General features: G+C 41.1%; 53 protein-coding genes, 3 tRNA genes and 1 rRNA gene. 23 read left to right on the top strand and 34 right to left on the bottom strand.

The window, feature by feature from the left end; genetic code table 11:
• Positions 1–103: 103 nt before the first annotated feature.
• The 5 genes from glnA to A9479_RS12040 all read left to right on the top strand — a co-directional run bounded on the left by glnA (position 104) and on the right by A9479_RS12040 (position 5188).
• A complete protein-coding gene (glnA, locus tag A9479_RS12060) occupies positions 104–1510 on the top strand; it encodes a glutamate--ammonia ligase (protein WP_013463795.1) in 1407 nt (468 codons plus the stop codon).
• Between the two features lie 114 nt (positions 1511–1624).
• Positions 1625–2146: a DUF4124 domain-containing protein gene (locus A9479_RS12055; protein ID WP_058154005.1), complete on the top strand. Its 522-nt coding sequence runs from the start codon at positions 1625–1627 to the stop codon at positions 2144–2146.
• An 80-nt stretch (positions 2147–2226) separates the two neighbouring features.
• Positions 2227–3297 (top strand): nitrogen regulation protein NR(II), encoded by a 1071-nt coding sequence (glnL, locus tag A9479_RS12050; RefSeq protein ID WP_064663529.1) that lies wholly within the window; start codon positions 2227–2229, stop codon positions 3295–3297.
• A gap of 15 nt (positions 3298–3312) precedes the next feature.
• Positions 3313–4698: a nitrogen regulation protein NR(I) gene (gene ntrC / locus A9479_RS12045; RefSeq protein WP_010391999.1), complete on the top strand. Its 1386-nt coding sequence runs from the start codon at positions 3313–3315 to the stop codon at positions 4696–4698.
• A gap of 31 nt (positions 4699–4729) precedes the next feature.
• Positions 4730–5188, top strand: coding sequence for a Crp/Fnr family transcriptional regulator (locus A9479_RS12040; RefSeq protein WP_013463792.1), 459 nt, complete (start codon positions 4730–4732; stop codon positions 5186–5188).
• 1 nt (position 5189) lies between these two features.
• Here the strand turns inward: A9479_RS12040 and A9479_RS12035 are convergent, their stop codons facing one another.
• Together A9479_RS12035 and A9479_RS12030 are read right to left on the bottom strand one after the other, a co-directional pair.
• Positions 5190–5855: a hypothetical protein gene (locus A9479_RS12035; protein ID WP_064663528.1), complete on the bottom strand. Its 666-nt coding sequence runs from the start codon at positions 5853–5855 to the stop codon at positions 5190–5192.
• Between the two features lie 56 nt (positions 5856–5911).
• Positions 5912–6190, bottom strand: coding sequence for a hypothetical protein (locus A9479_RS12030; protein WP_013463790.1), 279 nt, complete (start codon positions 6188–6190; stop codon positions 5912–5914).
• A 244-nt stretch (positions 6191–6434) separates the two neighbouring features.
• Between A9479_RS12030 and A9479_RS12025 the strand changes: the two genes are divergently transcribed.
• From A9479_RS12025 to A9479_RS12010, 4 genes are all read left to right on the top strand, one after another.
• Positions 6435–6818 carry an RNA-binding S4 domain-containing protein gene (locus tag A9479_RS12025; RefSeq protein WP_013463789.1) on the top strand — a complete coding sequence of 128 codons (384 nt, stop codon included), beginning with the start codon at positions 6435–6437 and terminating at the stop codon, positions 6816–6818.
• Positions 6819–6914: 96 nt separating this feature from the next.
• Positions 6915–7343 (top strand): hypothetical protein, encoded by a 429-nt coding sequence (locus A9479_RS12020; protein ID WP_064663527.1) that lies wholly within the window; start codon positions 6915–6917, stop codon positions 7341–7343.
• Positions 7344–7543: 200 nt separating this feature from the next.
• Complete coding sequence (gene acnA / locus A9479_RS12015; RefSeq protein WP_033102717.1) at positions 7544–10288, top strand: aconitate hydratase AcnA; 2745 nt, start codon at positions 7544–7546, stop codon at positions 10286–10288.
• A 159-nt stretch (positions 10289–10447) separates the two neighbouring features.
• On the top strand, positions 10448–10684 hold the full coding sequence (locus A9479_RS12010; RefSeq protein ID WP_013463786.1) for a hypothetical protein: 237 nt from the start codon (positions 10448–10450) through the stop codon (positions 10682–10684).
• Between the two features lie 10 nt (positions 10685–10694).
• On the opposite strand, the gene A9479_RS12005 is transcribed toward A9479_RS12010, so the two are convergent.
• The 4 genes from A9479_RS12005 to A9479_RS11990 form a co-directional block, all read right to left on the bottom strand.
• Complete coding sequence (locus A9479_RS12005; RefSeq protein ID WP_064663526.1) at positions 10695–11225, bottom strand: DUF4124 domain-containing protein; 531 nt, start codon at positions 11223–11225, stop codon at positions 10695–10697.
• A gap of 136 nt (positions 11226–11361) precedes the next feature.
• Positions 11362–12102: a phosphoadenylyl-sulfate reductase gene (locus tag A9479_RS12000; protein WP_028835921.1), complete on the bottom strand. Its 741-nt coding sequence runs from the start codon at positions 12100–12102 to the stop codon at positions 11362–11364.
• Positions 12103–12144: 42 nt separating this feature from the next.
• Complete coding sequence (gene cysI, locus A9479_RS11995) at positions 12145–13842, bottom strand: assimilatory sulfite reductase (NADPH) hemoprotein subunit (protein WP_028835920.1); 1698 nt, start codon at positions 13840–13842, stop codon at positions 12145–12147.
• A 62-nt stretch (positions 13843–13904) separates the two neighbouring features.
• Complete coding sequence (locus A9479_RS11990) at positions 13905–15719, bottom strand: assimilatory sulfite reductase (NADPH) flavoprotein subunit (RefSeq protein WP_064663525.1); 1815 nt, start codon at positions 15717–15719, stop codon at positions 13905–13907.
• Between the two features lie 298 nt (positions 15720–16017).
• On the opposite strand from A9479_RS11990, the gene A9479_RS11985 reads away from it, so the two are divergent.
• A complete protein-coding gene (locus A9479_RS11985) occupies positions 16018–17631 on the top strand; it encodes an endonuclease (protein WP_064663524.1) in 1614 nt (537 codons plus the stop codon).
• A gap of 290 nt (positions 17632–17921) precedes the next feature.
• Here A9479_RS11985 and rpsQ read toward each other — a convergent pair whose 3' ends face one another.
• From rpsQ to rpsJ, 11 genes are read right to left on the bottom strand one after another with little or no spacing between them, the layout of a single operon-like run.
• Positions 17922–18179, bottom strand: a complete 258-nt coding sequence (rpsQ, locus tag A9479_RS11980) for a 30S ribosomal protein S17 (protein WP_013463780.1) — start codon at positions 18177–18179, stop codon at positions 17922–17924.
• Positions 18179–18370, bottom strand: a complete 192-nt coding sequence (gene rpmC / locus A9479_RS11975; RefSeq protein ID WP_004588692.1) for a 50S ribosomal protein L29 — start codon at positions 18368–18370, stop codon at positions 18179–18181. Before rpmC ends, rpsQ begins: the two co-directional genes overlap by 1 nt.
• Entirely contained in the window at positions 18370–18783 is a 414-nt protein-coding gene (rplP, locus tag A9479_RS11970; RefSeq protein ID WP_008108352.1) for a 50S ribosomal protein L16, read from the bottom strand. Before rplP ends, rpmC begins: the two co-directional genes overlap by 1 nt.
• 12 nt (positions 18784–18795) lie before the next feature.
• On the bottom strand, positions 18796–19497 hold the full coding sequence (gene rpsC, locus A9479_RS11965; RefSeq protein WP_008108350.1) for a 30S ribosomal protein S3: 702 nt from the start codon (positions 19495–19497) through the stop codon (positions 18796–18798).
• A 12-nt stretch (positions 19498–19509) separates the two neighbouring features.
• On the bottom strand, positions 19510–19842 hold the full coding sequence (rplV, locus tag A9479_RS11960; protein ID WP_004588690.1) for a 50S ribosomal protein L22: 333 nt from the start codon (positions 19840–19842) through the stop codon (positions 19510–19512).
• 13 nt (positions 19843–19855) lie between these two features.
• Entirely contained in the window at positions 19856–20134 is a 279-nt protein-coding gene (gene rpsS, locus A9479_RS11955; protein ID WP_004588689.1) for a 30S ribosomal protein S19, read from the bottom strand.
• A 15-nt stretch (positions 20135–20149) separates the two neighbouring features.
• Positions 20150–20974: a 50S ribosomal protein L2 gene (gene rplB, locus A9479_RS11950; protein ID WP_007376192.1), complete on the bottom strand. Its 825-nt coding sequence runs from the start codon at positions 20972–20974 to the stop codon at positions 20150–20152.
• A 17-nt stretch (positions 20975–20991) separates the two neighbouring features.
• On the bottom strand, positions 20992–21294 hold the full coding sequence (gene rplW, locus A9479_RS11945) for a 50S ribosomal protein L23 (protein ID WP_008108343.1): 303 nt from the start codon (positions 21292–21294) through the stop codon (positions 20992–20994).
• Positions 21291–21896 carry a 50S ribosomal protein L4 gene (gene rplD, locus A9479_RS11940; protein WP_008108340.1) on the bottom strand — a complete coding sequence of 202 codons (606 nt, stop codon included), beginning with the start codon at positions 21894–21896 and terminating at the stop codon, positions 21291–21293. Before rplD ends, rplW begins: the two co-directional genes overlap by 4 nt.
• 17 nt (positions 21897–21913) lie before the next feature.
• Positions 21914–22549 (bottom strand): 50S ribosomal protein L3, encoded by a 636-nt coding sequence (rplC, locus tag A9479_RS11935; protein ID WP_008108338.1) that lies wholly within the window; start codon positions 22547–22549, stop codon positions 21914–21916.
• 27 nt (positions 22550–22576) lie between these two features.
• Positions 22577–22888 (bottom strand): 30S ribosomal protein S10, encoded by a 312-nt coding sequence (rpsJ, locus tag A9479_RS11930; RefSeq protein ID WP_002957900.1) that lies wholly within the window; start codon positions 22886–22888, stop codon positions 22577–22579.
• Between the two features lie 427 nt (positions 22889–23315).
• Here rpsJ and plsB point away from each other — a divergent pair, with 427 nt between their 5' ends.
• Positions 23316–25754 (top strand): glycerol-3-phosphate 1-O-acyltransferase PlsB, encoded by a 2439-nt coding sequence (gene plsB, locus A9479_RS11925; RefSeq protein ID WP_013463779.1) that lies wholly within the window; start codon positions 23316–23318, stop codon positions 25752–25754.
• Positions 25755–25806: 52 nt separating this feature from the next.
• Here plsB and tesB read toward each other — a convergent pair whose 3' ends face one another.
• Entirely contained in the window at positions 25807–26664 is an 858-nt protein-coding gene (gene tesB, locus A9479_RS11920; RefSeq protein WP_013463778.1) for an acyl-CoA thioesterase II, read from the bottom strand.
• Between the two features lie 83 nt (positions 26665–26747).
• On the opposite strand from tesB, the gene A9479_RS11915 reads away from it, so the two are divergent.
• On the top strand, positions 26748–27203 hold the full coding sequence (locus A9479_RS11915) for an EVE domain-containing protein (RefSeq protein WP_013463777.1): 456 nt from the start codon (positions 26748–26750) through the stop codon (positions 27201–27203).
• Between the two features lie 126 nt (positions 27204–27329).
• A complete protein-coding gene (locus tag A9479_RS11910; RefSeq protein ID WP_036955672.1) occupies positions 27330–28361 on the top strand; it encodes a hypothetical protein in 1032 nt (343 codons plus the stop codon).
• 21 nt (positions 28362–28382) lie between these two features.
• Here the strand turns inward: A9479_RS11910 and A9479_RS11905 are convergent, their stop codons facing one another.
• Both A9479_RS11905 and A9479_RS11900 read right to left on the bottom strand, forming a co-directional pair.
• A complete protein-coding gene (locus tag A9479_RS11905) occupies positions 28383–28574 on the bottom strand; it encodes a hypothetical protein (protein ID WP_013463775.1) in 192 nt (63 codons plus the stop codon).
• The gene (locus A9479_RS11900; protein ID WP_013463774.1) at positions 28574–29641 is read right to left on the bottom strand and encodes a potassium channel family protein; all 1068 of its coding nucleotides are present in this window, start codon (positions 29639–29641) and stop codon (positions 28574–28576) included. The genes A9479_RS11905 and A9479_RS11900 overlap by 1 nt, the downstream gene beginning before the upstream one ends.
• A gap of 166 nt (positions 29642–29807) precedes the next feature.
• Here A9479_RS11900 and A9479_RS11895 point away from each other — a divergent pair, with 166 nt between their 5' ends.
• The gene (locus A9479_RS11895) at positions 29808–30755 is read left to right on the top strand and encodes a chemotaxis protein CheV (RefSeq protein WP_013463773.1); all 948 of its coding nucleotides are present in this window, start codon (positions 29808–29810) and stop codon (positions 30753–30755) included.
• A 170-nt stretch (positions 30756–30925) separates the two neighbouring features.
• Positions 30926–32239 (top strand): short-chain fatty acid transporter, encoded by a 1314-nt coding sequence (locus tag A9479_RS11890; protein WP_064663523.1) that lies wholly within the window; start codon positions 30926–30928, stop codon positions 32237–32239.
• A gap of 101 nt (positions 32240–32340) precedes the next feature.
• Here the strand turns inward: A9479_RS11890 and A9479_RS11885 are convergent, their stop codons facing one another.
• Positions 32341–33081 carry a CPBP family intramembrane glutamic endopeptidase gene (locus A9479_RS11885; protein WP_028835914.1) on the bottom strand — a complete coding sequence of 247 codons (741 nt, stop codon included), beginning with the start codon at positions 33079–33081 and terminating at the stop codon, positions 32341–32343.
• 173 nt (positions 33082–33254) lie between these two features.
• A complete protein-coding gene (locus tag A9479_RS11880) occupies positions 33255–34271 on the bottom strand; it encodes a metalloprotease (RefSeq protein WP_064663522.1) in 1017 nt (338 codons plus the stop codon).
• Positions 34272–34627: 356 nt separating this feature from the next.
• Between A9479_RS11880 and A9479_RS11875 the strand changes: the two genes are divergently transcribed.
• Positions 34628–35845: an EAL domain-containing protein gene (locus tag A9479_RS11875; RefSeq protein ID WP_028835912.1), complete on the top strand. Its 1218-nt coding sequence runs from the start codon at positions 34628–34630 to the stop codon at positions 35843–35845.
• Here the strand turns inward: A9479_RS11875 and A9479_RS11870 are convergent.
• Entirely contained in the window at positions 35842–36909 is a 1068-nt protein-coding gene (locus A9479_RS11870; protein WP_028835911.1) for a hemolysin family protein, read from the bottom strand. The two genes, A9479_RS11875 and A9479_RS11870, sit on opposite strands and share 4 nt — an antisense overlap.
• Before the next feature lie 84 nt (positions 36910–36993).
• Between A9479_RS11870 and A9479_RS11865 the strand changes: the two genes are divergently transcribed.
• Positions 36994–39486, top strand: a complete 2493-nt coding sequence (locus A9479_RS11865; RefSeq protein WP_064663521.1) for a S9 family peptidase — start codon at positions 36994–36996, stop codon at positions 39484–39486.
• A 165-nt stretch (positions 39487–39651) separates the two neighbouring features.
• Positions 39652–40356, top strand: coding sequence for a response regulator transcription factor (locus A9479_RS11860; RefSeq protein WP_013463763.1), 705 nt, complete (start codon positions 39652–39654; stop codon positions 40354–40356).
• Here A9479_RS11860 and A9479_RS11855 read toward each other — a convergent pair.
• From A9479_RS11855 to nudE, 7 genes are all read right to left on the bottom strand, one after another.
• Positions 40353–41864 carry a YifB family Mg chelatase-like AAA ATPase gene (locus A9479_RS11855; protein ID WP_036980878.1) on the bottom strand — a complete coding sequence of 504 codons (1512 nt, stop codon included), beginning with the start codon at positions 41862–41864 and terminating at the stop codon, positions 40353–40355. The genes A9479_RS11860 and A9479_RS11855 overlap by 4 nt on opposite strands.
• Before the next feature lie 34 nt (positions 41865–41898).
• Positions 41899–42513, bottom strand: a complete 615-nt coding sequence (locus tag A9479_RS11850; RefSeq protein WP_024601286.1) for a trimeric intracellular cation channel family protein — start codon at positions 42511–42513, stop codon at positions 41899–41901.
• Positions 42514–43266: 753 nt separating this feature from the next.
• Positions 43267–43343, bottom strand: a tRNA-Met gene (locus A9479_RS11845).
• A gap of 60 nt (positions 43344–43403) precedes the next feature.
• Positions 43404–43480, bottom strand: a tRNA-Met gene (locus A9479_RS11840).
• Positions 43481–43562: 82 nt separating this feature from the next.
• Positions 43563–43639 (bottom strand) — tRNA-Met (locus tag A9479_RS11835).
• Positions 43640–43780: 141 nt separating this feature from the next.
• Positions 43781–44578, bottom strand: coding sequence for a 3'(2'),5'-bisphosphate nucleotidase CysQ (cysQ, locus tag A9479_RS11830; protein WP_013463760.1), 798 nt, complete (start codon positions 44576–44578; stop codon positions 43781–43783).
• Positions 44571–45143: an ADP compounds hydrolase NudE gene (gene nudE / locus A9479_RS11825; protein ID WP_024601288.1), complete on the bottom strand. Its 573-nt coding sequence runs from the start codon at positions 45141–45143 to the stop codon at positions 44571–44573. Before nudE ends, cysQ begins: the two co-directional genes overlap by 8 nt.
• A 286-nt stretch (positions 45144–45429) precedes the next feature.
• On the opposite strand from nudE, the gene yrfG reads away from it, so the two are divergent.
• Entirely contained in the window at positions 45430–46077 is a 648-nt protein-coding gene (yrfG, locus tag A9479_RS11820; protein ID WP_064663520.1) for a GMP/IMP nucleotidase, read from the top strand.
• A 267-nt stretch (positions 46078–46344) separates the two neighbouring features.
• Here yrfG and A9479_RS11815 read toward each other — a convergent pair whose 3' ends face one another.
• The 3 genes from A9479_RS11815 to A9479_RS11805 all read right to left on the bottom strand — a co-directional run bounded on the left by A9479_RS11815 (position 46345) and on the right by A9479_RS11805 (position 47729).
• Positions 46345–46971: a dUTP diphosphatase gene (locus tag A9479_RS11815; RefSeq protein ID WP_064663519.1), complete on the bottom strand. Its 627-nt coding sequence runs from the start codon at positions 46969–46971 to the stop codon at positions 46345–46347.
• 52 nt (positions 46972–47023) lie between these two features.
• The gene (locus A9479_RS11810; protein ID WP_013463756.1) at positions 47024–47392 is read right to left on the bottom strand and encodes a YacL family protein; all 369 of its coding nucleotides are present in this window, start codon (positions 47390–47392) and stop codon (positions 47024–47026) included.
• A gap of 112 nt (positions 47393–47504) precedes the next feature.
• Complete coding sequence (locus A9479_RS11805) at positions 47505–47729, bottom strand: hypothetical protein (protein ID WP_013463755.1); 225 nt, start codon at positions 47727–47729, stop codon at positions 47505–47507.
• A gap of 315 nt (positions 47730–48044) precedes the next feature.
• Between A9479_RS11805 and uvrD the strand changes: the two genes are divergently transcribed.
• The 4 genes from uvrD to A9479_RS11785 are packed head-to-tail and all read left to right on the top strand — an operon-like array spanning position 48045 to position 54285.
• Entirely contained in the window at positions 48045–50210 is a 2166-nt protein-coding gene (gene uvrD / locus A9479_RS11800) for a DNA helicase II (protein ID WP_064663518.1), read from the top strand.
• Positions 50188–52278, top strand: coding sequence for a GNAT family N-acetyltransferase (locus A9479_RS11795; protein ID WP_064663517.1), 2091 nt, complete (start codon positions 50188–50190; stop codon positions 52276–52278). Before uvrD ends, A9479_RS11795 begins: the two co-directional genes overlap by 23 nt.
• Positions 52247–53371 carry an ABC transporter substrate-binding protein gene (locus A9479_RS11790; protein WP_064663516.1) on the top strand — a complete coding sequence of 375 codons (1125 nt, stop codon included), beginning with the start codon at positions 52247–52249 and terminating at the stop codon, positions 53369–53371. The genes A9479_RS11795 and A9479_RS11790 overlap by 32 nt, the downstream gene beginning before the upstream one ends.
• A 56-nt stretch (positions 53372–53427) precedes the next feature.
• Positions 53428–54285 (top strand): chemotaxis protein, encoded by an 858-nt coding sequence (locus A9479_RS11785; protein ID WP_058153989.1) that lies wholly within the window; start codon positions 53428–53430, stop codon positions 54283–54285.
• Between the two features lie 317 nt (positions 54286–54602).
• Here the strand turns inward: A9479_RS11785 and rrf are convergent.
• Positions 54603–54717 (bottom strand): 5S ribosomal RNA (gene rrf, locus A9479_RS11780).
• Between the last annotated feature and the right edge of the window lie 132 nt (positions 54718–54849).

The following is a 54849-nucleotide window of genomic DNA, read 5'->3' as shown; positions in this document are numbered from 1 at the left end:
TTTTTACATAAAAAACAAATAATTATAATAGTGGCACAAAATCAGCTTATAAGTATTCAACGTATCTAAGCAGCAATAATAAAACCCAATAGTTGGAGGACACATGTCACAATCGGTTTTAGATTTTATTAAAGAAAATGACGTTAAGTTCATTGATTTACGCTTTACTGACACAAAAGGTAAAGAGCAACATGTTTCTATTCCTCATCATCAAGTTGATGAAGACTTTTTTGAAGATGGAAAGATGTTTGACGGTTCTTCAATTGCTGGCTGGAAAGGCATCAACGAATCAGACATGGTGTTACTACCAGATGCAGATTCAATTAAACTTGACCCTTTCACAGAAGAAACAACACTAATCGTTCGTTGTGACGTGGTTGAACCTTCTACATTACAAGGTTACGAACGCGACCCTCGCTCAGTTGCTAAGCGCGCTGAAGAGTACATGCGCTCTACGGGTATTGCTGACACTGTTTTATTTGGCCCAGAACCAGAGTTTTTCGTATTTGACGACGTTAAATACAAATCTGACATGTCTGGTTCAATGTACAAAATTGATTCTAAGCAAGCAGCTTGGAACTCAGATAAAGAATATGCAGATGGCAATACAGGCCATCGCCCAGGTGTTAAAGGCGGTTACTTCCCAGTTGCACCTGTTGATGATTTCCAAGATTGGCGTTCTGCAACGTGCCTAGTTTTAGAAGAAATGGGTCAAGTTGTTGAAGCGCATCACCACGAAGTGGCGACTGCCGGTCAAAACGAAATTGCAACGCGTTTTAACACTATGGTGTTAAAGGCCGATGAAATCCAAGAAATGAAATATGTTATCCACAACATGGCTCACCTTTACGGTAAAACGGCAACGTTTATGCCTAAGCCGGTTGTTGGTGATAACGGTTCTGGTATGCACTGTCACCAGTCTTTAGCAAAAGATGGCGTAAACTTATTCGCAGGTGATAAATACGGCGGCCTTTCTGAAGATGCACTTTACTACATTGGCGGTATTATCAAACATGCTAAAGCGATCAACGCTTTTGCTAACGCGTCAACTAACTCGTACAAACGTTTAGTACCTGGTTTTGAAGCACCGGTAATGCTTGCATACTCGGCTCGTAACCGTTCGGCATCAATCCGTATTCCAGTGGTTCCATCTGCAAAAGGTCGTCGTATCGAAGTACGCTTCCCAGATCCAACAGCTAACCCATACCTTGCTTTCTCTGCAATGCTTATGGCTGGCCTTGACGGAATTAAAAACAAGATCCACCCTGGCGATGCTATGGACAAGGACTTATACGACTTACCAGCTGAAGAAGCGGCAGAAATTCCAACAGTAGCCTCATCATTAGATGAAGCATTAGCTGCGCTTGATTCAGACCGTGAATTCTTAAACCAAGGTGGTGTATTCACCAATGACCTAATCGATGCTTACATCGCACTTAAGTCAAAAGAAGTTGAAAAACTTAACATGACAACTCACCCAGTTGAGTTTGAAATGTACTACAGCTGTTAATTTATTAACCGATAAATAATGTGTGTTTTAAGCCCGCTTTGCGGGCTTTTTTTATGGTAAATTTAACGGTTCTACACTAAAGTGAAGTTAGTTTAAACAATGCAGGATAGCTGGATGGTAGGTAAGATTTTGTTGCTATTAATAGCTTTAATGTTAAGCCTTAATAGCCATGCGAGCGATAAAAAAATTTACGCATGGAAAGACAAAAATGGGGTGTTGGTTTTTTCAGATACTCCTCAGCCAGGCGCTAAAGAGGTTAAACTCACGAGCCAACATCTCAGCATGCCCGCTACAAACACCGATATTCTTGATACTGCTCCTACTAAAACAGCAGTAAAGTTTAGTATTAGTATTTCATCGCCTGAACCACACCAAACTATCAGGGAAAACACGGGCTCTGTGTATGTCTCTACCCGTATTGCCCCTCGATTTGAAGCTGGATTTACCATTGGTTTATTTTTAGATGGCGTTGCCATTGGTGCACCGAGCGATACGACAACACTGGCGTTAAGAGATGTGGAGCGAGGCCAACACACACTGCAAGTTAAACTTTATAATAAACAAAATCAGGTAATTGCAACCAGTCCTGAAAGTGTATTTTTTATGCACCGTAAAGGCCTTAACATAGGTCGATAATTACAATTAAGTACGCGTGTTTAGCGTATATTTTCTAAAAACCTTGCCTACCTTCCCAGGCGCACTAAAATGGTGCAATGATGATTAATAAAACACATTTTAGCCCAGAGCTACTGAATATAATTTGGCAAAACCAAACCACTGCCCTGATGTTACTTGATGAAAGCTTTCAGCTTATTTACGCTAACACCAGTGCCAGTGAATTACTTGGCTTAGGCGAAAAACGTTTGCTAGGACAAGCATTCGACGATTTATTTAACTACCATTCTATCGACTTAAAACGCATTGCACAGTACTCGTTAGTTGATGGTGTAGACTGCCACCAGCACAGAGCTGACGTGGTGTTTATCGATTCTCGCCATGCAAAATTAGCGGTGAGTACTCGGCGAATAAAACATAACGACACCTATTATATTTTATTTGAATGTCGACAAACCGATGACGAAATAAAGCACGACCAAGTCTCAAATCAAATGCATCAATACCAAGCTGCACGTAACTTAATTCGCGGTTTAGCTCATGAAATTAAAAACCCGCTGGGTGGAATTCGCGGGGCGGCGCAATTATTGCAGTACGAGGGTGATCAACAAGAAAGAGATCAATGTGCAGAACTGATAATTGAACAAGCCGATCGGTTGCGTGAATTAGTTGATAGACTCCTTGGGCCTAACCAACTACCGCAAAAATCGTATGGCAATATACATCAAACATTAGAGTCGGTTGTTAAACTCAGTACGTTAGATAACAACCGCAATATTCGGTTAGTTAAAGACTACGACCCGAGTATTCCTGATGTTTATATTGATCAGAGCAAAGTTCAACAAGTGGTGCTTAATATTGTGCGTAATGCGCAACAGGCATTGGTAGATGGTGGCGAAATAAAAATAAAAACACGGATTAATTATCAGCATCGTCGTCCGGGAAAAGCCCCTAAAAAGGCATTGCTTATTCAAGTAATGGATAACGGTCCAGGTATTGATGCTAATTTACGCGACACCTTATTTTACCCTATGACCACTAATAAAGAAGGTGGCTCGGGACTTGGATTATCTATAGCGCAAACCTTGATTGATCAACATGATGGCTATATCGAATGCGATAGTTGGCCAGGACATACTGAATTTAATATTTATCTGCCATTTACAGATTAATACTTTGGAGTTTGCATGAAAACAGCTTGGCTTGTAGATGATGATGCCTCAATTCGCTTTGTACTAGAAAAAGCACTGACTCGCGCAGGGTTTGAAGTAGAAAGCTTTGCAGATGCGCAAAACGTTCTTAATGCACTAAAATTTAGTCAACCCAGTGTGTTAATTTCAGATGTAAGAATGCCGGGGATGGACGGGATGGCGTTACTTGAGCTGATAGCTGAGCAAACCCCTGGCCTACCCGTTATTATTATGACCGCACACTCTGATTTAGACTCAGCGGTTAATGCTTTTCAAAAAGGTGCGTTTGAGTACTTAGCTAAACCGTTTGATTTAAATGAAGCCGTTGCGCTAGTGGAAAGCGCCTATCGTGCTAATTCGACCAAAAAAACCAAACGAAAAAGCGCGCCACCCAAAAGCGCTCATATTATTGGCGAAGCCCCTGCTATGCAGGAAGTGTTTCGTGCTATAGGCAAACTCTCAGCATCCAGTATGAGCGTACTCATCAACGGTGAGTCAGGAACAGGTAAAGAGTTGGTTGCCAGCGCCTTGCACAATCACAGCCCGCGTAAAGAAAACCAATTTATTGCTCTTAATATGGCCGCTATTCCTAAAGAGTTAGTTGAGTCTGAATTATTTGGCCATGAAAAAGGCGCTTTTACGGGGGCCGATAGCGTGCGTAAAGGGCGCTTTGAACAAGCCAATGGCGGTACCTTATTTTTGGATGAAATAGGTGATATGCCACTTGATGTACAAACCCGCTTGTTACGCGTATTAGCCGATGGCGAGTTTTACCGCGTTGGCGGCCATCAAAGTATAAAGGTGGATGTGCGCATTATTGCTGCCACTCACCAAAATTTAGAAGAGCTGGTAAAACAAGGTAAGTTTAGAGATGACTTATTTCATCGTTTAAACGTGGTTCGCTTACGCTTGCCGGCTCTACGCGAGCGCCCCGAAGACATAGAACGCTTAGCGCTACACTTTTTACATAAAAGTGCAAAAGACCTGCAAGTAGATAGTAAAGTACTTAGCCCTAAAGCGATTAAACAACTGTGTTTATTTAATTGGCCAGGAAATGTTCGCCAGCTTGAAAACACCTGTCGATGGTTAACCGTAATGGCACCTGGGGAGCTGATTGGTGAGCAAGATTTACCCCCTGAAATTATTGATAATGCCGCCGCAACTCAAGAAGGCGATTGGCTAGATTCATTTCAGCAATGGCTTAATCAAGAGTTTAAACAAGGTAAAGAAAATATTTGGCCGGATATTCAAGCCCAGCTGGAAACCCGCTTAATAAAAACAGCACTCGCTAATTGTTCAGGCCATAAGCAAGAAGCCGCGGTAAAAATTGGTTGGGGTCGCAATACGTTGACCCGTAAATTAAAAGAGCGCAATATTAGCTGATATTTTATAAGGCTAGCGCCCTAGGTTATTGATGAAGTTAATTGAAAACATCCCTTTGTTTAAGCAAATGGAAATTATAAATCGCTTAGAATTCTTTAAAGAGTTCACGCTTAATGAACGTCAAATTCTTTTAGAGTCGTTTGGATTATTATACTTAGTAAGTAAAAATCAGTTTTTATTTAAAGAGTTTGATAATGACAAGCGACTTTTTATTGTCCTCAGTGGCTCTTTGATGGTGTTTAAGCATAGTCACCTACTGGAACTGGGTAGTATAGAGCCTGGTGAATTTATTGGTGAAGGCGCGTTTATTAATAACCGAGAGCGCAGCATTAATGCACGCGCCAAAGAAAATGCCATCGTACTGGCTATTACTGCCGATGCCCTTACCCGCCTACCTAATGTTATACGCGAAAAAATTAAAGACCGTATTATTGAAGGAATGAGCCTGCGCATAGCTAAACTAAGCGAACATATAGAAACCCACGGTTAAATCAGTCCATATAAACAATTTGTAGTGAGCAATCAAGCCAACCGGGGGTGTTAACACTTGCGGTAAATGTGTAGGTATCTGACGGCTTGGCGCCAAAGGGGGTATTTACAAGCGGCTGCGAATGACTGTATGTTTGCGAATAGTCTTTAAAATAAACAACAACATAACCATATAAATATTCCCAGTTTAGCCTCACGATTGCGCCACTTGGTAATGTAAACTCAACAGCTTCATTTGCAAATTTGACTGCTAAATCATTGTATTTATCTTCGCTGCAATGAGTTGTTCTCAGCTGTTTAGGCATAACAAAATTTCTATTGGCATCAGCATTTTTTAAATAAAAGCCTATATTGCCATCACCATAAAAATGATTTGAACGACTTGTATAATTAACTTGTGGCGCGTACCCTAGCTCTTGCATTATAGCTGCAAGTTGCTCCGTCTCTTTGGGGTAAATTTTATCGCTTGAGAGTAGTAATGTGGCCTCACCAAAATCTGATGGGATTGCTAGTTCTACATATTCATAGGGAAGAGTTTGTGCATTTAGTGCAGCATCTAGCTGGTTGCGCTGTTCACCTTGCAAGTTTTCAATAAAAACATAAACAGTAGGTCGCTGGCACGCAGCTAATAAAAACACCAATACACATATTAAAATTCCATTTTTCATTATCACCCCCAATCGATTACAAGTGTAGTCTATAAGGGGTGATTTAAAATGGCAATTTAATTTATTTGGTTATTTAACCATGCATCAACACTCTGGCGATTATAAAGTACTTCATTAAATAAACGATGTCGTTCAAATACCAGCTCGCTTTGTTTGGTTTTAAGCCCGCTGACTAACTGACTATGGGTGTCATTAAACTTGGAGATAACTGAAAAACCACGTTCAGTGTCTTCTTGTACCTGCTGAGCCAAATGCTTTCTAACATCATCAGCAGTTAACATATCTGAATTATCTAAGCCCATTAGCTCTTTTTTCATCGCTAATCTTATGCCCATGTTTTACTCCACTGTTTATATTCAATCTCTTTTTACGACAGATATTGGCAATAAGCGCGCCAATGTGTAATTTTTTTCACGCGAAGTGTAGCCTTGAATTACTTCAGTTTTTTTAAAGACAAATGAAAGAGGTAAAAAGTTTCATAAAAAATGCACAATCATCGCATCTAACAAACGCACTTTGGTGCAAAATAACCAGCTAGCCTTTATACTACAGCTAATGCCACCCCCACAGAGAAACATGATGAACGAAGAATATATAGAAATTGAATTAGAAGAAGAGCCTATAGAGCTTTGTAAATTATTAAAAGTATTAGATCTAGTTGAAGGTGGTGGCCAAGCAAAAAATCTAATTAGCGGTGGCTATGTAGGTGTTAACCATGAAATTTGTACAATTAAACGGAAAAAATTATACAGTGGCGATGTTCTTACATTTGATGGCGAGTTGTTCCAACTGACGCTAAGTGAAGATGCCACTCCTGCAGAGCGTCCTGTTATTGATGAAACAGTTACAGCAGAAAAAGCCGCGCCAGTAGCAACAACAGAGCCGGCTAAAAATAAGCGCAAACGTACTAAAAAACCTAAAGTGGATGAAAAAACGGGTCGTCGTCCTATTTCGTTTGGCTAACATTCGCTTACGTCATATGTATTATTAAAAGCCAGTTTGCATCACTGGCTTTTTTATTCTTTAATAGAATACCAATAATAAAAAATCGATGCTTACATGTCAGAAAACACTGCAAACCGCTGGAGAAAACCCGTACTCATCACCGCCCTGTTATGGAATGTATTAGGTGTTTTTGCATTTATCATGCAGCTATTATTAACACCCGAAATGGTAAGTAAACTCCCACAAGAACAACAACTTGCTTATAACAACCAACCTCTATGGGCTACTTTAGCGTTTGCTATTGCAGTATTTGGCGGCGCATTAGGGTGCGTACTTTTATTATTCAAAAAGTCACTAGCCACATTAACATTAATAATCTCTTTGGCAGCGGTTTTAGCTCAGCAATACTATAATTTTATGATTATTAATAGCATCAGCTTGTTTGGCGTTAGCGCTATTTTTATGCCTATTGCAGTGACCTTAATTGCGATTGCATTGGTGTATTTAAGTTTCCACTTAAAACAACAGGACTACTTTAAATAACACTTTTTTGAGTTTAGTTTTGTGGCCAATTATTACTCAGAGCATCCCTTGAATTTTAACTTTTGGCCTTCATCTCTATTTATATAACAGTCAAAAAAATTACACTGCATGGTATTTTTTTATCATGGTACACAGTTTGCAAACTACTACAGAGGTCACTTTTTCAAGAATATCAATCTAATTTATTGAAGGGACAAATAATGAAAAATAGTTTCGACACCCAACAACAGCTTACTATCAATGGCGAGCAATATCATATTAACTCGCTCATGGGACTTGGCGATAAAGCCAAACGCCTGCCTTTTTCGTTAAAAATATTACTAGAAAATTTATTGCGTAATGAAGATGGTGTGAATATTAAAGAGCAAGATATTCAGGCACTACTAGATTGGGATCCAAAGGCTAAGCCCTCGGCCGAAGTAGCCTTCACCCCTGCCCGCGTAGTAATGCAAGATTTTACCGGTGTCCCTGCTATTGTTGACTTAGCCGCCATGCGTGATGCGATGGAAAAGCTTGGTGGCGATCCTGCAAAAATAAATCCGCTTTCTCCGGCTGAACTGGTGATCGATCACTCAGTACAAGTGGATGGTTACGGTAAAGATGGCTCATTCGACTTAAATTCAAAACTAGAATATGAACGTAATAAAGAGCGCTACGAGTTTTTACGTTGGGGTCAAACCGCATTTGATAATTTAAAAGTGGTGCCACCAGCCACAGGTATTGTCCATCAAGTAAATTTAGAATACTTAGCACGTGTAGTATTTAATGATACAAAAAACGGTAAATCGTTAGCCTATCCAGATACACTGGTTGGTACTGATTCTCACACAACCATGATCAACGGCCTAGGCGTACTCGGTTGGGGTGTAGGCGGTATTGAAGCCGAAGCCGCAATGCTTGGCCAACCTATTAGCTTGCTTATCCCACAGGTTGTGGGTGTTAAATTAAATGGTCGCTTACCTGAGGGCACTACAGCAACCGATTTAGTACTTACTGTTACTGAAATGCTGCGTAACCACGGTGTGGTAGGTAAGTTTGTTGAGTTTTATGGTGACGGGCTTGCCGACTTACCACTGGCCGACAGAGCGACTATTGCCAACATGGCACCGGAATATGGCGCAACCTGTGGTATTTTCCCTATTGATGATGAAACGATTAATTACTTACGCTTAACTAATCGCGATGAAAAGCAGCTTAAACTGATTGAAGATTACGCAAAACATCAAGGTTTATGGCGTAATGATGGCGATGAAGCACATTATACCGATAAGCTAGAACTAACTTTAGATGATGTAGTACCAAGTCTTGCTGGCCCGAAACGTCCACAAGACAGAATCACACTGGATAAAGCCGGTGATGTTATTGGTCAACACTTAAAAGACTTCCAAGACGAACGTATGGCACGTCGAGATAAAAGCGATGAAGAGCAAGCGCGTATTGAAAGTGAAGGCCCTACGACCAATCCTGACGAACCCACTGATGAAGCGCAGTTTATGGGCGCAGCAAAAGTTAACTTTAATGGCCAAGAGTTTGAATTAAACGATGGCGCCTGCGTCATTGCTGCAATCACAAGCTGTACTAATACCTCTAATCCAAGCGTAATTTTAGCAGCAGGATTAGTGGCTCAAAAAGCACGTCAATTAGGTATTAATGTAAAACCTTGGGTTAAAACGTCTTTAGCGCCAGGTTCGCAGGTGGTTACCGATTACCTTGAAAAAGCAGGGTTAATGGATGATCTTGATGCGCTTGGTTTTAACTTAGTTGGTTATGGCTGTACCACCTGTATTGGTAACTCAGGCCCATTAGCGGATGAAATTTCAGAAGCTATTCAAAAACATAAACTAATTGTAAGCTCTATTTTGTCGGGTAACCGTAACTTTGAAGGGCGTATTCACCAAGACGTTAAAATGAACTTCCTTGCGTCGCCACCACTTGTAGTAGCTTATGCTATAGCAGGTAGAACCGATATTGATGTATACAACGAACCACTTGCGCAAGATAAGCATGGTAACGATATATACCTTAAAAATATTTGGCCAAGCGTTAAAGAAGTGAGTGAGCTTGTAAAAAATACGGTAACTAAAGAAATGTTCGAAAAAAGCTACGCCAATGTTTACGATGGCGACAGTCGCTGGCAAAAAATTCAAATACCTGATGGTAAGCTTTACGATTGGGATGCTGCCTCGACTTATATCAAAAAAGCGCCATTCTTTGATGGTATGAGTGTTGAACCGCCGGGGATCCCAAAAATAGAAGGTGCGCGCTGTCTAGCTAAACTAGGCGATTCAGTGACTACCGATCATATTTCACCAGCAGGTGCGATTAAAGCGGAGGCACCCGCAGGACTTTATCTGCAAGAAAATGGGGTAGAAAAAGCACAGTTTAATTCTTATGGTTCTCGCCGTGGTAATCACGAAGTGATGATGCGTGGTACATTTGCTAATGTGCGCCTTAAAAACTTACTCGCCCCCGGTACTGAGGGCGGTGTCACTCGCACTCAACCTGACGATAAGCTAGAGAGTATTTATGATGCGGCAATGGCATATCAAGAGAGTGGAACACCATTAGTGGTTCTAGCAGGTAAAGAATATGGTACCGGCTCCTCACGAGATTGGGCTGCAAAAGGCTCATTACTACTCGGTATTAAAGCTGTGATAGCACAAAGCTATGAGCGTATTCACCGCTCGAACCTGATTGGTATGGGCGTATTACCTTTACAATTTAAAGAGGGTGAAAGCCATGAATCATTGGGCTTAACGGGGCAAGAACAATTTGATATTCAAGGTTTATACGACAAAACCGACGAAGTCAGTGTCATTGCCACTAACAGTGAAGGTAAACAAGTTAGTTTTAGTGCCGATGTGCGTATTGATACCCCTAAAGAGTGGGATTACTACAAACATGGCGGGATTTTGCAGTACGTATTACGCAATATGCTCGACTAACTAGCCATTAAACAATGGTAGCTTAAAAGCCTAGCTCAGCAATGAGCTGGGCTTTTTTACATTCGCTATAGAAGTAAATATTGATACACCCTTGCGCTAAATCAATGTTGCTCTATCAAGATACCATACACTAAGAAGACACGCTGCGCAGAGGCCGCCATGTCTTCAATAGTAATGATAAGACTACTTAAAACATCTATTTTGCTTGGGTTATGCCTGATTGTGACAGGCCATATATTAATTGTATCGAGCTACTTTACCAGCCAGTACGGTATTAAAGGCATTATTACTGCAGCAGCGTGCATTGCAATTGGTGTGTTTTTATCACTGCCAACTAAAATTTATTTAACCATATTATTAATGGAAGCAGAAAAGCGCTACTTGAAATCGCAGTAACTCCCTAGGGCTAAAAGCCGCTGAAACTTTCGACTTCTTTACTGCGTTGCTCAATTCTCTTTTTGGCTTTTTCAGCATCTTCAAACAACTTATTGATTGACTCACTGTTGTATATTTCAGGCGCTCGCTGAGGAAAAGGCTGTGCTGCAGATTTAGCACTGCCACTTAATATAGCCGTATCTTCGGCTACCACAACATTAATATCTGTGGGATCAAGATGCACTTCAATACTCTTGCCATTTTTATTTGGCACATCGGAGAAATGCCACTGCCCTTGCTCATCTTGCCACTTATAAATTTTACTTTGAGAGTCAGATGCTAACGGTGACGATGTGATTTTATCTCCTACTTTTTTAAGCTCAAGTGTGAGCTGTTCGAATGTATTAGATGAAAGCGCTACCACTTTATCTTTAATAGAAAAAGATTCATTTTTAATCAATGAGCTGGTGAGCCAAGGTTGCCCATTTGGCTTTTTAAGATAAAACAAAGAGATAAGAGCAATGACCATTACTGATATTGCTAAGTAGGTAAAGTATTTCATAGCGTTCCTGCTGTAAATTTAATCCTTTATTATCATTAATATAATAAAAAAACAGCAGTCAGGCAATTATTTTCCACAAAATAAAAACGCAGCTTTAGCTGCGTTTTTAAATTTATAGCTTTGAATAATAAGGTAATTAAATTCCATCACCATCAATATGCAAGCCACACTCACGGTTCAGCCCAAAAAAGCGGGTTTCTTCTTCGCTCATTCCTGGCTCTAATTTACGCGTAGTGTGTACATCACCCATAGACACATAACCTTGCTCCCATAATGGGTGGTATGGCAGATCATGTTTAGTGAGGTATTGGTACACATCACGATTATTCCACTCAATAATAGGATACACTTTTACTGTACCCCGGCTTATTTCTAAAACTTGTTTTTCAGCACGACTCGACGATTGATCTCGACGCAAGCCACTAAACCAAGTGCTCGCGTTAAGCTCTTTTAAAGCACGCGTCATTGGCTCTACTTTATTGAGCTGGTTGTATTGCTTAATACCTTCTTCACCAAGCTCCCATAGTTTTCCAAATTTAGCCTCTTGCCAAGCAGGGCTTAACTGCGCTTTATACACTTTTAAATTAAGTGATAAACGCTCGCTCATCTGATCGATAAACTGATAGGTTTCTGGAAATAGATAACCCGTGTCTGTTAGTACAACAGGTATATCGGGGCGCTGTGATGTCATTAAATGCAACATTACCGCTGCTTGAATACCAAAACTCGATGATAAAAACGCGGTGTCAGGCAAGTGCTCTAGCGCCCATGCAACGCGCTGCTCAGCATTCATGTTAGCCAGCAAACCATTCGCATCAGCTAACATAGCCTGTTGGCTTTGCTTATCTAGCTGTAATATGTTTTTAAATTCACTCATGGTCAATTTTAAACCTCACCAGCGCGGTGCGCTGCTTTTAAATTATGCGTAAAAATCGGTAACAGATACTTTTACTTCTGCAACAATACCCTTGCGAATAACAAAATCACCAAAGCATTCGCCTTCATTGCGCTCACTAACCCATTGCCCAATCAGCTTATCAAATGCCTCTAGGTAAACTTCTTCGCCCACATTTTCAAGATAAAGCTTAGGGATACGCGTACCCTCTGTATTCCCGCCAAGGTAAACGTTATACTTACCTGGGCCTTTACCTACTAATCCAGCTTCAGCTAGCATGGCACGACCACAGCCGTTAGGGCAACCAACCACACGCATAATAATGCTGTCATTAGGTACTCCATGCTTGGCCAATAAGCCTTCTATTTTTTCAATTAAACTCGGTAAGTAACGCTCGGCTTCAGCCATCGCTAAAGGACAAGTCGGCAGTGACACACACGCCATTGAGTTTTTACGTTGCTCAGTGTCTTTGTCATCAATCAAACCGTGTTCACGCGCTATTTTTTCAATGATTGCTTTTTGATCCGCAGGCACACCGGCAATAATTAAGTTTTGATTGGCGGTCATGCGAAAATCACCTTGATGAATTTCTGCAATCTTACGACACCCTGTTTTCAGTGGCTTATTGGGGTAATCTAAAATACGACCACTTTGAATAAAGAGCGTTAAGTGATGTTTACCGTCAATGCCTTCAACCCAACCAATACGATCCCCTCGATGAGTAAACTCATAAGGGCGGCTTGGCGCAAAGCTCACGCCTGCACGTTTTTCAACTTCTGCTTTAAATACATCAGACCCAACACGGTCAAGTGTGTATTTAGTTTTTGCGTTTTTGCGATTTGAGCGGTTACCCCAATCACGTTGCACAGACACTACGTGCTCCGCAATTTTTAAGGTATCTTCAAGGGCAATAAAACCAAAATCATCGGCTTTTCGTGGATACGTTGCAGTATCACCATGGGTCATGGCAAGGCCACCCCCTACTAGCACGTTAAAACCAACTAATTTACCGTTATCAGCAATCGCCACAAAGTTTAAGTCGTTAGCATGTACGTCCACCTCATTATTAGGTGGTATCGTCACTGTGGTTTTAAACTTGCGCGGTAAATACGTTGAACCTAAAATAGGCTCTTCTGTGGTTTCAGATTTTTCACCATTGAGCCAAATCTCTGCATACGCTTTGGTTTTGGGTAATAAGTGTTCAGAAATCTTTGCCGCCCACTCATACGCCTCCTGGTGTAACTCAGACTCAACAGGGTTAGTGGTACAAAGTACATTTCGGTTCACGTCACCGGCAGTTGCAATAGAATCAATACCCACGCTATTAAGTAATTGGTGCATACCTTTAATTTCAGGTTTTAATACACCATGGAACTGAAATGTTTGGCGCGTAGTTAAACGAATACTGCCATAGCTGGTTTTCTCCCCAGCAAACTTATCAATTGCTAACCATTGCTCGGGCTTAATAATACCGCCAGGCATACGTGCACGTAGCATGACATTATGTAGTGGTTCTAGCTTTTGTTTAGCACGCTCGGGACGAATATCGCGGTCATCTTGCTGGTACATGCCATGAAAACGAATTAACTGGAAATTATCGGCAGTAAAACCACCGGTAATTTCATCTTTTAAATCTTGCGCTATAGTGCCGCGTAAAAAGTTACTTTCTCTTTTTAAACGTTCGTTATCAGAAAGCTTTACGGTTTTATCTTGTTCGCTCATTTTAAATCCTAAATTTGTTACAGTGACGGCTGTTAGCTTTTAATAAAATAAACAACGTGTACTTAGTACACGTCTTTCTGATAGCGATTTGCGCTACGCAAATCTTTTAAATATTGGTCGGCCTCTTCATTACTTTTGCCGGTATTTTCTGTAATGATATCAATTAAGGCATTGTGTACATCTTTGGCCATGCGGTTTGCATCGCCACACACATAAAAATGAGCACCCGCTTCTAACCAGTCAAACACTTCTTTTGAGTTTTTACGTAACTTATCTTGCACGTAAACTTTTTCTGCTTGGTCGCGGCTAAACGCCACATCAACTTTACTTAACAAGCCTGATTTTAAGTAACCTTGAATTTCTACTTGGTATAAAAAGTCTTGGGTAAAGTGTGGGTTACCAAAAAACAGCCAGTTTTTACCTGTAGCCTCTCGCGCATCACGCTCTTGTAAAAAGGCACGGAACGGTGCAATACCTGTACCTGGCCCTACCATGATGATCGGTGTGTCATCATTTACTGGTAAGCGGAAGTTGTCGTTATGTTCACTAAATACTTTTACTTTACAGCCTTCTTGCGCACGGCGTGCTAAATAGCCTGAACAGCCACCTAAATGCTCTGTGCCAAACGCTTCAAACTCAACCAATGCAATAGTTAAATGCACTTCGTCCTCAACCTCGCTTTGGCTAGAAGCAATTGAATATAAACGCGCTTGCAATTTACGTAGGCAATCAACCAGTGTTTGCGCCTCTAATTTAGCTGGGTTTTGTGCAACCACATCAAAAATTTGGCGAGGCTCAATGTATTCACGCATTGCGGCTTTATCTTCCACAAGCTTAAGAAGTTCAGGCGTGCCTGTAGCCGTGGCATATTTTTCTACAAAACCAGGGTACGATTGTGTCAGCTCTAGTTTTTCAATTAAGGCATCACGCACGCTAAGTTCTTCATCGCCAAGTTTAACGCGGCTATTTGGATCAATTTGTGTTTGCGTTAGTAGCTCATCTACACGGGCTTCATCATTTAAAAAGTAAATGCCTAATGAGTCACCCGGCGTATAGGTAATATCAGACCCTTCAAGTGAAATTTCAACATGGCGTACATCTTTGGTTGAGTCACGACCGGTAATTTTTTGCACTAAGCTTAGCTCTGCCGCAAACGGGTTTTGCTTAGTGTATTGGCTAGCCGCTGTTGTGGGTGTACCAAATGGCATTGATACAACTTGGCCGCCTGTGGCATCTTGCTGAGCTTTTAAATCTGGTTCAAACGCATTTAACGCGCCCTCAATCCAAGTGGCGGCTTCGTCATCGTAATCAACGTCTAGGTCGGCACGTTGATAAATAACCTCTGCACCGAGTTTAGTTAAACGCTCTTCAAAGTCTTTAGCGGTTTGACAGAAAAATTCATAGCTAGAATCACCTAAACCTAATACCGCGACTTTAACGCCATCAAGCTTTGGCGCTTTTTTGGTAATTAAAAATTCGTACAGTGTTTCGGCATCTTCAGGTGGCTCACCTTCACCATAAGTTGATACAACAACGGTTAAAAACTTTTCTTTTTTCAATGCGGTTGGCTTGTAATCTGACATGCTAACCAGCTTTGCAGCTAACCCACGAGATTCAGCTTGCTCTTTAAGCTTAGTCGCCACCGCTTTAGCGTTACCTGTTTGTGAACCATACAAAATAGTAAGTACTGCTGCCTCAGAGGTTGCTGGTGTACCTGCAATTGGCGCACCTAGCGCTGCTGAATTAGCATTAGCAGCCAAATAGCCGCTAACCCACGCTTGCTGAATTGGATTAAGCTCAGCCACTAAACCTTGTAGCTTTTGTACTTGCTCTTGCGAAAGCGGACTTGCTAGCGCATTGAGTTGACCTAACAACATGAATTTTTCCTCATAACCCTGAACGTTAAACACAATGCTTGTTCACATTGTTTAAAATGAGTGCCACCTCATTCAGAAGGTTCTGTTGAGGTTAATTGAGTATGCAGGATAGCCGTCTAAGCATAGATAAAAAAAGAATAGAATCTGCTTTGATATTCCATTTAGTTATTAATCTCGTTAAAAACCAGTGAAATTAACCTAAAGGGTTTTTATTGCCTTTTATGAAATTCTAATTTAACAATTTTGTAACCTTTATGATCTAATGTATATTGCTTAAAACTATAAAATAGGAACACCTATGTTACACGGCATATATAAAAACAAATTACTTTTGAGCGCGTTGTTATTGAGCTCTTTGCCTGCGATGGCTAATGTCGTCAATGGTAATTTTGAACAATGGACAGGCAACACTCCACAAGCGTGGACGGTGATTGATAGCGGTATTAACGTATCTGCCAACAGCACAGTCGTGAGTACAGGCTTACAAGCAGCTGCGATTAGCGTAAATACAGGCACACAAAGTAACACTGATTTTTTACAGCAAGTCGCGGTGGAAATGGGTGAAACTTATGAATTTTCAGTGGATGTGTATCATACCGAAGGTCATCTTAAGGCGCGTTTGTTTATAGATGGTTATCAAGGCTATTCAAACCCTACTTTAACAAACCAGTGGCAAACCATAACTTACAGCTATACCGCTGATAGTAGTAAAACGATTGATGTCGGTTTACGCTTTTACGATACAAGCGGCTTTGATGGTAGTGAGTTAGTTTATGTTGATAACTTCTTACCTAATAATGACAGCAGCGGCGGTTCTCCAAGCTGCGCAGGTAACAGCCTTACTTTTAACCTAACCACAGATAACTATGGCGAAGAAACCAGTTGGCAAGTAACGCACAATCAAGCTGGTATAGTTGCAAGCGGCAGTGGTTATGCCGCAAATACCCAATACACCGAACAATTATGCTTAACCAATGGCGACTATACATTTACTATTAACGACAGCTACGGCGATGGTATTTGCTGTTCATATGGCAGTGGTAGCTACGCCTTGAATAATGAAGCCACATTGCTTGCCAGTGGATCAAGCTTTCAAGCAAGTGAGTCTATCGCATTCTCATTAGGTGCTACTCAGCCAACACCGACGCCAACCGGCTACTATGTTACAACTCAAGGCTTAACTGGCTACACGCTAAAAACTGAGCTTTATAACATTATTAATAACCATAACGCTCAAGGGTATTCTGCTATTTGGAGTTTTTACGACGCATCAGCACGCGATAAATACTTTGAAAATGATAACAGTATTTTAGACATGTACAGTGAAAAGCCAAATGGAGTAGATAGCTACACTTATACCGCTGTAAGCGATCAGTGTGGCACCTACAATAGCGAAGCCGATTGTTATAACCGCGAACATTCATTTCCTAAAAGCTGGTTTGGCGGCACCATAGAACCAATGAACTCTGATGTTCATCATATTTACGCCACTGACGGCTATGTAAATTCAAAGCGTAGCAACTTCCCGTTCGGTGAAGTGGCCAGCGCTACGTTTACATCAACAAACGGCAGCAAACTAGGTTCTGCAAGTAGTGCGATTAATTACACTGGTACTGTATTTGAGCCTATTGATGAATTTAAAGGTGACTTTGCTCGTGCTTATTTTTACATGGCTACACGCTACCAAAACGTAATCGGCTCTTGGCAAAATAACACCACGGCTAGTAATGCAGTACTTAACGGCTCTAGTAACCAAGTATTTGAAAGCTGGGTTGTGGCCATGCTGTTAAAATGGCATAACAACGACCCCGTTAGCCAAATGGAATTAGACCGCAATCAAGCAGCGTTTGAATTTCAGGGAAATCGTAACCCGTATATCGACCACCCTGAATTTGTAGAAATGATTTGGTAAAAGGGCTTCGGGCTTCGGGCTTCGGGCTTCGGGCTTCGGGCTTCGGGCTTCGGGCTTCGGGCTTCGGGCTTCGCAGAAAAGCATATGCCTTTGCACTTGCAAAGGCTTTTCTTACGCCTATTTTATAATAATATTTTATTGCACTTAGGTTCGTAACACTCAACCCAAACTACGGCGCTATAATTTACTTCTGCCAGCTAAAGGCTGAAAGCTTACCGCTAAAAACTGCTCTAAACGTAAAAAGCCCCAGCTAATGCCGGGGCTTTTCATAAAACAGACTTAATTAAAAATTAAGCTTGTTTTGGACGTTCAACAACATCTACCAAAGTCCAAGATTTGTTCTTAGAGATTGGAGCGCATTCACGGATAGTAACTACGTCACCCGCTTTTGCAGTGTTATTTTCGTCATGTACGTGTAACTTAGTCGTACGTTTGATGAATTTCCCATAGATTGGGTGCTTCACGTAACGTGCGATAGCAACAGTGAAAGATTTTTCCATCTTGTCGCTGATTACACGGCCTTGAAGAGTACGAATTTTATCGCTCATTATTGACCTGCCTTCTGGTTAATAATTGTTTTTACACGCGCGATATCGCGACGTACTGTTCTTAGCGTGTGTGTCTGAGCTAACTGACCAGTGCTTGCTTGCATGCGCAGGTTAAACTGCTCACGAAGAAGACCTAGAAGTTCAGCATTTAGCTCTTCTACGCTTTTATCTTTTAGTTCGCTTGCTTTCATCACATTACCGTCCGAGTTACGAAAGTTGTTTTGAATGGCAGTTTACGAGCAGCAAGGTTAAACGCTTCACGAGCAAGCTCTTCTGAAACACCTTCCATTTCGTAAAGTACTTTACCAGGCTGAATTTCAGCAACCCAATATTCAACAGAACCTTTACCTTTACCCATACGAACTTCAAGAGGTTTTTCTGTGATCGGCTTGTCAGGGAAGACACGGATCCAGATTTTACCTTGACGTTTCACGTGACGCGTCATAGCACGACGAGCTGCTTCGATTTGACGAGCAGTCATGCGGCCACGACCAGTAGCTTTCAAACCGAAAGTACCGAAGCTTACTTTGTTACCGTTTTGCGCTAGACCACGGTTGCGGCCTTTATGCATTTTACGGAATTTTGTACGTTTTGGCTGTAACATTACTCGCTACCTCTACTTAGCACTTTTTTTGGCTTTCTTTGGTGCGCGTTTAGCTGGCTTCTCTTGCTCTTGTACTAGTGGTAAACCACCAATAACTTCGCCTTTGAAGATCCAAACTTTAACACCAATGATACCGTAAGTGGTTAAGGCTTCAGAAGTTGCGTAGTCGATATCAGCACGAAGAGTATGTAGAGGTACACGACCTTCACGATACCATTCTGAACGTGCGATTTCTGCGCCGCCAAGACGACCGCTAACTTCAACTTTAATCCCTTTAGAACCGATGCGCATTGCATTTTGTACCGAACGCTTCATAGCGCGACGGAACATAACACGACGCTCTAGCTGAGAGGCAATGCCGTCTGCTACTAGTTGTGCATCTAGTTCTGGTTTACGTACTTCAGAAATATTAATCTGAGCAGGTACACCAGCGATTTTAGTTACCGCTTGACGTAATTTTTCTACGTCTTCGCCTTTTTTACCGATAACAACACCCGGACGAGCCGTGTGAATAGTTACTCGGATAGATTTTGCTGGACGCTCAATAACGATTTTAGACACAGAAGCCGCTTTTAATTCCTTAGTAAGGAATGTACGTACTTTGTGATCGCCAAAAAGCTGTGCAGAGAAATCTTTTGAATTCGCGTACCAGGTAGAAACCCAAGGTTTAGATATACCTAGGCGAATACCAGTAGGATGAACTTTTTGTCCCATTACTTATATCTCCTAGCTATCTGAAACCACAACAGTGATGTGGCTTGTACGCTTAAGGATGCGGTCTGCGCGTCCTTTAGCACGTGGCATAATACGTTTCATTGTTGGACCATCGTCCACAAAAATCGTTGTTACACGTAGCTCATCAATGTCAGCACCTTCGTTATGCTCTGCGTTAGCAATAGCAGACTCAAGTACTTTCTTAACTAATACAGCCGCTTTTTTCGGGCTGTACGCCAGGATTTCTAGTGCGCGATCGACAGGTAACCCGCGGATCTGATCTGCAACTAGACGTGCTTTTTGCGCCGAACCAGAGGCGAATTTATGTTTAGCTAATGCTTGCATTTATCTTCCCCTCTTAACGTTTCTTCGCTTTCTTATCCGCAGCATGGCCACGGTAAGTGCGAGTTGGTGCAAATTCACCTAGTTTGTGACCGATCATTTCGTCAGAAACGAAAACTGGTACATGCTGGCGACCATTATGGACAGCAATGGTCAATCCGATCATGTTAGGTATGATCATTGAACGACGGCTCCAAGTTTTAATTGGCTTCTTTTCACCGCTTTCCAAAGCTTTCTCTACCTTCTTCAGCAAGTGTAGGTCTATAAAAGGACCCTTCTTGAGAGAGCGTGGCATGGCTATTCCTCAATATTACTTAGTACGACGACGTACTATAAATTTATCCGTACGCTTGTTCTTACGCGTCTTAGCACCTTTAGTCGGCTTACCCCATGGAGACACAGGATGACGACCACCAGATGTACGACCTTCACCACCACCGTGTGGGTGATCAACCGGGTTCATGGCAACACCACGAACTGTCGGACGAATACCACGCCAGCGATTTGCACCTGCTTTACCAAGTGAACGAAGCATATGCTCAGCATTGCCTACTTCACCTAGTGTCGCACGACAATCAGATTCAACTTTACGAACTTCGCCTGAACGAAGACGTAATGTTACATATTGACCATCACGTGCAAGGATTTGAACGTATGCACCAGCAGAACGTGCAATTTGAGCACCTTTACCTGGTTTAAGTTCTACGTTGTGAACAGTCGAACCTACAGGCATATTACGCATAGGTAATGCATTACCAGGTTTGATTGGTGCATCAACACCAGACTGGATTGCATCGCCAGCTTTTAAGCCTTTTGGTGCGATAATGTAACGACGCTCACCGTCTGCATATAATACAAGAGCGATGTTTGCGCTACGATTTGGATCATATTCTAAACGCTCAACAGTGGCTGGAATGCCATCTTTAGTACGTTTAAAATCGATTAAACGGTAATGCTGCTTATGACCACCACCGATATGACGAACCGTAATACGACCATTGTTATTACGACCACCTGATTTAGAGTTTTTCTCTAATAGTGGTGCGTAAGGTTTACCCTTATGTAAATCTGGGTTAACCACTTTAACTAGGTGACGACGACCCGCAGAAGTTGGCTTACACTTTTGAAGTGCCATAATTCTAACTCCCCTTATTACTCGGCGCCGCCGACAAAGTCCAGCTCGCTACCTTCTTTAAGAGTAACGTAAGCTTTCTTCCAGTCGCTACGACGACCGAAACGCATGCCAGTACGTTTTGTTTTACCCTTAACGTTAAGTGTGCGAACACCAGTTACTTCTACTTCAAAAAGCTTCTCAACTGCCGCTTTAACTTCAGCTTTAGTTGCGTCATTTGCTACTTTGAAAACAATCGTGTTGTTTTCTTCAGCAGCGATTGTGCTTTTTTCAGAGATGTGTGGAGCAAGGATCACTTTTAAAAGACGTTCTTCACGGATCATGCTAGCGCCTCCTCAAGTTGCTTAACAGCAGCAGCTGTAATTAGTACCTTGTCGAAAGCAATTAAGCTTACAGGATCGATACCAGCTACATCACGTGTGTCAACCTTGTACAGGTTACGTGCCGATAAGAAAAGATTTTCATCTACTTCTTCAGTCACGATAAGAACATCTTTAAGCTCAAGTTCTTTAAGCTTAGCAACTAGTTCTTTAGTTTTTGGTGCTTCAAGACCAAAACTTTCAACAACGATTAAACGCTCTTGACGAACTAATTCAGATAAGATGCTTTTGATCGCACCGCGGTACATTTTACGGTTTACTTTTTGGCTGTGGTCTTGTGGTTTAGCTGCGAAGCTAACGCCACCTGAACGCCAAATTGGACTACGGATTGTACCAGCACGTGCACGGCCAGTACCTTTTTGAGCCCATGGTTTTTTACCACCACCGCTTACTTCAGAACGTGTCTTCTGAGCACGAGTACCTTGACGAGCACCTGCTGCGTATGCAACAACTACTTGGTGTACTAATGCTTCGTTAAACTCACGTCCAAAAGTAGCTTCAGAAACTTCAAGAGCGCCAGAAGCGTCTTTAATTGCTAATTCCATCACTAAATCTCCAGGACTTATGCTTTAACAGCTGGTTTAACGATAACGTCACCGCCGATAGCGCCAGGTACTGCACCTTTAACTAAAAGCAGGTTACGCTCAGCGTCAACGCGAACTAGTTCAAGGTTCTGAGTTGTTACTTGCTCATTACCCATTTGACCGGCCATTTTCTTACCTTTAAACACCTTACCAGGTGATTGGTTTTGACCGATTGAACCAGGAGCACGGTGAGATAGAGAGTTACCATGTGTAGCGTCTTGCATGCTGAAATTCCAGCGCTTAACACCACCTTGGAAACCTTTACCTTTAGAAGTACCGGTTACGTCAACTTTGTTGATTTCGTTGAATAATTCAACCGTAAGCTCTGCGCCTACTTCAAAATCGCCTTCACCACCATTTAGGCGGAATTCCCACAGACCGCGACCCGCTTCAACACCAGCTTTAGCGAAGTGACCCGCTGTTGCTTTGTTTACACGGCTTGCTTTTTTAGTGCCTGCGGTTACTTGAAGCGCGTTATAACCGTCTGTTGCGTCAGATTTGATCTGAGCAATGCGGTTAGGAGTCGCTTCAATAACTGTCACAGGGATAGATACACCATCTTCAGTGAAGATACGTGTCATACCCACTTTACGACCGACTAGACCTAATGCCATTTTCCTAAAACCTCTCTAATCTTCCGATTAACCCAGGCTGATTTGAACATCAACACCAGCAGCAAGGTCTAAACGCATAAGTGCGTCTACAGTCTTGTCAGTTGGTTCTACGATGTCGATCAGACGTTTATGGGTGCGGATCTCGTACTGATCACGCGCGTCTTTATTAACGTGCGGTGATGTAAGTACAGTAAAACGTTCAAAGCGTGTAGGTAGTGGAATTGGACCACGTACTTGTGCGCCAGTGCGTTTCGCAGTTTCCACGATTTCCGCCGTTGATTGGTCAATCAAACGGTGGTCAAAAGCTTTTAGGCGAATACGAATGCGTTGATTTGACATTCTTAAACCTCAATATAAAGAGCATTTAAAGAGCATAAAAAAACGACCGAAACAATCTTAATAATTAAGATGCCGGTTGTTAGATTATATCTACGTTGAGTTCCAAATCGGAACTCCTGTTTAATAGCTTGAAATCCAAGCTTAATTTATTCTTTCTTGTTCCCGAGGGAATTTTGAAAGCCTGCGTATTATAATGATGCTGGTGATAAATGCAACAACTATTTAGACATAATTGCTTTGCAATTGTCGTTTAAAAAATAGCTAAGTTTATTAATAGTGAACGTAATGGAAGTGATGATGTCACTATAATGTCATAGCTTGTCGATTAATCTGCAGAGGATTTTTTAGATAATATGTTATCCTATGCGCTAATTTTGCTGTTATATACCCATATTGATTTGGGTAACTACTCTCTTATGGTGAGTCAATGCGTATTTTAAATTATGGTTTAAATCTTATCTCTGGTGGTATTAGCCGCTTGTTTGTTAAAAGCAAAGTACTGCCTGAGAAGCCGTTAGAGCAATTTGAGTTAAACCCTAAAAACCCGACCTTTTATATAGTGCGTTTAAATTCACGCTTTGATTTAGCGGCACTCGCGCGCGTATGTAAACGAAATGGCTTGCCCGACCCTACCGAGCAGCAAGTGTTAGGTGACCAAGCGTTAGATCGTTTTATTGGCATTAAAAACCCACCACCGTTATTTGGTAATAAAGAAAAGCCTACCAACGCATTAGATCAGGGCAAGCAAATCATTGAACACTTATTAAATAGTGGCCAAAAAAATGTGCAGGTTGTGCCTGTGACTATTTTATGGGGCAGAGCGCCGGGTAAAGAGAAGCCAGGACTGAGTACTTTACTTTCGCACTCACTTACGCCCAGCTGGTTTAGAAAAATATTTGTTGTACTTTTTTCAGGTAGAGACAACTTTATTCGTTTTAGCCAACCACTCGATTTATCACTATTGGTGAACGAAAAAGCCGATGTAAATGAGCTTCCGCATAAACTACTTCGCGTAGCTAGAGTACACTTTAAGCGCCAGAAGCTGGCTGCCACAGGGCCTAAGATCCCATCTCGAGATCAATTATTTAGCTCACTACTGGCATCCCCAACGATAAAAAAAGCGATTCAAACTGAAGCGTCTGAAAAAAATATTAGCCAAGCCCAAGCGCGACAAAACGCATTAAAGCTTCTTGATGAAATTGCTGCTAATTACAGCGACGCCACCATTCGCGTTGCCGATCGCATATTAACCTGGCTTTGGAACAAGCTGTATAATGGGATTGATATAAAGTACACCGAGCAAATCCATGACCTAACCAACAAAGGCCATGAAATAATCTACATGCCGTGTCATCGTAGTCATATGGATTACTTGCTACTGACCTACTCTATTTACCATCAAGGGCTTGTTCCACCGCATATTGCAGCGGGTATTAACTTAAACTTTTTCCCAGCCGGTGGCATATTCCGCCGCAGTGGCGCGTTTTTTATTCGCCGCTCGTTTGCTGGTAATAAACTTTACTCAGCGGTATTTAAAGAATACTTAAGCCAGTTATTTATCAAAGGTTACTCGGTAAAGTTTTATACCGAGGGTGGGCGCAGCAGAACGGGACGTTTATTACCCCCTAAAACCGGCATGCTCGCAATGACAATGCAAGCCATGTTGCGCGGTATAGACAGACCTATATCTATTGTGCCTGTATATATTGGTTACGAGCACGTCATGGAAATCAATACCTATTTAAAAGAGCTGGCTGGGAACGATAAAAAAGGCGAGTCGATATTAGGTATTTTTAAAGCGATTAAAAATTTAAAAAACTATGGTCGTGGTTATTTAAACTTTGGCGACCCTATTTCTATCAATCAGTATTTAAATGATAACCAGCCTGACTGGCGTGAATCAATTCATGCAACCGATGTGCAAAAACCACAATGGTTAGGGCCGCAGGTGGCTAATCTTGCTGATCAGGTTATGGTTAAAATTAACAATGCCGCCGCACTTAACTCAGTTAACTTACTGGCGATGATACTGCTGGTAAACGATAAGCAGGCATTGAGTAAGCCAAAGCTGTTAGCTCAGCTTGAGTTTTACTTACGATTGCAACGTGAAGCCAGCTATAGCAGTAAAATAACCGCACCAGATGAAACACCAGAGCAGCTACTTGAACATGCCTTAAAACTTAATAAGTTTGATGTGATCAGTGATGAGTTTGGCGAAATAATTGCGATAAGCGATAAAGAAAAAACCTTATTCAACTACTACCGTAATAACATTTTACATATTTTTGCGGTGCCTAGTTTAGTGGCGCTGCATTTATTTAAGCAACATCAAAGCACCGTAACTCAGTGCCATCAGCTGGTGAAATCTTTTTATCCATTGTTTGCTAAAGAGTGGTACTTGCAAGAGTTAGATGAGAGCTACGTTACTCGTATTTTAACTAACTTTAGTGATCAAGGCTTAATTGCGCTTGATGGTGATAACATTAAAGTGACTCAAAATAACGATAGCTTTGCCAAACTCGAAATGCTCGGTCGTGCATTGAGCTTTACTTTGCAACGTTATGCGATTGTGATTGGCTTTATTCAAACCAGCCAAGGGATTGAAAAAGCAGAGCTTGAACGTGAAAGCTATGTGCTGGCGCAGCGCTTGGGTACGTTACATGGCATTAAAACGCCGGAGTTTTTTGATAAGAAGGTACTCAGTAGCTTTATTTCAAACCTACGCGAACAAAAGCTGATTAGTGAGTCAGACAGTGGCTTACAAGGCAGCTCAGCGTTGTGCGAGACTTACAAGCAACTACAAACGCTATTACCGGCACGTATTTGGCAGTCAATAACAGATATTGTGCACGCTCAATGCAAGTAAAATAAAACCATACCCACTATATTGAAGGTATTCAATATAGTGGGTATTAGGATTAGCGCTGGCGCATTACCCCTTCTTGAATAGTAGAGGCTACCAAGTTTCCTTGGCGGTCAAAAAACTGCCCACGTACCAGCCCTCTTCCTGAGCTCGCGCTTGGGCTATCAATTGTATACAAAATCCAATCATCCATTCTAAACGGACGATGAAACCACATAGCATGGTCAATCGTCGCCACTTGCATATTCGGCTGCATAAACGATACGCCATGTGGTTGTAATGCGGTTGGTAAAAATTCAAAGTCGGACGCATACGCTAATAAATAGTTATGAATACGTTGATCGTCAGGCATATCGCCATTGGCTTTAAACCAAATATGTTTTACTGGTTCAATGGCTTCTGGTTTAAAGGGGTTATGAAAATTCACTGGGCGCATTTCAATTGGCATTTCACGAATAAATTTATTACGGATAGCTTCTGGAATATGCTGTGCATTTTCTTGATAAAATTCTAATGAAGAACGTAGCTCTTCAGGGGCAGGAACATCTGGCATGGTCGCTTGATGCGATAACCCTTGTTCATCACCTTGAAACGACGCCGTCATGTAAAAAATAGGCTTACCGTACTGAATCGCGCTAACACGACGCGTACTAAAACTTTTACCATCGCGAATCGTTTCAACGTCATACACTATCGGCTTTGCAGCGTCCCCAGGGCGTAAAAAGTAAGAATGTAATGAGTGAACAATTCGCCCCGCTGGCAGTGTTTCTTTGGCTGCTGAAAGCGCTTGCCCCATAACTTGACCGCCAAACACCGCTCTAAAACCTAAGTCTTGGCTTTGTCCTCGGTATAAACCTTGTTCAATTTCTTCAAGTGATAACAACGACAATAAATCATCTAATACTTGGCTCATTATTTCTTCCTCAATCCCCTAATTTCTAAATGATACTATACAATACTGGAAAAATACCAACACACTGAGTGAGGAAAACTAATATGGCTTTTTGGCTATTTAAAACCGAACCCGACGCCTTTTCAATTGATGACTTAAAGTATGCCCCTGAACAAACCACTTTATGGGAAGGCGTGCGAAACTACCAAGCGCGTAACTTTATCCGCGATGATGTTAAACAAGGTGATTTAGTGATGATTTATCATTCTAGCTGTAAACAGGTTGGCGTTGCGGGAATAGGAATTGTCACTAAAGCCGCTTACCCTGATCCGACTCAGTTTGACTTAAGTAGCGATTATTATGATGCCAAAGCAACCGTTGAGACCCCCCGTTGGTTTGTGGTGGAAGTAACCTACCATTCTCATCTCAGTAGCATAGTGAGCTTGCAAGCAATTAAGGCAAATGAGTCAGTGACAGACATTGCACTTAAAAAAGGGGGACGTTTATCGGTCATGCCAGTGACCGAAAATGACTGGAATGAAATTTTGAACATGGCTTAATAGTCGCAAAGGTAACATACATTTTGCCATTAAAAAGGCAGTCCACCAGCACAGTATAGCTTGGCTCAATTTCTCTTATGCCCTCAGATTTGCTATGATCTGCGGCTTGTGCGCACTGGAGGAAAAATGAAATTACTATACTGGTTAGATGAATGGTTAACTCTCAGCGATAATGAGAAGCAAGCAAAACTACCTACCTCTGGTGGGGATTTACTCGGTGATGTGTATGTAAAATATCACTTTGTTGATCTCAACAAACCCCTGCTTTTTACTTTTTCACCTGCCGGTACTGATGTACAAGAGCGTGATTTGAACGAAGACTTTGCACCTTGGGGCTATCATTTAGCACAAAAGCAAAACGTTAATATTATTGCGTTTCAGCATTTGGGTAAAAGTAATTGGTTTCGTAACCGCAATTTAATCTTTTTTATTGAGCAACTATCAACTCTACTCTCTCCTTTTGAAACCAAGCTAGGCTATGGACTTAGTCGTGGCGGCTTTGCTGTGGGTGCATTTGCTAAATTACTCAAACTCGACAAAGTACTGCTTTTCCATCCTGTTAGCACTAAAAACAAACTTATCGCCCCTTGGGATGACCGCTCAAGTACCGACATTGCCCAACAATATGACTGGCAAGGTGACTACCATGATTTAGATTTAGGGGATGCACAGGGCTACATTATTTACGACCCAACCAACCGCATTGACCGCCAACACGCTAAACGCTACCAGCAGCTCACTCACTTACGCGTATTTGGGATGGGGCACGGCACTCATGCCACTTATTTAAATAAGTTTGGGTTTTATAAACAAGTGGCTATTGATTTTATTGCTAATCAACAAATCGACATTGCACAATTTAGGCTACAAACAAAAACACTGCGTTTAAAAGAGGATTATTATAAAAAACTTAATAAAGCCAATGCTAATTCGCCGCATCGTCAAGCGTTATTAAGTACCGCTCACACTATTTTAATCGACGAAAAAGCAGCGCACGTGCAAGAGCACCAAGAAAAAATTGATATTCAACCTTTAATAGACGTAGCCATTAAGCATCAAGATGAAAATCCAAATGATGCCATTAAACTATTAGAAGTGGCTCAACAGCTAGCGCCAGACGACCCGCTGGTTGAGCATAAGCTGAGACAATTAGAATAAGTAACAAAAGGTACTCATTCTTTACTTTTTCTTGGCGTGCCCTTGCTTGGGCACAATCGAAAAGTAAAGAATCAGCGCTATCCACGAAAAGAAGATAGCGCCGACTAGCCAGCCATTTTTTTCATGGCCTTGGCTACGCTTACTGTTAAGAATTATCATAATAGGGAAAATGTAAGCACATAAAACGATAATTAAAAACGCAATTTCAGTCATTATTTTTCCAAGCTAGGCCAGTCAACTTCATTACTCAATACTCGCTCTTGCGCAATGTAATGCAAAATATCTCCGGCGTTTACTGCATAATCTAAAGGCGGATTTAAATCCATATTTTTTGCACTTAAATTATGAGCCACACCTAACAATATTGCATCATGATCGTACTTAAAGTGATGAAATAATTTGCCAAACTCCATGGTTTTTACATTACTAGGGATTTGTAAACTAAACTGCGTATCACCATGCAAGGTTGATAATAGTTCCTCTTGTACACGACTTGAGCCTGGGTCTTGCATTGAGCGCACTAAAATCTCTGCCGATTTAGTACTGCTACACTCTACGTTGTGGCAATGCTCTAATAACATTTCCACTTTCGTTTCATCAAAAAAGTGCGCACTTATGTGACAATCTTCTTTGACTAAACGGCTAATACGCAGTGCGGTGGTAAATGTTTGGTCGTCATCTTGGCCATCAATAATCACTTTATCGGCGTGGCGAATGGCAACGCGTTCTAATTCATCCAAATCGGTGAAACTGGTTAGGCGAGCAAAATCAACATTCTCATTACTTAAAAACGGATGCTCTATTTGTTCAGTAACCGCTAATAAGATACGGCGATCTGTCCGCTTAGTATCAGCCAAAATGTAGTCGATCATTTTTTTGGTACGAGCATTATGCCAACCAAAAATAATAATATGATTGCTACTGTGAGCAAAGTTTTTATCACCAGTCATAGCGCGCCTAATTAAGTAAGTTACTGTTTGTCCTGTTTTACCCAACAAGACACCAAATAAAGCCAAACCAAAAGGTATTTGTATTAATGCGACAATCCATCGACCTAAGTCAGTTGATGGACTTAAATCCCCATACCCTACCGTTGAAGTGGTTACCGTGTAGTAGTAAAAAAAAGTACCCGGTGAAAGCAGTGCCTGCTCATTTGCCACTAACAATAAGCACCAAGTAAGCAGCATATGTAAGGATGTTGCTATTACAACAGACTGCCAACTTACCTGATCAATATGGCTGCGCAACAGCACAACAATACGTTTAAAAATATGATGCATAATTTTTTGTTAATCGATTGATTATTTAAATCATTTAGTAACACGATACTGCACATGATAACACTTAAGCAACGTTTTACTGTAATCGAAATATTCACGGTTCGTTATGAAGAAAAATAAGAGTAAACTATAGTTATTAAGTTATGAGGAAAAATATGGGTCTATTATGTCAGGTGTTTTAGCGTCAGTTGATCAGCGTACTCAGCTTGTAGGCGAAAATCGTTTAGAGTTGCTACTTTTTTATTTGCATAGCCGCCATTTATTTGCACTCAATGTATTTAAAATAAAAGAAGTGGTAAAGCTTCCCCGTTTAAGCAAAATACCGCACTCTCACCCTAAGGTAACCGGTGTAGCCAATATACGCGGTGAATCTATCCCAGTGATTGACCTTCGCCAAGCCATTTCTATGGCTAAAAAAGAATATGGTGAAGATTGTAATCTGGTCATAACTGAATATAACCGTACCACACAAGGTTTTTTGATTGGCAAGGTTGATCAAATCATGAATATGACCTGGTCTGACATTATGCCGCCCCCCAGCTCTGTGGGTAAAAATCATTATATTACGGCACTAACTAAAGTACAGCGTGATGGCCAAGAGCAATTAGTTGAAATTATTGATGTAGAAAAAGTACTCGCTGAAATAGTTGAGTACGAGGTCAATATTACTGATGGGGTGTTGGATGAAACCATAGTAAACGAATTTGCAGGACGCAAAATATTGCACGCCGATGATTCGCCAACAGCACGTAAACAAGTTAGCGATACGTTATCGCAGCTTGGTATCGAAATTATTCCTGCCAGTAACGGTCTAGAAGCCCTACAAATGCTCAAAAGCTGGGCTGATGAAGGACGCGATGTTGAAAAAGAGCTGCTAATGGTGATTACCGATGCCGAAATGCCTTCGATGGATGGCTATCGCTTAACCTATGAAATACGTAACGACAACCGTTTAAAAAACTTACATGTGGTGCTTAACACGTCCCTGAGTGGTAGCTTCAACCAAGCCATGGTGGAAAAAGTAGGCTGTAATGCATTTTTATCAAAATTTCAGCCCGACTTACTCGTTCAAGAAGTACAAAATCGCTTAAAGCAAGTGCTTGGTGATTCTTAATTGAGCATAACTAGCAAATACCGACCAAGGTAAGTATTTGCTAGCGACATTCCCTCATCAACAACCTTTAAAAAGTCTGCCTTGCTGAGCATTTATTCAAAGCGGTGTTTGCTAATCCTAAGATTTCATGATTAATTAACAAATAAGTTTTCACTAACTCGTTATTAATTATGCTTAATAAAGTTGCCAGTCCACTTACCAAGCTCGTCGAGCGCTACTTACCCGACCCATTTATATTTGTTATTTTGCTCACAATTATTACTTTAGTCATTGCGAATTTAGCGACCCCTGCAACCACACTTGAGGTAATAACATCATGGGGGAGCGGGTTTTGGAACTTACTAAGCTTTGCCATGCAAATGCTGTTGGTATTAGTAACAGGCTATATGCTTGCCAGTACCTCTTTAATAAGTATGTTACTAACAAAATTAGCAACGCTTGCTAATACGGCCCCAAAAGCCATTATTTTAGTGACATTTATTTCGCTTTTGGCAAGCTGGCTAAATTGGGGGTTTGGCTTAGTAATTGGTGCTTTATTTGCTAAAGCCATTGCTAAGCAGACTCGAGTGGATTATCGGCTGTTAGTGGCAAGTGCCTATTCAGGCTTTGTAGTATGGCACGGCGGATTGGCAGGCTCCGTACCACTAACCATTGCCACCGAAGGGCATTTTTCACAGGCGACTATGGGTATTATTGGCACACAGCAAACCTTATTCGCAGGCTTTAACATTGCGATTCTGATTGGCTTATTTATTATTATGCCGCTGGTTAACCGCTACATGCTACCGAGTGAAAAAGACAGTGTTTATGTTGACCCATCACTGCTTGAAAACACACCACCTGATAAAGTAACAATAACACGCCCTGCTCAGCATTTAGAACAAAGTAAGCTATTAGGTATGGGCATTGGTTTAATCGGACTTGCCTACTTAGGTTATTACTTTTTCATCGCAGGTGGCGGCTTAAACCTCAATAGTGTAATTACCCTGTTTTTGTTTATGGCAATCACTCTGCATCAAACACCCCATAATGTGCTTAATAGCTTGCAACAAGCGATTCCGAGTGGCGCAGGAATTGTAATTCAGTTCCCTTTTTATGCTGGTATTATGGCGGTCATGGTAGATACTGGACTGGCGCAACAAATATCACAGGGCTTTATAGCCATAGCGGATGCCGATAGCTTGCCATTTTACAGTTTCATTAGTGCAGGACTCGTTAATATGTTTGTGCCCTCAGGTGGCGGACAATGGGCGGTACAAGCGCCTATTGTTATCCCTGCAGCACAAGAGCTTGGTGCAGATATGGCGCGGGTTGCTATGGCTGTGGCGTGGGGAGATGCATGGACTAATTTAATTCAACCCTTTTGGGCATTACCGGTATTAGCCATTGCAGGATTAAAAGCTAAAGATATTATGGGCTTTTGCGTGGTACAGCTGATTATTACTGGGGTGTTTATATCCTTGATGCTAAGTTTTTATCCATGAGTATTTTGGTAATAAATAGGCGCGATTTTATATCGCGCTTGCTAGCTGCAAACCAAAAGAACTAAGTAAGAAAGTAAAGTTAACTGATAAGTCATTTAATCTCACCAAATAGTCTCACCTAGTGCTAATAAATTACAGATCATGTGAGCGATAATGCAATACCACAAGTTACCCGATAGATGACGAATTAATCCCATCAAGCAAGAAAACACAAACAGAGAAATAAAAATTTCAACTTGATCATACTGCCCATGTAACAATGTAAACACGATACTTGGGATAATAATTGCGCCAATAGCTCCCAAGGCTGTTTTTTTCAGCCTGTAGAATGCTACTCCTCGAAAAACTACTTCCTCAAATATAGGCCCAATAAATACTACGGCTAAAAACAGCATAATTTTAGCTAAAAGCGAGTTTGTTTGTGCTTCAACTTCTAACATAAAATCTGGCAAGGCGACTTCCATAAAGCCAAAAAGCCATTGTTCCAGTAAAACGTAAGCCGCTGTTAATAGCACTGTAATGATTAAAGGAAAAAGAGCCACCTTCTCTATTGCTAAACGCCCAATAACTTCGCTTTTATTTTGCGCATCAAGAGTAGACTTTAAAAATGGCAGCGTAAGTACAGCAGTGAGGAAGGTAGATATAAAAACTAAGCCGGGATTCGAATCTAGTTGCTCTAAATAAGTAATGTCATTTAATAATAATGCCCCACCACCCGATAAAAAAATAATCAAGTATGAAGCCATTGGGAGCGCCAGTGAAAAAAAGGCCAACCAATAAAGCGTGTACAATAAAGATTCCACTGTACTTTGATTTACTTGTTGTTTTATCGCATCATCCATAATTTATCAGCTCACGGCTTCTTATTATTTTTCATTCTGAAGGATAGTACCATACCAATTCCCCCATTAAGAAACAAACCAAAACTAACATCTTGCCATCGCCACACAAACCTTAAAAAATACCATGCAAAAAACAGCATGGTGAGCAAAATTCGATCTGCCATACTGTTTTTTTAGCTCGATAAGATTTTCATCGGTAAGCTTAATATCGCGTTTTCAGAGTCAGCAAAGTGCATCATCACTGCTACATGGCCAGCAACCACCAGTGCATACATGACCGCTGAAAAGCCTTGGCCATATTTATCTAATGGCAATAAATGCGAATAATGACGGCCGCGCCATTCAAACACAATTTCCAGTGCGCCAACAAACAAAAAGAACACCAGCAACATCAAGCCAAACGTATAGCTAAGCCATAAACCAAATAGCACACCTAGTAAGCACACACTTAAACCAACCCATGAGCGCATTGAAAAGCTAATGCTTTTTAGTACATGCCCGCCATCAAGCGGTAAAATAGGCAGTAAATTGAATAAATTAAGCAGTGCACTAAGCACTGCAACACCGGCAAATATTTCCATTTCTGTGGCGTAATAAAGCACTACACCTAACACTGAGGTAAACAAACCAAAGGCAGGGCCCATTAGTGAGATCACCACATCTTGCCAGCGCGTAGATATTTTATCGTCGCTAACGGCTAACCCGCCTACAAAAGGAATTAAATAAATGCCTTTGGTTTTTATCCCAAAATACTTCATAGCTCGTACGTGGCCATATTCATGTACTACCAGGCAAGCAATCAGCATTAACGCAAATTCAATGGTAAACAGCCAAGCATAACCGGCCACCGATGCGCTCGCTAGCGCCACTTTAACCACCTTAGCACTTTTAAATAACTTAAAGCCTAGCGCCGCAAGTCCCAAAAACCCTTTTTTAGATTCGCCTTGCGCCGCCACAGGTAAAGCCAGCTGAGTGGCAAACTGATTATCTACAAATAGCGCAATACTCTGTTGGTTAACGTCACTGCTATCAATACCAATTAGCTGCTCATCAAGCATAAACTCAACATAGTTTTCACGTGGATTTTCAAATGCAATAGCTTGCTGATCATGAAATATTTTTACAATTTGTTGCTTATCTAGCATAAGCGTAAACGGTTGTTCGGCTAGATTCAGATCGATTTTTATCATTGTTATATCAGTTCGCTTAATTAAGGGTGCTATTTTGAGGCAGAAAAATCCTGTCGATAGCAAGGCAAAAACTTCGTTATTTAGTTGCTCTTAAGGAGAATTTTTTAACGCAGCTCGCGTCTGACTTGCCCCTCAAAATGATTAAGTATTATTGCGGCTTGGTATTATAACCATTATAAATTATGGCGCTAGTATACCTACCCACCTAAAAAACACGAGTGAGATAGAATAATTTGTCGATTGGATTTTGCTGATATTTAAAATTTAAAACAGCAATAAATACTGACAAAAACAATTCAAGCGACTATTTTTAAAACAGAAGGATATAAATTACGACCGTTAAGTTAAGGACAACAATGCACACAAAATTACCAAACATACTCGTTGTCGATGACTCAAAAGCCATTTTGATTGTCATGAAAGCTATTTTTAATGAACTCGAAATGTCGCAATCCACAACCACCTGTTTAAACCCTGTTAAAGCACTTGAAAAAGTAAAAGCTGATATAAACTATTTTGATGCCATATTTACCGATCTTAATATGCCAGAAATGGATGGCATGGAGCTGATCCGTAACTTAGGTGAAATAGGCTATTGCGGTGCAATTGTTATTATTTCTGAAATGGACCCGAAAATAATCAGCCTAGCCGCTGACCTCGCTAAACAGCACAATGTGCATTTAATTGGCAACCTATCTAAGCCTGTGCAACTCAATCAGGTAAATACGTTACTTACCAAAATCGCTCAGTTAAACAGCCACACACTTGTAAAAGAGCGCCCAATCACTAAAGAAAAACTAATTAAAGCATTAAAAAATAATGAAATAACACCTTACTATCAACCTAAAATAAATATAAACACCAATCAAATACAAAGTGTTGAAGTGCTGGCTCGCATTGTATCAAGTAAAGACGAGCGAGTTATTTTACCAAGCCGTTTTATCAGCCTGGCTGAGCAATGCGATTTAATCAATGACATTACGTTTACGCTATTTGAAAAAGCCTGTGGTGACATCAAGCAACTAAAAGAGCAGCTGGGTACAAATTTGAAATTGTCATTTAACTTATCGCCGTGTCAGTTAGATGATTTAAACAGCCCCAATAAGTTATTACAGCTTCTACAAAAACATGATGTTTTACCTAGTGATGTGGTGCTTGAAATAACCGAGCAGCATGCCCTTTCAAGCTACACTCAACTCGAAACCTTAAATAGATTAAGAATATTCGGCTTTGGTATTTCACTCGATGACTTTGGCACTGGTTTTACTAATATTAACCAACTGAAACAGCTGCCATTTACAGAAGTAAAAATAGATCGCTCTTTTATTAGCCACATAGAAACCGATAAGTTTTCTCAAGTGGTAGTCAGTTCACTAATTAATATGACAACCCAAGAGCAGCTTGAATTAGTGGCCGAAGGGGTTGAGCGCCCCGAAGAGCTGGCCTACCTCAAGCATTATCAAACAAATTTAGCTATACAGGGCTTTTTATTTAGTTGCCCAAAAGCAAAAGCTGAATTTATCTCGTGGGCCCAACACTGGATAAAAACAGCTGCTAAAACAAAAAACAGCTAACGAGATTCATTATCGTCGGCGCTGACGATATGCTCACTATCAGCTAAACGCTGGTGCCAACGCTGCTTTGCTACGGCGCGCATATTGGTTGATTGATCTCGCTCATCCACAATTTCTAAGCCCATTAACGCTTCTATCATATCCTCGAGCGTTACAATTCCTTGCACATCACCGTATTCGTCAATCACTAAGCAAATGTGGGTACGTTGGGTGAGCAATGTTTGTAATAGCGACGATACATTTTGGGTGCTCGGTACCGTATAGATAGGTTTAACTAACTTACTAATTTTGTAATCTGTGCCTAACCGATGATATGCCAACATAATATCGTTTTTATGTACAAAGCCTATGATATCGTCAGCGTCTTTGTCATAAATTAGCACTCGAGAGAATGACGACGAACCGTGTTCACTCAAGTATTGATTAACGGTAAGATCTTTATGGATTTTAAAAATGACCGTACGCGGTGTCATTAAATCGGTTAGTTTTGCATGCCTAAAGTGCAGCAAGTTACGAATGATTTCTGATTCATCAGCATGAAGCGCCCCAGACTCACTACCAATGTCGGCCATTGCTTCTATTTCTTGGCGAATATAATAGGCCTCATTATGCTTTTGACCCATCAAATTAGTTAGCTTTTGTGCTGCCCAAACAAAAGGCTTAAGGACTAGTACCAAAATACGTAAACCATAAGTCACACTAGGCGTTAAAGCACGCCAATAATTAGCCCCCAGCGTTTTAGGAATAATTTCAGATAACACCAGTACCAATAAAGTCATAATCGCAGACGCAATCCCCACAGCCGCATCTGAAAACACCACGGCAGCCTGTGCGCCCACGCCCGCAGCACCAGCAGTATGTGCAACAGTATTAAGTGTTAAAATAGCCGCTAATGGCTGATCGATATTACTTTTTAGCTTCTCTAGTTGCTTAGCCAGTACTGGCCGCTCTTTACGAAGCAGCGCAACATAACTAGGTGAAATGCTCAATAGCACCGCTTCCATGACAGAACATAGAAACGAAATCACAATCGCTGTAACCATGTAAACGATTAATAGTGTCACTTTTTTTCCTCTAAATTGGATATATGAGCATCATAACAATACATGCTATATTTGGCCAAATCTCCAATAATAATAGGCATAGCAATGAATTTAAGCGCACCTTGGCATCGTTACGCAAAACGTTTTACTCACTTGGCAGCCCTACTCACATTAAGTAGTTTGAGTTTAACGGCATTAGCTGCCCCACTCGATCAATCAAAAATTCAGTTTATCGGGCCTCTTGCAGAAGACATGCAAGCAAAGCCATTTCAAACACCGCATGGCGACGTGATTATCAATAATCTGCTTGCACAACTTGAATCAAATAAAGAAAGCTTTGTTGTGTTTGGTAAAAAGCATAAGTGGCAACCACTTGATAAAATTAACGCGCTTACTTTAGGCGGTTTACAAGCACTTAAATTTAATATTGAAACTAACCGATTTACTCAAGGCTCCTTAAACATTAAAGGAATAGAGCAAGGCCAGGTTTTTATTAACGGTGAGAAACAAAGTGGTGAAAACCAACGCTATCAGCTTGCTTTAAATAACGGCTCACACACCGTTATTGTCATTGCTCAACAGGTTACTAATTGGAATGATGTCACCTTAGAGTTTGTGCCAAAAGCAGAAACTGACGCCGTGACCCTAACGACAAATAAAACCAAGCGCTTATCGGCTAAGCAATTGTTTGACGCCCCAACTATTAGCGGCTTGTCTTTGTCACCTGATGCTAAGCATTACTTAAGTACAACAAAGCGTTACAGCGATAAAACAGGCAACGACGCCATTACCACAACCGAGCTTAAAAATACTAATAACCAAACGGTATACCGATTTGAAGAAGCGCAGCCTAGCCAATTCACTTGGAGTCCTGATAATCAATTTTTAGTCTATTTACTCAACGGCGAATTAAAGCAGTTAAACCGTAAAACTTTCGCTATAAAAACCTTAGCCTCAGGCCTTGAGGGGGCAAGCAACTTTAGCTATTACAACGATAATAGTATTCTTTTTAGCTGGTCCAAATCACCTGAAGAAACCAATAGCCTCACTAAACATCATAAAGGCTTGCAAGACCGTTGGTCTTACGCCCGTACGGTTAGCCAATTATATTTACTCGATACCCACAGTGGTTTAACCAAAGCCCTGACCGAAGGCGTATTAAGCCATCAACTTGAAGATGCTAATAGCAACCGTGGAAAACTATTAATAAGTCGTCCAGTAATGGCCATGCAAGCCTCAACCCATCCAGAGACTGAGCTGGTTGAACTTACATTAAAATCCAACAGCATAAAATCGTTAGGTAAGTTTAAAACCTTTAATCAAGCGAAATATACCGCAAACAATATTTATGTTGTTGCAGGCCCTGATTTTAAAAATGGCGCAGGCAGAGTACTACCGCAAACCATGCTGGCGAATAATTATGATGGCCAGCTGTATTTACTAACCGATAACGCTAAAAAAGTAACGGCGTTAAGTAAACAGTTTGACCCTGCGATTGGCACATTGGAAGTACTAAGCAATGGCGATGCGTTAATCAAAGTGACAGAAAAAGACACCCAACCACTGTATTTATATGATCTGAGTAAACAACGCTTTAAAAAGTTAGATACAGGGTTTGATATTGTAGAACAGTTTAGTTTTTCAAATACTCGCAATACCCAGCTACTGCTCTCTGGCAGTAATGCTTCAAGCGCCCAACAACTCAAGCGCTTTGACGTAAGCAAAAATAAGGTGGAGTTAATCTGGGATTCAAACCCGATTGCATATGCCAATACCACGATTCCTAAGCTTGAAGAATTTAACTTTACCAATAAGCGTGGCGTAGAAATATCTGGTCGTGTTTATCTGCCAAGTAATATTGATAAAACTAAAAAGCACCCAGCTCTGGTTTATTACTATGGTGGCACCTCACCTGTGACTCGTGGATTTACAGGGCGTTACCCTTTTAATTTATGGGCAGCAAACGGCTATGTGGTTTATGTGGTACAGCCAACTGGTGCAACGGGCTTTGGACAAACCTTTTCAGCGCAACATGTCAATGCGTGGGGCGATTATACCGCCGATGACATTATGCAAGGCACAGAGGCATTTTTAGCTAAATATGATTTTGTAGACAGAAGTAAAGTCGGCAATTTAGGGGCATCTTACGGTGGGTTTATGACGATGCTGCTTGCTACTAAAACCGATATGTTCAGCGCGTCTATTGCTCATGCGGGAATTTCAAACTTAACTTCTTACTGGGGTGAAGGATGGTGGGGATATTTATACTCAGGCGAAGCCTCTAAAAATAGTTTCCCGTGGAATAACTCTGAACTTTATAGCCAACATAGCCCAGTGTTTCATGCCGATAAAGTGACCACGCCATTACTGCTTATTCATGGTGACAGCGATACGAATGTGCCAGTAGGTGAAAGCTTAACTATGTACACCGCGCTAAAACTGCTAAATAAAGATGTTGAAATGATTGAGTACAAAGGAGCCGATCATCAAATATTTGCTCGCGATAAGCGCTTTAATTGGTGGAACACCATGTTGGCTTACTTTGATAAAAAGTTAAAAAATGAACCACAATGGTGGGATTCAATGTACGGCCAGTAGTCATTTAAATGCGCACTTAAAATAATTTATAAAAAGTGCGCAATACAAAGGTAATTTCATTATTCTTTTTTGTAATATAAAGTTACCGAAAAAAATTAAACTCTGTGTTATGCATGTAACGAATAATGCTAACATGCAAGGCTACTATTAAAAAAATAACAGACTATGGCAATTAATGTTTTATTGGTTGAAGATGACGAGCTGCTAGTAAAGCGCATCCAAAATCATTTTATAAATACCGAGTTCTCTATTGACGTTGACGCAACGGGTGCCGATGCTTTAAGCATGGTCAAAAGCCGTGTAAATCAGCGCAGTGCTATTTCCTTGGCAATTATTGATATTGTGCTGCCAAAGCGCAATGGTTTACAACTTGCCAAAGAGTTAAATACGCTCACCGATATTGGTGTTATTTTGTTATCAAGTCGTGACTCACAAGCTGATCGTATTGCTGGTCTTGCTCAAGGTGCCGATGACTATATTTGCAAGCCTGTCGATTTACTCGAGCTTGAGTTGAGAATGCGCGCTTTATACAAACGTATTGCAAACAATCAACACGACGATGACAGTGAAGAGTTTATCGAATACGCTGATTTTAAACTCCATCCAGATAACCGCACACTCATTACAGCCAGTGGGATTGAATCACGGCTCACCGAAGCAGAGCATAAAGTGCTTATTTGTTTAATCGGCAATGCCGGTAAAGCCACTTCACGTGAAAAAATATCAGAAGAAATTGGCCAGCCTGATTGGAGCCCCAACGATCGTACCGTAGACGTGTTAGTGGGTCGTTTACGTAAAAAGCTTAACGATGAGAAAGATCAAAAACGCATCGTCACCGTGCGTGGTAAAGGCTATATGCTATCTATTTAGTATTGGGTTAACTGCGATAATAAACGCTCAAATGCCCGATAATTAAGCGCTTCTTTAAGCTCATTTAAACTAATTTGTGGCGCGCCCTTTAAATCACTAATGGTACGCGCTACTTTTATCACTCTATGATAAGAGCGCGGCGATAACGCCAGCTTTTCACTGGCTCTAGCTAAAAACTGTAGCTCCGCAGCGGGTAACTCGCAGTATAAGCTCATTTCTTTGTTATTTAGCCGCGCATTCACTTTACCTTGGCGTTTTAATTGTATTGCATAAGCCGCTTCTACTCGCGCTCTCACTTCAGCACTGGTTTCTTCTGCAGTCGTACTTTGTAGCTCCACACTGCTTAGTCTAGGGAGCTCAATTTGCAAATCAATTCTATCGATAAACGGTCCTGATACCCGCGATAAATAACGCATCACTTGATCAGGGGTCGCCCGTTTATCATGATGGCACCCTGTCGGGCTGGGATTAAGTGCTGCAATAAGCTGAAACTGTGCCGGAAATTCCATTTGTCTTGCCGCGCGCGAAATCGTCACGGTTCCGGTTTCCATTGGTTCTCGTAACGAGTCCAGTACTTTGCGCTCAAATTCAGGCAGCTCATCTAAAAATAATACGCCATTGTGCGCTAACGATATTTCACCGGGTTTAGGGTTAGACGAACCGCCTACCAGCGCAACTGCAGAGCAAGTGTGATGAGGATTTCGAAATGGTCGCTGACGCCAGTTGGTTAAATCGATTGAGTGGCCAATAATGGAATACAAAGCGGCAGTATCAATGGCTTCATCATCTGACATGGTTGGCATTATTGTAGACATTCGTTGCGCAAGCATTGATTTGCCGGTTCCTGGTGGCCCTAAAAATAGTAGGTTATGTCCACCTGCGGCAGCAATTTCTAGTACTCGTTTAGCACCGGGTTGGCCTTTTACATCACTTAAATCGAGTAAAAAATCTGGCGCTTGGGTACAGTCAGGGTAGGTAATATTCAATGGTAAAGGTTGTTGGTTGAGTAAGTCTCCCCACACTTCTTGTATAGAGCTTACCGCTTTTCGTTTTACACCGCTGACAAGGCTGGCCAAACTATCGTTTTCAAGAGGAAGAAAGCAACAACGGTTTTGCTCTTTAGCCCCGAGCACTGAGGGTAAAATAGCATTCACTGCACGTATTTCACCATTAAGTGCAAGCTCACCATAAAACTCATACTTATGAATATCAGGGCAGACTATTTGCCCCGATGCGACCAAAATGCCTACCGCAATCGCAAGGTCAAACCGCCCGCCGTCTTTTGGTAAATCGGCAGGTGCTAAATTAACGGTGATACGTTGATCGGGAAATCCAAATTGAGAGTTTTCAAGGGCGCTGCGTACTCTATCCTTGGCCTCTTTAACCGATGCTTCGGGTAAGCCGACAATATGAAATGCAGGTAAACCATTCCCTAAATGCACTTCAACCATAACCTCGGGGGCATTAATTCCTACTTGTGCGCGAGAAAATATACGGGCTAACGACATTCCTTATCCTAGTTAACTGCTGTATTAAACCAGTTTAGTCAGGATATTTAAAAACATGTAATATAATCTTCCATTTAATGGCCGAAAAGCGCAGCAATAAGGTCATTAACATACTCAAGATCATCGCCACTTCCACCGTTAAAGATAGGTTTATAGCTAAGGTATACACAATACCACCAGCAATACAGGTAATAGCATAGAGCTCACCTTTGAGGAGCATAGGAATATCGCGGGCAAGCACATCGCGAATCAATCCACCAAAACAGGGGGTGATCACCGCCATAATAATAACCGTCATATCAGGCATACCGGCCAATTGCGCTTTTTGTGCTCCCATTACCGCAAAAAAGGCTAAACCAAATGCATCGGCTGTTTGTAAAACATAATAAGGAATCGATTTTTGTTTATTGATCAGTCGTGTTGTAACAAGCACTGCGGCTAAAATAGCATAGAAGTAGCTTTGATCGTGTAACCAAAACACGGGTTGATCGAGTATCACATCGCGAACAGTACCGCCGCCAATAGCCGTAACGGTTGCAAGCACAACCACACCAAAGCCATCCATTTTCTTTTCATAGGCAACCAAGGTGCCCGATATAGCAAATACCGCTACGCCAATTAAATCAAACCAGTGATAAAGTTCAGTCATAATTTTGATTACAAAAAGTTTTAAAGAGTTTAACGCATAGCATACTAAATATTCACCAATAACACTTTCAAAAAGTAGAATTAGAAAAGAACAGCAGAAATACGTGTTAAAAATAGCGTGAGGGAATATGAATTTTAGGCATAAAAAAACACGCTTTAGGCGTGTCGATTTAATAAAACATGTTATTTCAGTGGTTGCGGGAGCCGAATTTGAACCAACGACCTTTGCTGGCTAATGGAGAGCTGAGTCCGACGCGCTTTTAGACGCACTGAATTACAGGCATAAAAAAACACGCTTTAGCGTGTCGATTTAATAAAACATGTTATTTCAGTGGTTGCGGGAGCCGGATTTGAACCGACAACCTTTGCTGGCTAATGGAGAGCTGAGACCGACGAGCTACCCATTTCACTGAATTTTAGGCATAAAAAAACACGCTTTAGCGTGTCGATTTAATAAAAACATGTTATTTCAGTGGTTGCGGGAGCCGGATTTGAACCAACAACCTTTGCTGGCTAATGGAGAGCTGAGTCCGACGCGCTTTTAGACGCACTGAATTTTAGGCATAAAAAAACACGCTTTAGCGTGTCGATTTAATAAAACATGTTATTTCAGTGGTTGCGGGAGCCGGATTTGAACCAACGACCTTTGCTGGCTAATGGAGAGCTGAGTCCGACGCGCTTTTAGACGCACTGAATTTTAGGCATAAAAAAACACGCTTTAGGCGTGTTGCTTTACTATAACTGTTTATTTCAGTGGTTGCGGGAGCCGGATTTGAACCAACGACCTTCGGGTTATGAGCCCGACGAGCTACCAGACTGCTCCATCCCGCGCCTGAAATTGCAGATTTATTTATAGTTGCTTACATTACAACTTGGCTTCCAATGAAAAATTGGTTGCGGGAGCCGGATTTGAACCGACGACCTTCGGGTTATGAGCCCGACGAGCTACCAGGCTGCTCCATCCCGCGCCTGTATATTTTAAGTCTATCGACTACTTAATTTAATCTCTTAAGTTAGAGTTTACAGTAACCTCAAACCTCTAGAGGAAATTGGTTGCGGGAGCCGGATTTGAACCGACGACCTTCGGGTTATGAGCCCGACGAGCTACCAGGCTGCTCCATCCCGCGCCTGTAATTTCTTTGTAACAGTATCGTGTTATTCACAAGCCTGTTTCGAAGAGAGCGCTATAATATAGGAATAAACCTATAATGCAAGGTTTTACTAATTAAAAACGTTTAAGTGAACAAAAACCCATCAAACGGCGGTTATTACACTAATCGCTGATGTGGGTTTATCATTTTTTGCCACTCCCAATCGGGATGACCCATAACAATAAAGTCTGGGTTTTCTGTGCTTTCCCTTTGGTTATAGGTCAAAGGGTTAAACTCAGCATCGGTAATACACCCCCCCGCCTCTTCAACTATTACTTGTGATGCGCCAGTGTCCCATTCACCAGTGGGACCAATTCTTAAAAAGCAGTCAGCTTTACCTTCAGCAACAATACAAGCTTTAAGCGAACATGAGCCTAAAGCCACCGTTGCAAATTGCGCATTTAAATACTGACTCACGGCTTCTATTTTTTGGCGGCGACTTACAGCCAAAGTTAAACTTTCGGGAGGCGCTACAAATATTTGTTTATCATGCTCGCCTTTACGCTTAAACGCCCCATTATTAGCGGTAGCAAAATAGGTCACGTCTTTTGCTGGCCAATGAATCACTCCCAATACAGGATGATTATTTTCTATCAGCGCAATATTAACGGCAAAGTCGCCGCTTTCTAATATAAATTCACCGGTGCCATCCATCGGATCAAGCAGCCAATAGCGTTGCCAGTGCTGCCTGTCTTCCAATGCTGGGATCGGCGTCTCTTCTGACATAATAGGAATATCGGGAGCTAGCGCTTTTAAGCCAGCAACAAGTACATCGTTTGCGGCTAAATCTGCTTTAGTAACTGGCGTATTGTCTGATTTTTCTTGTTGACCAATATCATCTTTTTTATAAATAGCCATAATTGCATCACCTGCACTTTGGGCAAGTGTTATGCATGGTTCAAGTAATTTATCCATTAGTCGCTCCTGAGGCTAAGTACTTATCTAATAATAGCAGAGCGGCAACACTACGTGCTTCAGTAAAGTCAGGTTGTTCTAATAGCGACTGCCACTGCGCAAGTGGCCATTTAACAAGCACTAATGGCTCTGGCTCATCACCTAATAGGGTTTCAGGGTATAAATCTTTAGCAAAGAGAATATGCATAGTGGCATTGAAATAACTAGGCGCCATAGTGACCGTTTTAAGTGCTTCAAAGTATTCTGCACCAAAGCCAATTTCTTCTTTGAGCTCTCGGTTTGCCGCTTGCTCAGGTGTTTCACCGGGGTCAATTAATCCTTTAGGGAAACCTAACTGATAGTCATTGGTGCCGGCGCAATACTCTCGAACGAGTAGTAGTTCGTTTTCAGCTGTGATGGGGACAATCATAACGGCTCCACGGCCACCGCCGCGAATTCGTTCATACTGACGCTCTTCGTCATTTGAAAATTTTAGTTCTAAAGACTCCACAGTAAATAAGCGACTTTTAGCGACAACATTATTACTGAGAATTTGTGGTGGTGTTGGGTGCTTTTTCTGTGTCATGGGCATCAATTTGCTATCATTGCAGTTATACTAATCATATACCCAAATGAGTATAAGATGCGAGTTTCAGTTTGAATTAAAAGCAATTTAAATGCAGAATTAATCATAAAATATCTTACCCGTAGTTAAGGTTAAATATTTACCTGGCGTTATTGAATTCGCCCTTAATATTTCATCATTGGGTATATGTTTTTATAGTTCAATTAACAGAGCCCATTATATTTCGCTTACAAGCATTTCATCGCAACGTAATCATTTAACGCCTCAATTTCCACAAGGATATATCATGCTCAATTGGTCAAAAATCGATACTGTATTACTCGACATGGACGGGACTTTACTTGATTTACATTACGACACTGACTTTTGGCTCAATGTTGTTCCACAACAACATGCTCTGGCTCAAAATATCAGTTTTGAGGCAGCCCGCGCAGATATCTTAAAACGCTATCAGGCTGTGAGTGGCAAAATTCAGTGGTACTGCTCTGACTATTGGGAAGCACAGCTAAACTTACCTATTCTCGAACTAAAGCGCCAATCTGCACATTTAATTAAAATACGTGAAGATGTTCCGCATTTTTTAACTGAACTTCGACGTGCAGGTAAAGAACTCATTTTACTTACCAATGCTCATCCAGAATGCGTAATGCTTAAATTTGAACATACCGCCATTGATAACTACTTAGACGGGGTGGTGTCAACGCATGAATATGGGGTAAGTAAGGAGCAACAAAGTTTGTGGCATAAGGTTCAAGGGGATTTAGGGTTTGATAAAAGCCGCACATTATTTGTAGATGACAGCTTACCGGTATTAAATGCCGCTCGAGAATACGGCATTGAGCATTTACTTGCGGTTGCTAACCCGAATAGCCAGCAACCACATAACGATATAACCGATTACTTAAGCGTAACCGATTACCGTAAGCTTATTTAGGGTCTGTTGATCTTTCAAGGTTAAATTTGCAGCAGTCTGTTTGGTATTTAGGCAAGGCAGAGCCTATGTGGTGTGGTTATTCCCCATAAATAGGCGATAACGCAGCATCAATGCCAAACAGGCGCTGCCCGAAGGGTTCTGCCTAGGGGCGATTTACTCTTAGTTGCTCGGTTTTTACTTAGCCCACTAGGTTACAAACCTCGCGTCGCGATTAAACCGCCCCTAGTTTGAACAAATTGTAATCCGCAAAGGTCAACAGACCCTGGCTTATTCGCCCTGAGGGTAACGCGCTACTAAGCCTTGATATACCTGTTTTGCAAAATCTGCATGCTCAGTATCAAGGCTTTTAACTACTTCAACTAAGTGTTCGTTATCTTCTTTGCCATGCCACACTTTAATGTAGCTACCCTCTTTGTAACCATGATCCTGACGGAAGAAGTTCAGCGTATTTTTACCCACATAGCCACGATATAAATCATCAATATCCATACCGATTTGTGCCATACAACCGGCAAAAGCAGCCGCGTTAAAAGTTTTATTGGCAACCGCACTGGCCGCTAATAATTCAAGCGTTTGTTTAAAATCATCGCCTTGCTGTGGGGCGCTCATTTGAGTTTGTAGCTGTGTTGCTATTTGCTCATAACTGGTCTTACCGTCGATACGTAGCGATAAACCAAAATGAAAAATATCAACCAGCTCTAAAATCACTTGCTCAGTATCTGGGGTTTGCTTTTTCCACCATTTCCAACCGTAATGGTCCAGCATTTCTGCACATTCAACCCAAATAGCTCTATACCATTCAAAGCCTTGACTAAACCATTGCTCATGTACTTTGGTATTCATGGCATTTTGCATTTCTAGCATAACAACTAGTTTGTTTAAATTCGCAGACATATTGGTTCCACTGTTGGATTTATAATTAGGGTAATAATACAGATAATATAACTTAACGACCAGCCGAAAACTCATGCCACGAGTTGATCAGGTCAACAAAGTCTTCAAAACCACAACCACTGCTTAAATCATTCTCTTCAAGCATGAGTTCGTCATCTTGGTAGGCTAATATATCTTCGTTATCTTGATGCAGCGCATGCGCTTCGAATAATGCTTCATCTTTAGATAGAATTAGGTCAATTTCTTGGCCTTTAAGTGTTACCGGCTCAAAGCTTGAACTCACCGAGCTAATAAGTGCCTGCACCATCGCCACTTTATCTTTGCCTATTTCTTCATTTAACCAACGGCCTATAATCGCGTGCTCGCTGCTAATTTTAATTCTTAACCCACTAATAGGATCGCGAATGAATTGGTATTCCATAACTTTATTCCAGTACTGCTAATGCAACAGATTATAACCTAATCAGCTATGAATAATGAAAGCCAGATACAAAAATAGCGCCATAAGGCGCTATTTAGCATCATCAATTTAGCTAACCGCCTGAGCGATAGCGTGCAGCATCAATAATTGCCCATAAATGGAATACGGCTCCAATTACGGCTGGAACCACTAAAAACCATAACGCATAGCCGCCAAAAACCAGAATTGCAAAAACAAGTGCCGCTAAAATACGGCCCTGCACCAACTGCCCTAAACCGGGGAAAAAAATATTACATAATGCTGCGATTACGTTACCGCCAGAACCTTGTTGAGACATACTAACCTCTGTAGTTTAATTAATTTTGTATTTGTACTTATTATTTATACTTACACACTTTATGCCAATTTATTAAGGCTTACAAATCATACAGTTAAATTATTACGAATTTATCAGTTTAGTATTTTTTGCCAAAAATAAGTCAAATTAGCAATTTTAAATAGCTATTTTAGTTACTTGCTCAGTTTATACTGTTAATTATTCAACAACTTAAATACGTATTTTATAAATAGCTGTTTATAAAAACAGTATTTTATTTAGCCTAACAAAAACACCTGTTATACTGCTCTCATTATTGATTAAAAAGGCGTAACGATGGACGTTTCAGAATTACTCGATGGCTTAAATGATAAACAACGCGATGCCGTTGCAGCGCCATTACAAAACATGCTGGTATTAGCAGGAGCAGGTTCAGGTAAAACTCGAGTATTGGTTCATCGTATTGCCTGGTTAATGCAAGTAGAGCAAGCCTCTGCCTACAGTATTTTTGCGGTAACCTTTACTAATAAAGCCGCTAAAGAAATGCGCTCGCGGGTTGAAGAAACATTAAAAGCCCCTGTAGGCGGTATGTGGATTGGTACTTTCCATGGTTTATCGCACCGAATTTTGCGTGCACATCACCGTGAAGCAAAGTTACCAGAAGCCTTTCAAATTTTAGACTCTGACGATCAGCTTCGTATGATCAAGCGCTTATTAAAATCGATGAATATTGATGATAAAAAATGGCCGGCAAAGCAGTTTGGTTGGTACATAAGCGCTAAAAAAGATGAAGCTCTGCGCCCTAAAGATATTCAAGCATACGATATTAACGAACAAATGATGCTGCGTGTTTACGCCGCCTATCAAGAAGCCTGTGATAGAGCGGGCCTAGTTGATTTTGCAGAAATATTACTACGTAGCTATGAGGTTCTTAAAAATAACCCAACCTTGCTGCGTCATTATCAGCAGCGCTTTGCGCACATGCTCGTAGACGAGTTTCAAGATACCAACACCATTCAATATGCGTGGTTAAAACTACTTGCGGGCGATACCAGCAGTATCATGATTGTAGGCGATGATGACCAAAGTATTTATGGTTGGCGCGGCGCGAAAATAGAAAACATTAAACGCTTTTTAACCGATTTTGACGCAGAGACGATTCGCCTTGAGCAAAACTATCGCTCTACTGCCACTATACTTAAAGCCTCAAACGCGTTAATTCAAAATAACTCCGAGCGAATGGGTAAAAGTTTATGGACCGACGGTAACGACGGTGAACCTATTTCTATTTATGCTGCTTTTAATGAGCTAGATGAAGCACGCTTTGTGAGTAGCAAATTACGTAGCTGGCTTAATGCTGGTAACGCACTACAAGATGCGGCTATTTTATATCGTAGTAATGCGCAATCGCGGGTACTTGAAGAAGCAATGCTACAAGAAGGTTTAAAATACCGAATTTATGGCGGTATGCGATTCTTCGAACGCCAAGAAATTAAAGATGCTCTTTCATACTTACGCTTAGTGGGTAACCGCCAAGATGATGCGGCATTTGAGCGTGTTATTAATACGCCCGCCCGCGGCATTGGCGATAAAACATTAAGCCATATACGTGACTGCGCTCGCGCTGAATCTTTGCCGCTTTGGTATGCTGCTAAAGCCATTGTAGAGCAACAGCATTTATCGGGTCGCGCTTCTGGAGCTGTTGCCAAGTTTGTTGAGTTAATTGAACATATTGAAGATAAAATTAGTGACTTAACGCTGCACGAGCAGGCTAAATATGCCATTCAAACCTCAGGGTTAATGGCAATGTATCAGGCTGAAAAAGGTGAAAAAGGCCGTGCTCGGGTTGAAAACTTAGAAGAATTAATTAGCGCCTGCGATCAATATGAACTCCCTGAAGAGGAAGAATTTAGTTCACCACTACAAGGCTTTTTAGCCTACACCTCGCTTGAATCAGGTGAAGGGCAAGCTGATGAACATGAAGATGCGGTACAAATGATGACTCTTCACTCAGCTAAAGGCTTAGAGTTTCCGCTGGTATTTATGGTCGGTGTTGAAGAGGGCATGTTCCCATCACAACAAAGTAATGAAGAAACGGGCCGTTTAGAAGAAGAACGCCGCCTTTGTTATGTAGGTATGACCCGTGCTATGGATAAACTGTATATAAGCCACGCAGAAAGCCGCCGTTTATATGGTCAAGAAAAATACCACAGCCCATCGCGTTTTTTACGTGAAATACCCGAAGACTGCGTAGAAGAAATTCGCATTAAAACCCAGGTTTCTCGCCCGCCAGCAGTTGGTCGCTTTAGTGCATCGGTTAGCCATGCCGCCTTTGAAGAAAGCGGGTTTAATTTAGGTCAACGGGTGCTACATGCAAAATTTGGCATTGGTACGGTGCTTAATTACGAAGGCAGTGGCGCACAATCGCGAGTACAAGTTAACTTTGACGACTTAGGTAGTAAGTGGTTAGTAACAGCTTATGCAAGACTACAAGCCGTTTAACCGCGTTATAGAGCATCTGCAACAGCAGCTAACGAATGCTAAACATCGTCAGTTACTGTTGCTTACAGGCGATAAAAATTGGTGTTATGAGCAATGCACTCAGCTGCTTGCTCAATTACAGCAACCCTCTTTTGTTCTTTCTAAAAACACAAATTTAGTTAATGCACATTGGCCAGAGCATACCCATCAAATTTTAGGGCAAGAGTGCGCCCATGCTGTTTATGATGGCTACAGTGGACTGGTGCCAGATAAACTAGCAGCCTTAGCGGGCGTAGTTCAAGCGGGTGGCTTTTTAATTGTATTACTTCCACCGCTCGAATCACTTGAACATTGGTGCGATCCTGCGCTGCCATTATTTCAATCATTTGGACAAGCGCATCAATACAGCTTTTTTAATCAACGTTTAAAGCACTTACTGAGCAGCGCCTCTTTATTACATTTTAATCAACAAGATGGCTGGGTTACTCTTGCCGACATTGATGCATCAGCAGGTACTATAGATTTTACCGAGCAACAACAATGTGTTGAATTAATAAAAAAAACCGCGCACGGACGGGCAAATAGACCATTATTGATTAATGCTGATCGGGGACGGGGTAAATCAGCGGCATTAGGGATTGCCGCAAGCGAGCTCAGCGATAAAAAAATCCTCATCAGCTCTATGCAATTTCGCGCATTGCACAGCAGCTTTAAACATTTAGCAAACGCACTTAATTTGGAGTATCAAGCAGGCAATAAATGCATTGCAAACATGCAATATATTGCACCTGATCAACTACTTAACGAACAGCCTGAGTGTGACTTGCTATTAATTGATGAAGCAGCAGCAATCCCTGTTCCAATGCTCATAAAACTACTCCACCTTTATCCTCGCGTGGTATTTTCAAGCACCATGGTTGGCTATGAAGGCAATGGTCGCGGCTATATTCTAAAGTTTACTCGCTACATTAAAACGCATTTTAAAAATATGCGCAGCATGACTCTTGAGCAGCCTATTCGCTTTGCAAAGCAGGACCCATTAGAGCTGCACATTCGCACGTTATTAGCCTTAGATGCTGAACATCACAGCGTCACCTTACACTCTACCCCTTTGCAATTTAAGCAATTACAGGCACATCAACTTGCTAGTAACGAGTCACTACTTTATCAAGTGATTGGGTTGCTAACGCTGGCACATTATCAAACCAGTGTGAATGATTTACGCCACTTACTAGACGCCACTAAACAACATGTATTTGTTTGCCAACAAGGTGATAATATTCTGGGTGTCTGTTTAATTGCGATTGAAGGTGGGTTTAATGCTGCCATGAGCAATGAAATAGCACAAGGAAAGCGTAGGCCTCAAGGTCACTTAATGGCACAAACGCTAGCACAATTGAGTTTTAATGCTGATGTTTTAAAACAACACTGCGCCCGCGTGGTGCGTATTGCCATTGATCCACAGCATCACAACAAAAAAATAGGCACACAGTTACTTAAATACTGTGAACAACAATTGCAGAGCGAGTGTCATTGGTTTGGTGCCAGCTTTGGTGGCAATGCGCAATTACTCAGTTTTTGGCAAAGTAATGGCTTTGATTTAGTTAAACTCGGTTTTCAAAAAGATAAGGCAACGGGCGAGCACAGTGCATTAGTTGTTAAAAGCTTAACTAAAAGTGACCAACTAGTAGAGCAATTAGTAGCACAGTTTGAAGCCGATTTCCCTTTGCAACTACTCGATCACTATAGTCAGCTTGATTATCAACTGGTCGCGAAAATTGTCTCTCATTTTAATACTCATACCGGCAGTATCACTGAGCAATCAAGATTAAAGTCTATGTTAACAAGTGACTACCAGCTTTTTAATATAAAACCATTACTCTGGCGACGTTTTTGGGCATTGCCGTATAGCTTGCCAACCGATGACGATAATTTCCAATATGTTTTTATTAGGCTAGTATTACAAAATTGGACACCGAAAAATATCCAAAGTCAGTTAGGTTTGAATGGCACAAAGTCATTTAATACATTATTTAAAAAGGCTGTAAATAATTGGTATGAGCGCATTTCGCATAATAGTAAACCTTAACATTGTCCTTATAGCATTAGTGCTTGGGCAAACTTTCGCGCATGCCGAGCAAACCAACGACAAAGTAATTAAGCTGGGCATGTCTACTGCACTGACTGGCCCTGCTAAAAATATTGGCCAACAGTTACATAAAGGTAGCAGCGTTTATTTTGACAAAGTTAATAACGCTGGGGGTATTAATGGCGCTAAGGTGCTACTTTTAGTTGCTGATGATCACTATGAACCCAAACAAACCGTTAATAATACTCGTGAGTTTATTTACACAAATAAAGTTGATGCCCTGTTTGGTGCAATGGGTACCCCAACCAGCCATGCAATTATACCTTTACTAGAGCAATCAAAAATTCCGTTCTTAATGCCTTTTAGCGGGGCGAGCTTTCTACGTGAAAAACCGTCAGTTAAAGCATTTAACTTAAGAGCAAGCTATAACGACGAAGCACAAGAACAAATCAAATACCTCGTTGAAGAGCATAAACATAGTAAAATAGGGCTGTTTATACAGGCTGACGAATTTGGCTTATATGTAGAATCAGGACTAAGAGAAGCGCTCGCTAAATATAACCTTACACCGGTAATAGTTGCTCGCTACAAACGCAATAGCCAAGATGTGGAGTCAGCACTTAATACCTTAAAATTAAGCGGAGTTACGGCAATCTGTTTAGTCGGCACTTATGAACCACTCTCTGAGTTTATTAATAGTGCCCAAAAGCAAGGGTTTAATCCTGAATATACTAGCGTTTCGTTTGTACCCAGCTTTGACTTATTTGATGAAGTAAACTCACCATCAAATATTATGGTAACTGAGATTGTTCCAAACCCACTAAATTGTAACGATAATTTTTGTACTGAGTTTTTAGCCGATATGCAAGCGAGCAACATTAAAAAACCGAGTCGTCTTCATTTTGAGGGTTATATTAACGCTATGGCATTTAGCAAAGCAGCGAAAAACTGTCAATTCCCCCTTCAGCAATCCTGCCTAATGAATGAGCTTAATTCTTTATTAGTAACCGATACACTTATCCAAAAGTTATTCATAAATACTGAAAACAACAATAAACGTAATGTTTATCGCTCTTATTATGTGAATAAATAAATACCTTGCAAATATTGTTCTATCCTTAGTATACAAACTTAGTATGTGAGGAAGCCATGGACTTAATTAATTTTAAAGTGGGTTATAAAACCATTTCACTTAAGATTCTTGATATCTTATTAACGGAACAATTTCATAATAACCTCACGGTGCTGCCTAACGATAACAAGAGCTTCCTAGGCGTTAAAGATTATATGGGGATCCCAACCCCAGTATTTGACTTAGGAATAATTTTAAATGGCGTATCTACCGAGCACAGTAACCGTGATGCGTTAAAGCAACTTAAATCTTGGCAAAAACAACTCATTGCTTGGTTTAATCAATTAGAGCAAGCGTTACTAAGTTCGCAAAATTCGTTAAATACGAGTCAATATGAGCTTGCTGACTTTGAACAATTTTATATGGAATTTAAAACCGATAACGACGAATTAAAAAGTACGATGTCACGCTTTAATGAGCCGTTTAAATCACTTTTACAAAAAGTAGAAGACGCTATTAAAGTACATAAACAAAAAAATAGTAAACAAGTACTCATACAACTTGAAATTGTAAAGCGCCATGAGCTGATCCAATTAGAGCGCTTATTTGAATCAGCCAAAGAGCAAATAACCTTAGACTATAAACCGATTATTGTTTTTACAACAAAAGATGGAATGACCCCGCATGTTGGCTTATTAGTTGATAAAGTAGAAGATAATATTGAATATAAACAAGAAGATATAAAACCTCTCGATAAGTTGACTGAAATAGGCTTTGATATTGATCCACAAACAAGAAATATGATGCATGGATTAATTAAGCTAGCCGACAAACACAGCGTACTTATTGATCCAAGCGCTATATTTAAACCCAAAGAGCTTCAAACCTCTAGCAACGCACAAGAGCAAGAGACTGAAGCCTATGGACTGTTCTAAGCTAATTATTTGTATAAACAATACTAACGAACAACAGTGCAGTTAGTGTGTTTTTGGCTATGAATATTTTTCTTTAACCTCAGGCCTTTCATCTAATTTTGGAACGTTTAAAAAAGCCCGACTCAGTGAGTCGGGCTTTCTAAATTTGGAGCCATGGTGCGCTACTTCGTAGCAACAACGCAGTAGAATATCGTGGTGTCAGCTCTGATCAACTCTCTTCCTTTAACCTAATACCTTTCACCTCGAACCTGCATTTTCACTTTCCTGCAGACGTAAAAAACCCGTCACATCGCTGTAACGGGTTTCTCTTATTTGGAGCCTGGTAATGTCCTACTTTCACATAGCAAATGCTACACTATCATCGGCGCTGTTTCGTTTCACTGCTGAGTTCGGCATGGGGTCAGGTGGGTCCAAAACGCTATTGTCACCAAGCAAATTTGGTGCAAGTTCGATTTAATCGAGCTTACTAAAATTTGGAATTCTGATAATAAAGTCTTCAAGTATCTACTTTAGTCTATTAACTTCTTGCTTAAACTGTCGCATAAAACGCGTTTGGCGTTGTAT

The organism is Pseudoalteromonas sp. MQS005, assembly GCF_001661605.1.
GTDB lineage: Bacteria > Pseudomonadota > Gammaproteobacteria > Enterobacterales > Alteromonadaceae > Pseudoalteromonas > Pseudoalteromonas tetraodonis.
This window is presented reverse-complemented; position numbering and strand designations above follow the sequence as displayed.

Excerpts from the sequence above, each read along its gene's own strand:
- A9479_RS11910 (WP_036955672.1), top strand. The coding sequence starts at position 27,330 with ATGAAATTACTATACTGGTTAGATGAATGGTTAACTCTCAGCGATAAT.
- A9479_RS11860 (WP_013463763.1), top strand. The coding sequence starts at position 39,652 with ATGGCAATTAATGTTTTATTGGTTGAAGATGACGAGCTGCTAGTAAAG.
- A9479_RS11895 (WP_013463773.1), top strand. The coding sequence starts at position 29,808 with ATGTCAGGTGTTTTAGCGTCAGTTGATCAGCGTACTCAGCTTGTAGGC.
- A9479_RS12025 (WP_013463789.1), top strand. The coding sequence starts at position 6,435 with ATGAACGAAGAATATATAGAAATTGAATTAGAAGAAGAGCCTATAGAG.
- ntrC (WP_010391999.1), top strand. The coding sequence starts at position 3,313 with ATGAAAACAGCTTGGCTTGTAGATGATGATGCCTCAATTCGCTTTGTA.
- A9479_RS11880 (WP_064663522.1), bottom strand. The coding sequence starts at position 34,271 with ATGATAAAAATCGATCTGAATCTAGCCGAACAACCGTTTACGCTTATG.
- A9479_RS12035 (WP_064663528.1), bottom strand. The coding sequence starts at position 5,855 with ATGAAAAATGGAATTTTAATATGTGTATTGGTGTTTTTATTAGCTGCG.
- A9479_RS12000 (WP_028835921.1), bottom strand. The coding sequence starts at position 12,102 with ATGAGTGAATTTAAAAACATATTACAGCTAGATAAGCAAAGCCAACAG.
- A9479_RS12040 (WP_013463792.1), top strand. The coding sequence starts at position 4,730 with ATGAAGTTAATTGAAAACATCCCTTTGTTTAAGCAAATGGAAATTATA.
- A9479_RS12030 (WP_013463790.1), bottom strand. The coding sequence starts at position 6,190 with ATGGGCATAAGATTAGCGATGAAAAAAGAGCTAATGGGCTTAGATAAT.
- rpsS (WP_004588689.1), bottom strand. The coding sequence starts at position 20,134 with ATGCCACGCTCTCTCAAGAAGGGTCCTTTTATAGACCTACACTTGCTG.
- A9479_RS11885 (WP_028835914.1), bottom strand. The coding sequence starts at position 33,081 with ATGGATGATGCGATAAAACAACAAGTAAATCAAAGTACAGTGGAATCT.
- A9479_RS12005 (WP_064663526.1), bottom strand. The coding sequence starts at position 11,225 with ATGAAATACTTTACCTACTTAGCAATATCAGTAATGGTCATTGCTCTT.
- A9479_RS11810 (WP_013463756.1), bottom strand. The coding sequence starts at position 47,392 with ATGGAATACCAATTCATTCGCGATCCTATTAGTGGGTTAAGAATTAAA.
- A9479_RS12055 (WP_058154005.1), top strand. The coding sequence starts at position 1,625 with ATGGTAGGTAAGATTTTGTTGCTATTAATAGCTTTAATGTTAAGCCTT.
- cysI (WP_028835920.1), bottom strand. The coding sequence starts at position 13,842 with ATGAGCGAACAAGATAAAACCGTAAAGCTTTCTGATAACGAACGTTTA.
- A9479_RS11850 (WP_024601286.1), bottom strand. The coding sequence starts at position 42,513 with ATGACTGAACTTTATCACTGGTTTGATTTAATTGGCGTAGCGGTATTT.
- A9479_RS11875 (WP_028835912.1), top strand. The coding sequence starts at position 34,628 with ATGCACACAAAATTACCAAACATACTCGTTGTCGATGACTCAAAAGCC.
- cysQ (WP_013463760.1), bottom strand. The coding sequence starts at position 44,578 with ATGGATAAATTACTTGAACCATGCATAACACTTGCCCAAAGTGCAGGT.
- A9479_RS11900 (WP_013463774.1), bottom strand. The coding sequence starts at position 29,641 with ATGCATCATATTTTTAAACGTATTGTTGTGCTGTTGCGCAGCCATATT.
- uvrD (WP_064663518.1), top strand. The coding sequence starts at position 48,045 with ATGGACGTTTCAGAATTACTCGATGGCTTAAATGATAAACAACGCGAT.
- A9479_RS12010 (WP_013463786.1), top strand. The coding sequence starts at position 10,448 with ATGTCTTCAATAGTAATGATAAGACTACTTAAAACATCTATTTTGCTT.
- A9479_RS12020 (WP_064663527.1), top strand. The coding sequence starts at position 6,915 with ATGTCAGAAAACACTGCAAACCGCTGGAGAAAACCCGTACTCATCACC.
- acnA (WP_033102717.1), top strand. The coding sequence starts at position 7,544 with ATGAAAAATAGTTTCGACACCCAACAACAGCTTACTATCAATGGCGAG.
- A9479_RS11915 (WP_013463777.1), top strand. The coding sequence starts at position 26,748 with ATGGCTTTTTGGCTATTTAAAACCGAACCCGACGCCTTTTCAATTGAT.
- rpsC (WP_008108350.1), bottom strand. The coding sequence starts at position 19,497 with ATGGGACAAAAAGTTCATCCTACTGGTATTCGCCTAGGTATATCTAAA.
- A9479_RS11790 (WP_064663516.1), top strand. The coding sequence starts at position 52,247 with ATGAGCGCATTTCGCATAATAGTAAACCTTAACATTGTCCTTATAGCA.
- glnA (WP_013463795.1), top strand. The coding sequence starts at position 104 with ATGTCACAATCGGTTTTAGATTTTATTAAAGAAAATGACGTTAAGTTC.
- rplW (WP_008108343.1), bottom strand. The coding sequence starts at position 21,294 with ATGATCCGTGAAGAACGTCTTTTAAAAGTGATCCTTGCTCCACACATC.
- A9479_RS11990 (WP_064663525.1), bottom strand. The coding sequence starts at position 15,719 with ATGTTGTTAGGTCAACTCAATGCGCTAGCAAGTCCGCTTTCGCAAGAG.
- rplC (WP_008108338.1), bottom strand. The coding sequence starts at position 22,549 with ATGGCATTAGGTCTAGTCGGTCGTAAAGTGGGTATGACACGTATCTTC.
- rplV (WP_004588690.1), bottom strand. The coding sequence starts at position 19,842 with ATGCAAGCATTAGCTAAACATAAATTCGCCTCTGGTTCGGCGCAAAAA.
- A9479_RS11815 (WP_064663519.1), bottom strand. The coding sequence starts at position 46,971 with ATGTCTGCGAATTTAAACAAACTAGTTGTTATGCTAGAAATGCAAAAT.
- rpsJ (WP_002957900.1), bottom strand. The coding sequence starts at position 22,888 with ATGTCAAATCAACGCATTCGTATTCGCCTAAAAGCTTTTGACCACCGT.
- rpsQ (WP_013463780.1), bottom strand. The coding sequence starts at position 18,179 with ATGAGCGATAAAATTCGTACTCTTCAAGGCCGTGTAATCAGCGACAAG.
- rpmC (WP_004588692.1), bottom strand. The coding sequence starts at position 18,370 with ATGAAAGCAAGCGAACTAAAAGATAAAAGCGTAGAAGAGCTAAATGCT.
- rplP (WP_008108352.1), bottom strand. The coding sequence starts at position 18,783 with ATGTTACAGCCAAAACGTACAAAATTCCGTAAAATGCATAAAGGCCGC.
- A9479_RS11795 (WP_064663517.1), top strand. The coding sequence starts at position 50,188 with ATGCAAGACTACAAGCCGTTTAACCGCGTTATAGAGCATCTGCAACAG.
- A9479_RS11785 (WP_058153989.1), top strand. The coding sequence starts at position 53,428 with ATGGACTTAATTAATTTTAAAGTGGGTTATAAAACCATTTCACTTAAG.
- rplB (WP_007376192.1), bottom strand. The coding sequence starts at position 20,974 with ATGGCACTTCAAAAGTGTAAGCCAACTTCTGCGGGTCGTCGTCACCTA.
- rplD (WP_008108340.1), bottom strand. The coding sequence starts at position 21,896 with ATGGAATTAGCAATTAAAGACGCTTCTGGCGCTCTTGAAGTTTCTGAA.
- A9479_RS11805 (WP_013463755.1), bottom strand. The coding sequence starts at position 47,729 with ATGTCTCAACAAGGTTCTGGCGGTAACGTAATCGCAGCATTATGTAAT.
- glnL (WP_064663529.1), top strand. The coding sequence starts at position 2,227 with ATGATTAATAAAACACATTTTAGCCCAGAGCTACTGAATATAATTTGG.
- A9479_RS11865 (WP_064663521.1), top strand. The coding sequence starts at position 36,994 with ATGAATTTAAGCGCACCTTGGCATCGTTACGCAAAACGTTTTACTCAC.
- tesB (WP_013463778.1), bottom strand. The coding sequence starts at position 26,664 with ATGAGCCAAGTATTAGATGATTTATTGTCGTTGTTATCACTTGAAGAA.
- A9479_RS11905 (WP_013463775.1), bottom strand. The coding sequence starts at position 28,574 with ATGACTGAAATTGCGTTTTTAATTATCGTTTTATGTGCTTACATTTTC.
- nudE (WP_024601288.1), bottom strand. The coding sequence starts at position 45,143 with ATGACACAGAAAAAGCACCCAACACCACCACAAATTCTCAGTAATAAT.
- plsB (WP_013463779.1), top strand. The coding sequence starts at position 23,316 with ATGCGTATTTTAAATTATGGTTTAAATCTTATCTCTGGTGGTATTAGC.
- yrfG (WP_064663520.1), top strand. The coding sequence starts at position 45,430 with ATGCTCAATTGGTCAAAAATCGATACTGTATTACTCGACATGGACGGG.
- A9479_RS11855 (WP_036980878.1), bottom strand. The coding sequence starts at position 41,864 with ATGTCGTTAGCCCGTATATTTTCTCGCGCACAAGTAGGAATTAATGCC.
- A9479_RS11890 (WP_064663523.1), top strand. The coding sequence starts at position 30,926 with ATGCTTAATAAAGTTGCCAGTCCACTTACCAAGCTCGTCGAGCGCTAC.
- A9479_RS11985 (WP_064663524.1), top strand. The coding sequence starts at position 16,018 with ATGTTACACGGCATATATAAAAACAAATTACTTTTGAGCGCGTTGTTA.